Raw genomic sequence first — 56717 nt, 5'->3', positions numbered from 1 at the left:
CCGTGGCGATCGCCGCCTTCAACCAGGTCGTCACCGGCGAGGCCGGCACGCTGCACGAGGCCCTCAACCGGTACGCCATCTTCGCCAAGGCCAAGGGGAATTCCGCCACCGGCGGCTCCAAGGACTCGCAATTCCACCGTGATGGGGATGTGGACCAGGAGGACGGGGACTTCAAGAAGCGGGCGATCAACGAATACCAGGCACTCGCTCAGCTGGTCTCCGCCAACGACTTCGACCCGAACGATGCGGAAGAGTTCTACAAGGGGTGCGACAAGATCGCGGCCACCTCGATGACCTCCTTCACCGCCACCTTCGAATACGCGATGCCCTGACCCCCATCGCCCGCAATTCCTTTCCTCGTCAGCACACCGCACGAGCAGCAATCGAACCGGCCGGTTCGCCTATCCAGGGAGTAACAGAACATGCCCACCTACCTGTCCCCCGGCGTCTATGTCGAGGAAGTCGCCAGCGGTTCGCGGCCCATTGAAGGGGTCGGGACATCGGTGGCGGCCTTCGTAGGTCTCGCTCCCACCGGTCCGCTCAATGAGCCGACCCTGGTGACGAACTGGTCCCAGTACGTGGCCGCCTTCGGGGAGTTCACGGACGGGTACTACCTCGCGCACTCCGTCTACGGGTTCTTCAACAACGGCGGCACGGCGGCGTATGTCGTACGGGTCGGCGGGTCCGACGACGACGGAGCGCAGCAGGCCGCCGCGGCCCCGGAGGCGCCCAGGGCGCTGACCGCCGGTGAGCCGAGTGCGCTCGGGGCCTTCAAGGTCTCGGCGATCGCGGCCGGCGCCGCCAACGGCGGGGCGCTCACCGTCGAGGTGCAGGACGTCGAGGGCGAGGGCGGCGCCGACCGGTTCAAGCTGAACGTCAAGGACGGCGACAAGGTCGTCGAGAGCTTCGACGTCAGCGCGAAGAAGAGCTCGCGGAACTATGTCGTCACGCAGGTCAAGCAGCGTTCCAAGACGATCGTCGTCGAAGAGGCCGCCCCGGCGGCGCAGCTGACGAAGCCGGACGCGCAGCAGGTCACGCTGGCCCCGCCCACCGCCGCGCCCGCGGCGCCGGCCGGGAACGGCGCGGTCGAGCGGCTCGCCTCCGGCCAGTTCATCGGCGACTCCGCCGACCGCACCGGCTTCGGCGGCCTGGAGGCGCTCGACGAGGTCAACATGGTGGCCGTGCCCGACCTGATGGCCGCCTACCAGCAGGGCCTGATCGATCTGGAGCAGGTCAAGGCCGTCCAGCTCGGCCTGGTCGCGCACTGCGAGCTGATGGGTGACCGGATGGCGATCCTGGATCCGCCGCCGGCGCTCAACGCCCGCGACATCCGTAAGTGGCGCCAGGAGGTCGCGGGGTACGACTCCCGCTACGCCGCGCTCTACTACCCGTGGATCAAGGCCTTCGACCCGGCCACCGGCCAGACCCGTACCATCCCGCCGTCCGGGCACATGGCCGGTGTGTGGGCCCGTAACGACTCCGAGCGCGGCGTCCACAAGGCCCCCGCCAACGAAATCGTCCGCGGGGCCGTCGACCTGGAGCTCCAGATCACCCGCGGCGAGCAGGATCTGCTGAACCCGGTCGGCGTGAACTGCATCCGGGCCTTCCCCGGCCGCGGCATCAGGGTGTGGGGCGCGCGGACCATGGCCTCCGACCCGGCCTGGCGCTACCTGAACGTGCGGCGCTACTTCAACTACCTGGAGGAGTCGATTCTCATCGGCACCCAGTGGGTGGTCTTCGAGCCGAACGACGCGGCGCTGTGGGCCCGTATCCGGCGCAACATCTCGGCGTTCCTGGTGAATGAGTGGCGCTCGGGCGCCCTGTTCGGGCAGCGGCCCGAGGACGCCTTCTATGTGAAGTGTGACGCGGAGACCAACCCCGCCGAGTCCGTCGACCTGGGCCGGGTCGTGTGCGAGATCGGCATCGCGCCGGTCAAGCCCGCCGAATTCGTGGTATTCCGGCTGGCCCAGTTCTCGGGCGGCGGCGGGGAGCTGGAGGAGTAAGCACCATCCGCATCCGGGCCCGGCGCCCTTCCTTCCTCCTCATCTCATCTCCCCTTCAGCTCTTTCTTCTCACCACAGGAGTGAACCACCTTGTCCCTTCAGCCCGGTGATGCCCTCACCTCACACAATTTCGGCCTTCAGATCGACGGCGTGATGGTCGAATACCTCCAGGAGGTCAGCGGACTGACCATGGAGCAGGACGTCATCGAATACCAGCAGGTCTCGGCGGACGGCAAGCCCGTCGTGAAGAAGATGCCCGGCACGAAGAAGGCCGGCGAATGCACGGTGACCCGCGGTATGACGCAGAGCAGCGCGTTCAGCGAGTGGATCAACAAGTCCATCGCGGGCGATATGGGTTCGGCCCGTAAGAACGCCACCATCATGATGATGGACTACCAGAACAACCCGGTGAAGCGTTACAACATGCGCAACGCCTGGTGCAGCAAGGTCGAGACCAGCGGGGTCAAGGCGGGCGACGCCGCCGCGCTGACCGAGCAGGTCACCATCGTCTTCGAAGAGCTGGTCATCGAGTAATGCGGCGCGAGGGCCCGGCGGGGGCGCAACAGCAACGCGAGCCGTTGCGTACGGAATTCGAGTTCGAGTTGCCACGCGGATTCGTGGACGAGTCCGGGACCGTGCACCGAAACGGTGCGATGCGGCTCGCGACGGCACGGGACGAACTGATCCCGCTGCGGGATGTGCGGGTGCGCGAGAATCCGGCATATCTGTCGGTCGTGCTGCTGGGCCGGGTCATCACCCGGCTCGGGACGCTCGCCTCCGTGCACGACGGGACGGTGGAGAACATGTTCGCCTCCGACCTGGCCTTTCTGCAGGACTTCTACCGGCAGATCAATGCGGAGGGGCATACCCGCGCCGCGGTGTCCTGCCCGCACTGCGAGGAGTCCTTCGAAGTGGAGCTGGCCGGGAGCCGCCTGGGGGAATCGTGACGTACGCGACCGGGCGTATCGAAGAGGAAGTCGCCTATCTCGCCTACCACTTCCACTGGGGCATCGACGACATCCTCGACCTCGAACACGCCGACCGGCGCGCGTACGTGTCACAGATCGCCGCCCTGGTGGAGCGGGCTGAAGGGAAGCAGTGACGGAGGATGGGGTTGTTCAGGTGGCGGCGGAGGTCGCGGGATGCCCAGGGTTCGCAGCCTGCGCAAGGGCCTGAGGCCGGGGCGGCCGCGGAGGCCGCGGAGGCCGCGGAGGCCGCGGAGGCCGCGGAGGCCGCTGCCGGGAGCGCGGACGGTGGCGGCGCGGGCGGCTGGTCCGCCGTGCCCCCCATCCAGCGGGTCCTGGGCACGCCGCGCCCGGTCGCGGAGCCCGGCTTCGCCGCGTCCCTGAGCGCGCACCGCAACCCCTCCTTCGGAGGGGAACTGGGGCATGACGTCCACGCCACGGCCCCCGCCGGTGTGCTGCGCGACGCCCTGGTGCCGGTCACCGGCCGCCCCGCCGACCTCGCACTCCCGGTCCTGCGGCTTCCGGTCGCGGGACGGGAGGGTGAGGCTCCGGACGGGAGCGAGGGGGCGGGGCCGGGCGTCGGGGGGCGTTTCGAGGTCCGGGGCGGGCCTGGGGTGCGTGCGGAGGCCCGGGGCGGGCCTGGCGCGCGTGCGGAGGCCCGGGCTGCGGCACGTACCGGGACTCGGGGCGGGGCCGCCGTGCAGCGGGCGGGGGCGTCGGGCGCGTCGCGTACCGAGACGCGGGATGCGGCACATACCGGCCAGCGGGATGCCGCCGCCGTGCAGCGGGCGGCGGCGCCGGGCGCGTCGCGTACCGAGATGCGGGATGCCGGTGGTCCGGGGAAGCCGGGTGTCGCACGTGGGGAGAGCCGCGGGGCGGCACGTGCGGAGAGCCGGGGTGCGGCACCTACCGGGACTCGGGGTGGGGCGCGCGTGGAGAGCCAGGGTGCGGCAGGTGCGGAGACGCCGGGTGCGGCACGTGGGGAGACTCGCGGGGCGGTGCCCATTGAAGGGCGAGCTGCGGCACGTCCGGTGATCCGGGATGCGGGGCCGGCGGAGACCCGGGATGCGGCCGCCGTGCAGCGGGCGGGGGCGCCGGGCGCTGCGGGTAACCCGACGGCTGCCGTTCGCGCTGCTCGTCAACCGGCTTCGGGGGGCGAGAGCGCGTCCGCGACCACCTCGCGGAACGACTCGCCGAACGCAGCGTCGGCCAATGCGCCGGGCTCGCCGCCTCCGGTCGCCTCGGCGGGCGGGCCGTCCGTCACGCCGTCCGTCCCCTCGTCCACCACACCGTCCGTTGCGCCGTCCGTCCGCCCGTCCACCACACCGCCCATCACGCCGGCTGTCGTGCCGTCGGGCGGCCTGCGGAGTGCACGGAGGTCGGCGGCCAAGCCGTCATCCAGCGGTGAGGGCGGGGTGCGTAGGGGTGGCACGGTCGCGCCCCATGCGGCGGTCGCGCCTGGTGCCACGGCCGCGCCTGGTGGTGAGGCTGAGCACGGCGGCGAGGCTGCACCCGGTGACGGAGGTGGAGCCGCTCGCTCCGCATCGCCTGGGGCGAGGTCGGCCGGCCTCCCCTCAGCCATGCCGGTAGCCAGGCCCGTACGAAAGGCCGTCGGCGCGCGGTCCCCGCTCACCTCGGCCGGCAAGGTCGCGATGCCGCCGCGCCGCCTGCGGCCGGCCACCGCGTCGAAGCCGTCGAGCAGCGACACCGCCCCCTCCGCCACCCACGCGCCCTTGCAGCGCACCGAAGCGCCAGCGCCCCCGGCCACCACGCGTCCGGAAGCGGCGCCCCCTGTCTCTCCCCCCTCCCCCCGCACCGCTGCCGCCGCACCGGCGAGCGAGGGTGCGGCACCGGCCCCCGCCGCTGTACGGCCTGACGCCCCCCACCGGGTCGTCCAGCGGCGGGCGGCCGGCCCACGCAAGCCGATCGGACCGAACCAGGGCAGCGCGCCGAAGACCGCCCTGACCACGGACGCCGTACCGGGTGCCGGCCCGGCGCCGGGTAAGGACGCGACCCCGCCGACTCCAGGCACCGCACCGAGCGCAGGCCCGCCGGCCTCAGGCACCGCACCAAGCGCAAGCCCGTCGGCCTCAGGCACGGCACCGAGCGCGGGCCCTGCCACTAACCCGCGACCGGTTTCGCGTACGTCCTCGCCCGATAACACGCCCCCACGCGCGGACTCCGACACCAGTGATCACGCAGCGCCGAGGGCGACGCCGAGTGCGACGCCGAGCCCGGCCGTGGGCGACGGCGACCGAACGCGTCGGCCGGTCCAGCGAGCCGTGCCGCAAGCCGCCCAGCGGCCTGCGGGGAATCCTGCGGTAACTGGCCGTCAGCGCCTCGGACTTGGCGCTCCGCTGCTCCCGGCCGCGGAGACCGACACACCGGCCAAGAACGTTCCGGCCAAGGACGTGGCAGCCGACGCACGACCGGCCCGGCCTCCGGCCGGTGGAAGCCGTACGCCGGACCGGGGACAGCCCTCACCCCCCGCGATCCCCCGAAAGCCGCTGATCGGCGCGCCTACGGAGTCCACCCCGGTCCGTCGCGAGGGCGCTGCACCGACGCCTGGGGCTACGCCGACACCGACACCGACATCGGCCCCCACAGCGACGCCGGCCGAATCACCGACCCCGGCACCGGCCTCGCTCCGAACGCCGCTCCCCACCTCGGGGCCGACCACGTCCCCAACCCCGGCACCGGCCCTGGCCCCGTTGCAGCGCTCCGCGAAGTCCCTCGAACGCCCCACCCCCGTAGGCCCGTTGCCGACCGCAAGCACACCGGAAAGCCGTACACCAGAGATCCACACCCCGGAGTCGCACACGCCGCAATCCCGCACGCCGAAAGCTCCCGCACAGGACTCCCCTACTAGCCAAGCGCCGACGAGCCAAACGACGGCGAGCCAAACGCTCACCAGCCCACCGCAGACAACCAGCACGCCCCACCCTCCCGCCGTCGCCCCCCTCGTCGCCCGTCGCGCGCCCCTCGCGTCCGCGCGTGCGCTGGACCCAGGTGCACGGCAACGGCCCACCGGCCACGGTGCGGAGGCCGCCGGACCCGCAGCGGTGCAGCGCTCAAGCGCGCAGGCACCACCCGCCATCCCCCTTCGCACCGCGACGAGCACGGCGCGCCCGGAGAGCCCCGCTGCCGCAGCGGGACCGGCGTCCCGACGAGCGGCAGCCGTCCCGGCCGTCGCCCTGCAGAAACCGGTATCCGCGCCGACACCCGCACGGACACCGAGCCCCTCGCGCACGGTCCGCACCGCGCCCCCCGTCCCCGGCATGCCCCTGGTGCAGCCCGCGCCCACCGCTCCCGGCGCCCCGGCACCCGCACCGTCCCCGAGCCCCGCACTCACCCCGTCCCACACGGTCCGCACCGCACCCGCCGCCCTCGGCATGCCCGTAGTGCAGCGCGCCGCCATCGCCCCCGGAGCCCCGGCACCGACCCCCACCACGGCCCCCCAGCCGCTCACGTCGCCGCCCCCCTCCACGCGCCACCAGTCAGCCACACGAACCACACCCCCCGGCCCCGGCCCCACCCCGCCAGCACCCTCCCGCCCCATCCAACGCACCCCCAACACCCCCAACTCCCCCACAGGAGCCGCCTCAAAGACCACCCAAAGCACCCCAGGCACCCCAACCTCCTCCACCACGCCCACCCCACCCCCCACCGAACCCACCACTCCCACCACCCTCACCCCCACCGACCCCGCCGCCCTCGACGCCCTCGCCCGGCGGCTGGTGGCGCCGCTCTCGCGGCTGCTCCGCGCCGAGTTGCGCGGGGATCGCGAGCGCATCGGCCGACTGCGCGATCACGGCCGCTGACCCGCTCCCGTCCACGTCCCCTCGCCCGTCCGCATCCCCGTCCCCTGTCCCCCATCCCGATCCCCGTCCCCGTCTCCCATCCCGATCCCCGACCCCCTCCAGCCCGCTCATCGCCACCTCACCCGAAAGAACCACCGACCATGCCTCAGGCCCAGGACCCCGGTTCCACCGTCTTCTTCAAGCTGACCATCGACGGGCAGGACCTCGGCCTGTTCAACGGCTGTGACGGGCTGGCCTCCGAGGTGGAGGTGGAGCAGCGGCAGGAGGGCGGCAACAACGGTTTCGTCTGGCAGTTGCCCACCCGCGTGACCTTCTCCACGATCCGGCTGACCCGGCCGCTCACCGCCGACACCTCCCGGGTGGCCGCCTGGATCTCGTCGCTCGCCACCGGCATCAGCCGGCCCACCGCGCAGATCGCCGCGCTGCGCGCCGACGGCTCGGTCGTCGCGCAGTGGGGGCTGGTGGAGGTGCTGCCGGTGCGCTGGCAGGGGCCGAGTCTGGACCCGGCCAGCCCGGGGGTGGCGACCGAGACGCTGGAGATCGCGCACCACGGGTTCACCGACGCGGGAGGTGCCTGAGGTGGCCGCACCGACCGGCGGGAAGGCGGGCGCGAGCCTCGTACGGGCCGCCCTCGCGATCCATCAGCCCCCCACCGACCTCGGCGGCTCCATCGGCGGGCGCATCGGTGAGGTGGAGTTCCAGTTCAATCCGACCCAGTTGCAGCTCGGGCGGGAGGCGGAGTGGCATACCCAGGCCGCGGTCGCCTATATGCGGGGCGCGCCGCCCAAGTTCACCGGCACCCGGCCCGCCACCCTCCAGCTGGAGGTGTTTCTGGACGCGTCGGGCACCCCGAATTCCGGGAAAGTGCAGAAGCAGATCGAACTGCTGCTGTCCTGTTGCGAGGTGACGGCGCAGAGCGTCAACTCCAAGCGCCCTTCGCCGCCTTGGGTGCGGTTTTCGTGGGGGTCGTTCAACACGGTGCAGTTCGTGGCGTATGTGACGAGCGTCAGCGCCACGTACACCCTCTTCAACCCGACCGGCGAACCGATCCGCGCCACCTGCACGCTGTCGCTGACCGAGGTGGCCATGCCCACCAAGGGACAGAACCCCACCTCGGGCGCGCTCTCCGCGCGCCGGATCCACCGCACGGTCGCGGGTGACTCGCTCGCCTCGCTGGCCTGGCGGGAGTACGGGGACGCGACCCGCTGGCGGCTGATCGCGGAGGCGAACGAGATCGACGACCCGATGCGGTTGCGGCCGGGCACGGAGCTGCTGCTGCCCGCCGCCGATGAAGACCCTCCCGAAGAGCGGCCAGGAAGCCCTTCGGAACACCGTCCCACCGGCCCTCTCACCACCCACGAGGCCGCCCGATGACCAGCGAGAGCATCCGATGAGTGAGAAGACGTACACCAGCGTCCTGCATGCCGTGATCGGCGGCTCGCCGCTGCCCGACAAGCTCGCCGCCCTGCTCATCGCGGGCTGGGTGGACGCGAGTGTCAATGTGCCGTCCGCCTTCGAGCTGACCTTCAGTGACTCGGGGTCGGACATCCTCAAGACCTTCCCGCAGATCAAGGTCGGCGCGAAGGCGGTGCTGTCGCCCTTCACGGACGGGCAGCGCGGCACGCCCATGGTGACCGGCGAGGTCACCGCCCTCGAAGTGGACGCGGACGCCAGCGGAAAATACCTGGTCGTACGGGGTTACGACCCGGGGCACCGGCTGCTGCGCAATCGCCGGGTCGCGGGCTACCCCAACATGACCGCGAGCGACATCGTGCGCCGTCTCGCCGGCCTCAACAAGCTCGCCCTCGGCAAGGTGGAGGCCACCCGCACCGTCTACGAGCTGGCCACCCAGCCCAATATCACCGACTGGGACTTCCTGACCCGTCTCGCCCAGGAGAACGACGTCCATCTCTCCTTCGACCCGCAGGGCAAGCTCCAGTTCGGCAAGCTCACCCCGGCGGCGTCCGCACCGGCCGACAGCACACCGGCCGCGCAGAGCCCGTACGTCCTGGAGTTCGGCCACAACGCGATGCACAGCCGGATCGCCGTCACCGCCGCCGGGCAGGTCGACAAGGCGGGCGCGCGCGGCTGGGACATGCGGGCCAAGCGTGCGCTGTCCGCCCAGTCCCCGGCCACGACGAGCAAGGACATCGTCGCGGACATCGCCCCCTCGGCGCTCAGCAAACCGTTCGGGAAGGCCGAACTGACCGCCACGGACACGCCGTTCACCACCCAGGCCCAGGTCACCCATGCCGCGCGCGCCCTGGCCGACGATGTGGCGGGCTCCTTCGCCGAGCTGGAGGTGGCGGTCACCGGGAATCCGAAGCTGAAGCCGGGGCAGCCCGTCGCGCTCAAGGGCGCGGGTTTCCCCTTCGAGGGGAAGTACACCGCGACCGGTGTCCGCCATGTCTTCGAGTCCGGGCGGCAGTTCACCACCTGGCTGACCGTCTCGGGGCGGCAGTTCCGTTCGCTCTACGGGCTCGCGTCCGGCGGTACGGACGCCGCGCCGCCCATGCCGGGTGTGGCCATGGCCCTGGTCAGCAATGCCAAGGACCCGCTGCGGCTGGGCCGGGTCAAGCTGCGCTTCCCCTGGCTGTCGGACACCTACGAGAGCGACTGGTGCCGGGTCGCGCAGCTGGGCGGGGTGCGGGGCGGCGGACTGATCCTGCCGGAGGTCGGCGACGAGGTGCTGTGCGCCTTCGACCGGGGTTCGCTGGAGCATCCGTACGTGCTGGCCGGGCTCTACAACGGCCGGGACAAGCCGCCCAAGGAGCCGGACGGTCTCCCCGCGGTCGACCCGACCAGCGGGCGGGTCAACTGGCGCAGCTTCGCCTCGCGCAGCGGTCACATCGTCGAGCTGCTGGACGCCAAGACCCGGATGAAGAGCGGTATCCGGCTCCAGACCGGCAACGGCAGGATGACCGTCCACATGGACGAGGCGCGCACCAGCGTCACCATCCGCAGCGACGGCTCGGTCTCCATCACCGGGACCCGGAACGTGAGCATCAAGGCGGGCGGCAACCTGTCGCTGACCGCGGGCGGCTCGCTGACGATGAGCGCCGGCGGGGCGGTCGACATCAAGGCGGGCGCGAAGTTCGGCGTCGCGGCGGGCGCCGTGGCGGACATCAACGCGACCGGCGCCATCAGCCTCAAGTCGGCGGGCGCGGTGGCCGTCAACTCGGTCGGTGCGGTCTCCGTCAGCGCGGTCGGCGCGGTGGCCGTCAACGCGGGTGCCGCGGCGGCCATCAACTCGCCGGCCACGGTCACGCTGAACGCACCGGCCGTCCTGCGCAACGGCATTCCGTTCTAGGGGACGTGAGGAAGTTGAGGGACATGCGTCTCAAGGGGGGCACCGGACATGAGTGAACAGTTCGTCGGTGCGGGATGGGCCTTCCCGCTGCGTACCGACGCGGGCGGCGGTATCGCGCTGGCCCGCCGGGAGCGGGAGATCGAGGAGTCCATCCGGCTCGTCCTCGCCACCGCGCCCGGCGAGCGGCCGATGCGGCCGGAATTCGGCTGTGCCGTGCACGACATGGTCTTCGCGCCGGTCAACGAGGCGACGGCCGGCCGCATCCGCTACGAGGTGCGGTACTCGCTCGACCGCTGGGAGCCGCGTATCGAGGTCCAGGACGTCGAGGTGAGCCCGGCGCCCGACGAGCCGTCCGTGCTGTTCATCGACGTGCGCTACAGCGTGCGCGGCACCAACAACCCGCGCAGCCTCGTCTTCCCCTTCTACGTGATCCCGTCCACGGAATCACCGTCCACCGAAAGCGAAGCCTGATGGCCCTGCCCGCACCCCATCTCGACGACCGGCGCTTCCAGCAGTTCGTCGACGACGCCAAGCGCTATATCCAGCAGCGCTGCCCCGAGTGGACCGACCACAATGTCTCGGACCCCGGTGTGACCCTCATCGAGGCCGTCGCCCATATGGCCGACCAGATCGTCTACCGCCTCAACCGGGTGCCGGAGAAGAACCATCTGGCCTTCCTCGACCTGCTGGGCATCACCCTCTTCCCGCCCTCCGCCGCCCGCGCCGATATCACCTTCTGGCTCTCCGCCCCGCAGCCCGAGCCCGTGGTGCTGCCCGCGGGGACGGAGGTGGCCACCGGCCGGACGGAGACCGAGGAGGCGGTGGTCTTCGCGACCGAGGACGATCTGACCGTCGTGCCCTGCGAACTGGACGCCGTACTGCGGCAGGAGGTGGGGACCACCCCCGAGGACTGCGGTCAGGACATCTTCGGCGGCAACGATGTGTCCGTCTTCTCGGCCGCCCCGCAGCCGGGCGACACCCTGCTGTTCGGGCTGTCGGCGGCGGTGCCGCGGTGCGCGGCCGTGTTGCAGCTGGACAGCCGGGTGGACGGCGTCGGCGTCGACCCGCGTCAGCCGCCACTGCTCTGGGAGGCGTGGACCGCCGACGGTTGGACGGAGTGTGAGGTCGCGGAGGACTCCACCGGCGGCCTCAACCGGCCCGGCGAGGTCGTGCTGCACATTCCGGCCGGGCACACCGGCTCCCGCGTCGGCCGGACGGATGCTGCCTGGCTGCGCTGCCGGGTCGTCGAGGCCGCGCAGGGGCAGCCGTTCTACAGCGCCTCACCGACCGTACGGTCCGCCTCCGCGTTCACCATCGGGGGCACGACCGCGGCGGCGCACGCCGTCGTGGTGCAGGACGAGCTGCTCGGCGAGTCCGCTGGAGTGCCCGGACAGCGGATGCGCCTGGCACACGCACCCGTCGTCGCCGACCGCCCGCCGCTGCGGCTGGAGGTCTCGGACGGCGACGGCTGGCAGGAGTGGCAGGTCGTCTCCGACTTCGCGGCCTCCGGCCCGCACGACCGGCACATCACGCTGGAGGAGGCCACCGGCGAGATCTCCTTCGGCCCTTCGGTGCGCGAACCGGACGGCTCCATACGGCAGTTCGGGGCCGTACCGGCCAAGGGCTCGGTGATCCGGGTCCCGTCCTACCGCACCGGCGGCGGCCGGACGGGCAATGTGGCGCGCGGTGCGATCCAGGCGCTGCGCAGCTCCATCCCGTACGTGGCGCGCGTGGAGAACCGTGAGGCGGCGCGCGGCGGGGTCGACGGCGAGACGGTGCAGGAGGCGAAGGTCCGCGCGCCGATCACGCTGCGCGCGCAGGAACGGGCGGTGACGGCCCGCGACTACGAGGAACTCGCGAGGCGCGCGGCCCCCGAGGCCGCCCGGATCGCCTGTCTCGCGGTCGATCCGGCCGAGCCCGCGACGGCCGCCGCGAGCGCGTCGGGCCCCGAGGCGGGCCGGACCGGCCGGACGGGCGAGAACGCCGTCCGGGTCCTGGTCGTCCCGCAGGCCGTACCCGACCGCGGCGGCCGGCTCCGCTTCGAACAGCTGGTGCCGGGTGAGGAACTCCTGGGCCGGGTCACCCAGTTCCTCGACGAGCGCCGCCCGGTGGGCACCCGTCTCGCGGTCGGCCCGCCCTTCTACCAAGGCGTCACGGTCGTCGCGACGCTGCACTCCTTCCGGGCGGCGCGGGCCGACCGCGTCCGCGCCGAGGCCCTGGACGCGCTCTACGCCTACCTCGACCCGCTGACCGGTGGCGCCCACGGCGACGGCTGGCCCTTCGGCCGGCCGCTGCGCTCCGGGGAGATCTTCGCGGCCCTTCAGCGGGTACCCGGTGTGGAACTCGTCGACGAGGTCCTGCTGCACCCCGCCGACCCGCTCACCGGCCGCCGCGGCGACGCCACCGACCGCATCGAACTCGCCCGCTCCGCGCTGCTGTTCCCCTTCGACCACCGCGTGCGCGTGATCGAGGCCCGATGAGGGGCACCCCGGCGGGGATGACATCCCCGCACCCACTGGGAGAGCAACTCCCCGCGGTCTACGCCGACGACGACTTCGCCCAGCGCTTCGTCGAGGGCCTCGATGTCGTCCTCGCTCCCCTCTTCCACGTCCTGGACTGCCTGGAGAGCTACTTCACGCCCGCGCTCGCCCCCGAGGACTTCGTCGACTGGCTGACCACCTGGGTCGGCACCGAACTCGACGGCACGGAACCGCTGGCCACCCGCCGCCGCGCGGTGGCCACGGCCGTCTCGCTGCATCGCGTACGCGGCACCCGGCGCGGCCTGTCGGACGCTGTCGAGCTGGCCTTCGGGGTACGCCCGGAGATCATCGAGAGCGGCGGCGCGTCGTGGTCGCGGCGTCCGCTCGGTGCCTTCCCGGGCTCGCCGCACCCCGGCCTGCGGGTGACCCTGCGGGTCCGCGACCCCGCCGCCGTCGATCCGCACCGTCTGCACGCCGTCGTCGCAGCGGCCTGTCCCGCACACCTCCCCTTCGCGGCCGAGGTGACCCACCTGCCCACCCCTGAAGGAACCTGACCATGCCCAGCGCCCACACCACCTGCCCCGACTGCGGCTCCCCCGCACCCCAGACGGACCAGTCCTTCTGCGACTCCTGCGGAGCCTTCCTGCGCTGGGACCGGCCGGCGCCCACGGCGGACCAGGGGCGTACCACCGCCTCGGCCCCTCCGACGCCCGGAACCCCCGCCACGAACGCCCCGCAGTCCGCCGCCGACGCGGGCACCCCGGACCACGCCGGCCGGTCCGCCGACACCACGCCTCCCACGCCACCCCCCGCTGCCACTCCCGCACCCGCGGCCGCCACCGGGCACGACGGCGGCACCGGCCCGGCCGCCCCGAAGCCGGGCGCCAACGGAGAACCGACCGCCCCGCTCCCGGCCGCCGCCCCGCACCACGAGGCGGGCCGGTCGGGGTCCGGCGCGGACGGCCGGAACACCCCGGACAGCCACGCCGGTCAGGCTGGTCAGGCCGGCCAGGACAGCGGGGAGAGCCGGCCCGGCCCGGACGCCCCCCGTCCGGCTGGCGAAGGAGGCATCTCCGAGACCGGAATCCGCGCCCTCCTCGTCCCCGTGCCGGGCGCCTCCGCCACCCCGCCTCCCGAGGCGCCCGGCAGCGTGCTGCCGGGCCGTCCCGACGCGGCCCGGCCCCGGGTCCGTACCCCGGAGGCGGCCCCCCAGCCCGAGAACGGCGCACCGTGCCGCAGCTGCGGAGTCCTCAACACGCCGGGCCGGCACTTCTGCCGGAGCTGCGCCCTCCCCCTCGTCGAGACCACGCGCGAGGCCGGCGAGGGCCCGTACGCCGGGCAGCGGCCGCGCCTGGACCGCGGCCGGGGCAAGTGGATCGCCCGGGCCGTGGTGGCGGCGGTGATCGCGGGCGTCGTGGTCGGGGGGATCATCGGCGGGCCGCCGGCCGCCCAGGCCGTGCAGGACCGCTTCGCCAAGCGCGTCCCGGTGCCCGCCACCACCTGGAAGGCCTCGCACTCCGGCCCCGGCCACGACGCGAAGCTCGCGTTCGACGGCTACTCCAACACCTGGTGGGGCACCGGCTATTCGGGCAACTCGGGCGGCCAGTACGTGGAGGCCGCCTTCGGCCAGCCCACCGATCTGCTCAACATCCTGATCACCCCCGGCGCCTCCGCACGCACCCCGCAGGCCGCGGACCCGGCCCGTCCGCACGAGTTCGATCTGATCGTGACCGACTCCGCGGGCAAGCGGCACCTCTCGCACGCCCGGATCAATGACGGCGGCGTGCAGCGGATCGATGTGGCGGTACGGAACGCGACGAGCGTACGGCTGGTGCTGCGCTCCGCCTACGGCACCGCCGGGGACAAGCAAGTCGCCATCTCCGCCCTGGAGTTCTTCGGGCGGTCGATGAACAGCTGACGGGACGGGCCTGCGGGCCCCGGCTGCTGCGGGGGCGTGCTCAGCCCCCGCAGCAGTCGGCCGGGCGAGCGGGTGACCAGGCGGGCGGCGGCCTCCTGTGACACGGAGCGGTCCCAGCGGGCGGAGAGGCAGTCCCCGGCGGCAGCGAAGCGCTCCCAGGGGCCGGAACTGGCGCTCAGGCACATGATGAACACGTACTGACGGGCCCCCGCGGACAGCGTGCCGGCCGGGCGCCGGAGGGCCGGGCCCGGGCGCCGCTCAGGCCGACTCGAAGGTGCGGGCGGGTGGCGTCGTCCGCTCGTTCTGCACCGTGTCGGAGACGGTGAGCGGGTGCGGCGCGGCCCGTCGGCCGGGCCGGCGGTGCGGTGGGACATGCCGGCGGACATCGTCGAGGCCCCGGCGCATGGCGGTGTGGAGCCACCTTCCGAAGGGGCGTTCGACGAGGCGGTGGATGAGCCAGGCGAGGGCCATCATGAGCGCGGTCACCGAGGCCACCAGGGCCGGGGCGGGGACGCGGTCCCGGAAGTGGTGGATGAGGGTCATCCCGATGTTCAGGTGGATGAGGTAGAGCGGGTAGGTGAGCGTTCCCGCGGTGGTGAGCCACCTCCCCTGGATCCGGTCGCAGGCGCCGAGCGCGATCGCGCCGATGAGGGCGAAGGCGGCCACGATGACGATGCGGGCTGGCCAGGTGGGCAGGGCGTCCGCGGCGGCCGCTCCGAGGTTGACGGCCAGACGGTCATCGATATAGCGCTGTGCGAGCAGCAGTTGCAGGATCACGATCGCCCACAGGACCGCGTTGGGCCGGTGGCGGCACATGAGGGAGAAGGCGATGCCGGCGATGAAGAAGGGTGCGTACTGCGGCATCGCGAACTCGGTGATCAAGGGGGTCTTCAGGACCGGTGCGAGGGCCGCGGCCGCGGTCCACACCCCGCACAGGATCAGGCAGTTGCGATAGGTGACGCCGAACAGCATGACCACCGCCATGATCAGGTAGAACTTGAGCTCCACGAAGAGCGTCCAGTACACCGGGTCGACGTCGGGGGTGTCGTTCCCGCCCTGAAGCATGGTCAGGTTGGTGATCACCGTGTCCCAGCCGCGCAGCGAGGCGACCTCCGGCGAGGTCTTCACGACCACCACGGTGAGCAGGATGCCGGCCCAATAGGCGGGGAACAGCCGCGCGAGGCGGGAGACGGCGAATTCCCCCACCGTGCGGCCCCACACACTCCGGCAGATGACGAAGCCACTGATCAGGAAGAAGACCTCCACCCCGAGCCACCCGTACTGGGCCGCCTGGTGCGCGGTGGGAAAGATCGTGTCGGTGGCCTGGCCCCACGGCCGGGCGAGGGCGACGTAGTGGTAGAAGACCACCATCAGCGCGGCCAGCAGCCGCAGCCCGTCGAGTGCGGCGAGCCGGTGCCCCGAGCGGCGCTCGGCCATCGTGCAACCCCCCAAGCGCTCGGGTCAGGAACGCTCCGTGTCGGAAGAGGCTCGCAGGCTGCAAGGAACCCGTGAGTACGTCGTACGCCCGTGGTACCACCCGCAGATGTGCAGCGGCCGTTGCGGCGTCGCGATGCACTCAGTCGGTCTCCCGGCCGGACGCCACCCTCACGGTCCGCACACAACCGTAGGGCGTTCGTGGCGTACGGCGCGGGAGGACTCCCGGTCGGCGGGTCTCCGCACAGTGAGTACTGCCGGGTGAGCCCGACCCGGGTGAGCCCGACCCGGGTGACCCCGACCCGCTCTCCTGATGAACGAGGAGAGCGGCTCGGCGCGGCCTGCGGTCAGTGGTCAGCGGTCAGCTCTCGGTGTCCGGAGGACCACCGGCGCCCCGGTGGTGGTCAGGAGCAGGGCTTGTAGAAGTGCTTCCAGCCGTCGCCGGGCATGGCCGGCGGCTCCGACGTGGTCCCGAACGCGCCGTACTTCACCTGAAGTTCGTAGTTGTATGTCCCCGGACCGCTGCGCGGATTCGTCAGGCGCACGTCCCGGTCCAGCCCTCCGTCACCGGAGTTGTTGAGGATCGCGAGGTCCGGGTACGCGTCGCCGCCGTAGTTGGCGATCCGGAGCTGCCGTGCCTCGCCGTGGTCGCCGATGTCGGAGTGCCGGGACTTGGCGGAGCTCAGATTCGACCGCTTGAGCGGCCCGGGGCGGTATTCCGCGACACGTGCCGTCGAGGGGTCGTCCCCGCCGGCGGGCGTGACGAGGTTGACGACCATGTCCAGTTTGCCGTCCCTCTGGAAGTCGGCGACCGCGGCGGTGGCGACCTCCCCCTTCTTCGCGCCGAGAAGGGCGCTGACGGCCTGCTTGGGCCCGAACGAGCCGTTCGCGGTCCCCCACTGGACCGTCATCTTGGTACCGGTGAGGCCGGGGTTGCTGATCTTGTCCCGGCGACCGTCACCGTCGAGATCGCCGAACAGCGTGGTGGCATCGGCCAGGCACGGGGCCGTCGCCGTGGCGGCCTTGCCGCCCGGGGCCGGCGCGGCGGCCGCACTGGCCTGGAAACCGGCGACACTCAGGGGCAGGGCAAGGGCCACGACCGGCACGGCGATCAGACGTAAGCGCTTGTGCAGCATCTTCAACTCCTCATGTGTCGTTGCTGCGAGGTGAGATGCCGTCAGCGTCCGGCACGTTGATGACCGGATCGCTGTATTACACAACCGTGACGTGCGAACGGGGTGTCGCCGCCCGGACGAGCCCCGCGACGGCTCGGGACCGGCTGTGGGGCGGCCAGGCGATCACCGTCGTGACGGTCGGCGCATCCAGCACCGGTACGGCGGCGAGATCCTCGCGTAGTTGGGTCCGGCACGACTCCGGCGCGATCCAGCAGGCGCGGCCGAGCGCGATCAGCTGGAGCAACTGCGCATGGTCCCGGGCCTGCGGGCCGGGACCGTCCGGGTAGCTGCCGTCACGGCCGGGCCAGCGCGGCATCGGCAGATCGGGCAGTTCGGTGACCTCGGCCGTGCGCACATGGGCCCGGCCGGCCAGGGGATGCCCGGCCGGCAGGATCACCACCTGTCGCTCCGTGCAGAGCTCCTCGGTGTCAAGGCCGGCAACGGCGTCGAACGGCAGATGCAGCAGAGCCACATCGGCCCGGCCGTCGCGCAGCATGCGTTCCTGCTCGCCGATGCCGCACAGGAGCAGATCGACGGTGACCGCGTCGGGTTGGGCGGCGTAGGCGGCGAGCAGCTCTGCCAGCAGTTCGCTGGACGCGCCGGCCTTCGTGGCGAGGACAACGCCGGGCCGGCCGGTCGCGGCGAGCGCGGCGCGGCGGGTGCGGCGTTCGGCGGCCTCGACCGCGTCGAGCGCCGCCCGGGCCTCCCGCAGGAGCACGGCCCCGGCCTCCGTCAGGGTGACCGCGCGGCTGGAGCGTGCCAGCAGCGCCGCTCCGAGTCGCCGTTCGAGCTGGCTGATCGCCCGTGACAGCGGGGGCTGTGCGATCCCGAGCCGCTGCGCGGCCCGCCCGAAGTGCAGCTCCTCAGCGACGGCGACGAAGTACCGCAACTCCCTTGTCTCCACGCCGATATGGTACGTCGTTCACCTGGATCGATACCTCCGCGGTATCGCTGCCCACCTCATCGGTGTTGGCCAACTCCGGCCGGGCCCGGACAGGATCAGCGGTATGAGCGAACAGAACATCGCGCTGGTTACCGGCGCGAACAAGGGCATTGGGTACGAGATCGCGGCCGGCCTGGGCGCCTTGGGCCTGCGGGTCGGGGTCGGCGCCCGGGACGCGGAACGGCGCGAGACCGCCGTGGCGAAGCTGCGGGCGGCCGGCGTCGACGCGTTCGGCGTACCGCTCGACGTGACCGACGACGCGAGCGTGGCCGAGGCCGCCGGGCTGATCGAGGACACCGCCGGACGTCTCGACGTGCTGGTCAACAACGCCGGGATCACCGGCAGCGCGCCGCAGATGCCGACCACGGTCGATGTGACGACGGTGCGGGCGGCCGTGGAGACCAACGTGATCGGCGTCATCCGCACCACCAACGCGATGCTGCCGCTGCTGCGCCGCGCGTCGTCGCCACGGATCGTGAACATGTCCAGCGGCGTCGGCTCACTCACCCGCCAGAGCAACCCCGGCACCGACACGGGCCCGATCTCCGTCGCGTACGCACCGTCGAAGACGTTCCTCAACGCCGTCACCGTCCAGTACGCCAAGGAGCTCAGCGACACGAACATCCTGATCAACGCCGGCTGTCCCGGCTACTGCGCGACCGACCTCAACGGCTTTCGCGGCTTCCGCACCCCGCAACAGGGCGCGGCGATAGCGATCCAGCTCGCGACCCTGCCCGACGACGGCCCGACCGGCGGCTTCTTCGACGACGCGGGAGAGGTGCCGTGGTGACCCGCGGACAGGTGCCGTGGTGACCAGCGGACAACGGTGTGGTGGTGCGTGCCGGGCCGGCCGGCAGGCACCACCACGCGGTGACCCCGCTCCGCGGAGTTGAGCCGCTTCAGGACTGGGGGGCGGCGCGGTACACGTTTCCGTACGGGCCGACGACGAAGAGGACCTCCAGCTTGTCCTTCAGCTTCGAGTCGCCGGCGGCGGCGGTGACCGCGGCCTGGATATCGTCGGTGGACCGGGCGTTCTTCACCCACGGCACCTGGGTGGCGTCCGCGACGACGACCACCTTCCCGGTGCTCTGGTACTTGGTGACCTTCTCGGAAACCTTGTTCACGAGCTGGCTGACGAAGCCGTCCCGATCACTGCCCAACTTGATCACGAAGTGGTCGCCCTTGGTGGCGGTCGTACTGTCCGTGACCTCGTAGTCGGGCTTGAGACCGCCCTCGTCCTTGCCGCCCGCCTTGAGCTTGTCGTAGCCGGTGACGTAGAGCCGCTTGGCGTTGAGGTACTCGGGCACCTCGGTCAGTACGTCGGTCGGCAGGCTGGTCTCCAGCTTCTTGTCCTCGGGAATCTTGTCCTGGGGGACGTCCGGCGGGAATGCCTGCTTGAGCTCACGGAACTTCTCGGTGGCGTCGGCGACCGGGGTGGCCTCTTCGGCCAGGGCGCGGATCAGGTCGTCGGCCTTCTGCTTGAAGGTGGTGCGGCGCTGCTCGGCGCCGTCCTTCGCCTTGTTGATCCACGCCTTGACCCGGGCATTCTCGGGGTCGAGAACATTGCGCTCCTGGTTCAGCTTCTCCACCGCGGGTTTGAAGTCGCTCACCCACTTCTCCCGGGAGGACGGAACCATGATGGCGTCCGAACCCGGCGTCGGGGACGGAATCTTGGCGAGCTGCGCGGCTCCGGAGGCGGCAGCGCCCTCACCGGGGCCGGGGTGCGGTTCGACCGGCCGTTCCGCCGGCCGTGCCGGCTCCTCAGCGGGCTTCGGGGCCTCCTTGGGCACGGGTTCCGGCGCCTTCCCGATCCCCGGCGCCGTGAGGAGATCGGTCCCGATCTGGGTGAAGATCTCGGCCGTGCTCGGCGGACGGTGCAGCCTTTCGGCGTCCGCGGGGCAACGGCTGGACCATTCTTGTTCGCTTTCCGCGCCGGGGTCCCACGGTCCGCAGGCACGGGCGGCGGACGCCGGTGCGGACATTCCGAATACCGCCGCACCGGCAGCGGCGACGAGGGCAATGCCCTGGAGCGCCCGGTGCCGTCCCGGTGCCTCGCCCGCCGGTCTCTTCTTGTGCGCCATCTTTTCTTCCTTCCTCGCGCCGGGCGGCCGATGTACCGGCCTGTTCCCGAACTCCCCGAAGATTGCGATCCGAAGAATTCCCCCCTTCGGCACATAAGGAGAGCGCCACCCCGCACTATGGGTTCCGCGGACTTCCCGGTAACTTACGAAGGATTCCCAGCGGTCCACCCGCAGCGCTCTTCCGGCGACCCGGACTGTCTGAACTGAGGCTCATTTCGCGGAAGACGATGGAATCCACCGAACGGTTCCATCGCCGACCCAAGAGCCATTATTGGGTTTCGGCCCCGACCACTCATCAGGCCCACCAGAATCCTCCGACCTGCACATTCATTCACACTCACACACTCGTCAGAAAAAATTTGACGTGCGGCCTCGACAGCGCCTCCCGGACGCGCTTCTAATTGTTTGCATTCCCGCTGGCAGGAGGAATGAGGGGCCCTCCCCAGCCCTTTCCCGGCATGTCCCGCGACGCTGTCCCCATGGGTGAGAGGCAGCTCGCACCGCCCTGCGCGGGAGCAACAGATATGCGGGTGGCTGAACACCCGTGGCGAGCAAGGGAGATACCACCATGACGAATCCATTGCCCACCCCGCGCAGGACTCCCTCCCGAGGAAGCAGAAACGCCGCCCTGGCCGCGGCCCTGCTGGCAGCAGCGACCTTGGCGGGCACCGTGTCACCGGCTGCGGCGGCTGACGACACCACCGTGGCGAAGCTGTACGCGTCCAACGAGGACGTGGAAAAGGAGATGGGAGACAAGGCGCCGGTCGCGGACTCGGAAAGCGTGATGGGCTATCCGAAGGGCCTCGAACGGGACAGCAAGGGCAACCTCATTCCCGTCACCCAGGAGGATGTGAAGGCCAGGGTCCAGTACGAGCCCGCGCAGGCGCTCACGGACGCCAAGGCAGCGGCGAAGAAATGGGCGGAGAACACGGACAACAACTCCGACGCCAGGGAGATGATCAAGCAGCTGGCGGACTCGGCCCTCACCGAACCCGACGTCATGGGCAAGGACACCCGGGACGACAACATCGCCACGGCCATGGCTGAGGTGAACTCCTCCGCATCATTCTGCGAAGGCGTCAATTCCGGCGGGTACCAGAACGGGGCCAAGGCCAATCCGTGCGTCTTCGTCGGCAAGCTCGACACGAAGGCGGACTCCAAGTGGCCCAAGCTGAGCACCGGTGCCGCCCTCGCCGGCGGGGGCAAGAAGACGTACAAGACCTCGGAACAGATCACCGACGAGAGCAGCACCACCGCGGGCTGGCAGCTGGGCGGCAAGTTCACGCCCAAGGTCAGCGTGGCCCCCGGCGGTGATGGCGGCAAGGGAGGCGAACTCCCCATAGAGGGCAGCTTCACCTACAGCTTCTCCTCCACCTCCCTGAACCGGAAAATGACCTCAACGGAGGAGAATTACGAGGCGACTTTCCCCGCCGACAAGTGGGGGGAACTGCAAGGCCGGCGCGCCGGCGCCTTCTACCTCGGCTACCTCCTGGTCGACTACAAGGCGGTTCCCGGGGCACCCGGCACCCATCCGGAGAAGGAACACATCAAGGCCATTCCTGCCCGGGTCTTCGTCCAGTCCCCCAAGGCCGAAGTCCCGCTCGCGTACTTCAACATGCAAAAGCCCCAGGCGCAGTAGCCCCGGCCCGGCCCCCGCAGACCGGCGGTTGGCCGCCCGCGCCCACTGCCGGCACCGCGTACGGAAGGACACCCGGGGCACGAACGTCGCGCCCCTCCGCACACCTTCTCCACGACCCCCGCTCAGGGCCGTGGAGAACGGTGAGGGCCCCCGCCCGGAGAGGTGATGAGCCGTTACTCCACCGAGCCCGCCGCCGACTTCGGCTCGGGTGTCCGCGTCGCCCCGGCGTGCGGCGCGGAGTTGGCGCGGCGGGTGGCGCGGCGGCCGCCGACCCCCAGCAGGATGCTCGCGAGCAGGGCGATCGGCCAGGGCGTGAGGATGAGGATGACGGCGTCCACCACGCACCAGATCCCCAGTGCCCACGCGAGGAACGGCGGTGGAGTGATGCCGCGGCGGTCCAGCCACAGGACGGTCAGGCCGACCATGACGAGCGGCGGTCCGAAGCTCTCCAGGGACAGCCAGAGCGCGCTGTTGGCCGGGCTCATATCGGAGAAGCCTTCGTGCCACAGAGCCCCGCTGAACCACTCCCCCGCGTAGCGGGCCGCTCCCTCCAGCGTCAAGGCGAGGAGCGTGTGCGCGGCTCCGAGGAACACCAGGAGCCAAGCGCCCCATTTGATCATCTGAATCCTCCGGTCTGTGATGGATGTGGAGCCGCGCGACTTCACGCGGTTGCCGTTCGGCAGTGGTGCGGGTGCGGGTCAAGCCGGGCCGGCGATATCTCTGCACGCGGCGTCTCCGGCGCACCGCCCCGGGCGGCCGTGGTCGAGCCAGGCGCGTCCCCATTGGCGGGTCAGTGCCGGAACAGGAAAGAGATACGGAACCCCTAATTACGGAACCAGTGGTTTCGATACTCATGGTTCCGTATGATGCACCCATGTCCGCTCGAGAGCAAGCTCGCAACCCGGGGGGCCGCCCCCGAGACAGCCGCGTCGACGACGCCATCGCCTCCGCCGTCCGAGAGCTGCTGTCCGAAGTGGGATACACGCGGCTCACGATGGCCGAGGTGGCCGCCCGAGCCGGCGTGGGCAAGGCGGCGATCTACCGGCGCCACACCACCAAACAAGAGATGATCTTTGACGTTCTGCTGCCGGATCAGTTCCTGGCAGTGGCACCCGACCGCGGATCGCTCCGCGCCGACCTGGCCGCCGTGCTCGCCGAGATCGCGGACAGCATGGCCCTTCCGCCGCAGGGGACCATCCCCGGCCTGCTGGCCGACGTCCACGCCGACCCCGCACTGAGTGACCGGTTCGACGAGAAATACCTCCACGCCCAGCGCCGGTCCCTCACGGAGATCCTGGACCGCGCGACCGCACGCGGCGAACTCACCACCCGCCCCGACCCGGCCACCCTCAACGCCCTGCTGGTCGGCCCCGTCTTCGCCTGGCTGTTCCTGCTGTCCGAATCCCCCGACCAACTCCCCGCTCTGACCTCCACGCTTCTCGACACCACACTCGCCCTCATCAGCCCCGGACCGCCCGACGCCCCGGACGAATCCGGCAGTGAGCCCGTGACGTAATCCCGGCCCTCGAAGACGAGCACCAAGAGCAGCCAGCTGGCCAATTGCGGTGACCGGCCGGGAAGTCCGCAGAGGCGGACGCCCGATACGCGGGTGCATCATGGGGCTTGACGCCCAACGAGACCGACACAAAAGAGCGGACTGGTTACATGACACGCATTCTGGTCATCGGCGGCGGGATCGCCGGTACGGCCACCGCGCTGGCCCTGCACAAGGCGGGATTCGACGTCACCGTGCACGAGGCGCACCCCGACACCGCCGAGGACATCGGGGCGTTCCTGACCCTGGCGAGCAACGGCATGCGCGCACTGGCGCAGCTCGATGCCTCGGATGTGGTCACCGCGCTCGGTTTCCCGCTGCGCTCCATGCGGGTGCTCGACGCCCAGGGCGGCCAGCTGGCCCATGTACCGCTGGGCGAGGCCGACGACGCGCTGCTGCGCTACCGGTGCCTGCGCCGGGGCGAGTTGAGCGCCGCGCTGCAAGCCGTGGCCGTGCGTCGGGGGATCGGGCTGTCGCACGGTGCGCGGCTGGTGTCCGTCGAGAACGGTCCGGACGAGGTGACCGCGCGCTTCGCCGACGGCAGCGTCGCGACCGGCGATCTGCTCATCGGCGCGGACGGGCTGAGCTCGACCGTCCGGCGGTCGATCGCGCCCGGCGTGGAGCCCGTCTACGCGGGGCAGAGCGTCTTCTACGGCTATACGCGCAGCGCCCCGGTGGCGGAGGAGACCGGCCACATCACCATGGCGCGGGGCAGCTCCGCCGCCTTCGGCTACGCGGTCTCGCCGGACGGGGAGACGTACTGGTTCGCCCGCGTCGGCGGAGCCGCCGTCCCCGCCGACGCACTCGCACACCCCACGCCCTCCCGCCGGCGGGAGCAACTCGTCGCGCTGCTGGGCAAGGACGCCACTCCCGCCGCGGGCATCGTCGCGGCCGCCACCGACGACATCATGGTCACCAACGCCACCGAGATCCCGCCCGGCGCCCCCTGGCGTTCCGGGCGGACGCTGCTCATCGGTGATGCGGCGCATGCGGCCTCACCGGCGACGGGGCAAGGGGCCTCGATGGCGCTGGAGGACGCCGTCATCCTCGCCAAGTCCCTACGGGACACCCCTGACCCGGAAAGCGCCCTCTCCCTCTACGAGGCGTGCCGCCGCCCACGCGTGGAGCACAACATCACCGTCAGCGGAGAGATCTCCCGCGGCACCCGCGCCCCGTCCCGCCCCGGCGGAGGACCGCCCCCGCAACGTCCCGGGGACGACATTCTCGCCGCCCAACTGGACTGGAACGCCGACATGAACGCCGTCACCGGCACTGCGGAACTGAGTGCGGACTGAGCAAGGGGCGCTCCCAAGAATGCCTGGCTTCCGTCGGTTCGAGAGTCTCGCAGCGGTGCTTGGAGCCGGGACGCGCGGGTACTCGGCTGGGCCAGTCATCCAAGCCGGAGGTCTGGCCCACGACCGAGAGGAGAGAGCTCCTTGATGTATGACATCGAAGCAGCAAGTCGCCCCGTTGTGGTGGGGGTTGAGGCGGAGAGCGACACCGTACGCGCCGTGGTGCGGCACGCGGCACGGCACGCAGAGCTGCACCGCAGCCCGCTGCACCTCCTGCATGTGCTCGACGGCCCTGGTGGAGCCTCGGACGAGAACAGCGGAGGGACGCATGAGAAGACGCAGGGCGCCGCGATCGTGGAACCGCTCGCGGCGTGGGTCCACTCGGAGTTCCCGAATGTGGTGGTGACCGCGCAGACGGCACCGGGCCGGGTGGCCGAAGAACTCCTTGCCCGCTCCGCCGAGGCGGCCACTTTGGTCCTGGGCCACCGCGGGACCGGTGGATTCGCCCGGCTTCCCCTGGGCTCGGTCAGTTGGCAGGTGGCCACCCACGCCGCATGCCCGGTCGTCATCGTCCGGCCGGGCGAAGCGGCCGAGCACCCGAAGGCCAGGGTCGTCGTCGGGGTGGACATCAGCGACGTCTCGGGGGAAGCCGTGGACGCGGCCTTCGCCGAGGCCGCACTCCGCGGGGCACACCTGGAGATGGTGCATGCGAACCTCCACTTCAGCGAGATGCCGGTCGGGCCGGGCATGGTCGCACCGGACTTCAAGGCTCTCGACGAGGCAGCTCTGCGGATCCTGGACGCCGAGGCCGCCCAACGCGCCGGACGTTACCCCGAGGTCGAGGTACATCCCCGCGTGGAGCGGGTCCGTCCGTCGACCCTTCTGACGGAGGCCGCACGGGGAGCTTCGCTGCTCGTGGTGGGTTCCCATGGCCGCACCGGCCTGCGCAGGCTGATGCTCGGCTCCGTGAGCGCCGAGGCTCTCCACACGGCTGCCTGCCCCGTCATGGTGGTCCCCACCCTCGACCATCACTAGACCGGCCGACGAGTGGGCCGGCTCAACCGGACAGTGGCCCTGCGGACAATGGCCATGCATTGTCCAACTCTGCCTGCTCCTCCGCACTGAGCTTGAGCTCCACCGCCCCGGCGGAGCTACGGATGGAGGCCGGGCGGCTGGCGCCCGGCACCGGGATCACCGTCGGGGAACGGGACAGCAGCCAGGCCAGGGCGATCTGCTGCGGGCCTGCGCCGTGTTCGGCCGCGATGCGGTGGAAGGCGGTGCTCGCAGAGGTCGGACCGGACGGTCCGTCGAGGGAGCTGCGGGAGATGCCACCCAGCGGGCTCCAGGGCAGGAAGGCCAGCCCCAGCTGCGTACTCAGCCGCAGCTCGGGCTCGCTGTCGCGCACGGCGGGCGAGTACTGGTTCTGCACGGAGACGAGGTCGTCGCCGAGGATCGCGTGGGCCTGGCGGATCTGGTCCGTGGTGACGTTGGAGATCCCGGCGGCGCGGATGGTGCCGGCGTCGAGCAGCTCGCGCAGCGCACCCACGGACTCCGCCCAGGGCACGGCCGGGTCCGGCTTGTGCAGCTGGTACAGGCCGATGGCCTCAACTCCCAGGCGTTTACGGGATGCTTCGGCCGCACGCTTGAGGTGCGCGGGGGTGGCGGTGACGGTCCAGCTGCCGTCACCGGGACGGCCGCGGCCGCCCTTCGTGGCGACGAGGACGTGCGAGGTGTCCCCGCCGTAGCGGGCCAGGGCGCGGGCGACGAGGAGTTCGTTGTGACCGGTTTCGCCGGCGTGCCAGTGATAGCTGTCGGCGGTGTCGATGAGCGTGACCCCGGCATCCAGGGCGGCATGGAGGGTGGCAATCGCCCGTGGCTCGTCCGGGCGGTGCTCGATGGACAGCGGCATGGCACCCAGGCCGACGGCGCTGACGGTGGTGTTTCCGATCGTGCGGTACTGCATGGCAGGTGTCCGTTCCTCAGGCGGCGGGGGCGGCGATGGCGTCGAGGGCTTCGGCGATGGCGCCGGGCAGCCAGTCGGCGGTGTGGGAGAAGGAGAAGCCCAGGTTCTTCGCGCGGGCATTGCTCATGGCGTAGTGGCGGTCGAAGGAGAACGGCGAGGCCGGCTCGCCCGCGGCGACACTGCGGTGGACGGGCTCCCGGCCGGCCCGTGCAGCGATCACAGCCGTCAGCTCGTACACGTCGAGCGGGCCGTCGGAGCAGGCGTTGACCGGGCCGGTGACGTCGGTGGCGGTAGCCGCCCACTCCAACAGGCTCGCCAGCTCCTCGTAGTGAATGAACGCCGTGGGCAGCGCCTCGGCGTGTACGACGATCTCCCTGCCGTGGGCGATGCGCTCGGCGTAGTGCGCCAGCCGGCCGGTGAACTCCCCCGCGCCGCCACCGAGCACATGGGCGCTGCGCACCGCAGTGAAGTCGAACCCCTGGTGGTGGGTGAAGACGGCCTCGGCCTGGCGCTTGCCTTCGGCGTAGTGCGCCTGAAGGTATGCCGGATCGTGCCAGGGCAGGTCCATGGCCACCAGCCAGGTGGCCGGGTCCACCAGCTCCTCCGGCACCGGCGTGCCGTGCGGGACGGTGGCCAGTGCGGCGGTTGCCGGGTCGTAGACCTCGATGGTGGAGGTCATGACGTAGCGCCGGGTGCGGCCGCCGAAGGCGCGGGCGGCGATCGCGGCCTGCACCGGGGTGTAGCAGATCTGGTCGACGACCACGTCGAACGTGGCCGAGCCGAGCGCGGCGCTCAGGGCGGCTTCGTCGTTGCGGTCGACGACGAGGTGCTCGATCCCGGCGGGTGGCGGGGCCGAGCCGCGGTTGATCACCGTGACCTGGTGGCCGGCCGCCTGTAGGCGCCGCACCAGAAGCTTGCCGACATATCGGCTTCCGCCGAGAACGCAGATCTTTGGCATGCCCCCCATCCTGGACACCTAAAGTCATCAGCAGAAGCGCCCACTTACTGGATACGCATTAAGGAATACTGTTGATCGATGTGCAGCGGCTGCGGGTCCTGCGGACGGTGGCGGAACACGGCAGCTTCAACCGGGCAGCGCAGGCCCTCCGCCTCACCCCCTCCGCCGTCTCCCAGCACATCGCCGCCCTGGAACGCAGCCTCGGCGCCCAGGTCGTGGCGCGCAGCACCCGCGGAGTCACCCTCACCCCGGCCGGCCGGATCATGGTCGGGGCCGCCGAATCGGTCGCCGCGGAACTCGCCCACGCCCAGCAGGAGATCGACCGGCTCGGCAGCGGCCGCACCCAGCTCACCATCGCCACCTTCACCAGCGGCGGCAGGCTCCTGCTGCCCGGCGCACTCACCCGCCTCACCACCGCCCACCCCGACACCGTGGTCCACGTCCGGGAGGCCGAGCCCGAAGACAGCCTGCCGCTGGTCCGCCAAGGCGCCGTGGACCTCGCCCTCGCCTACCACTTCGACGGCCCGCTGCCCGGCCGGCCGGGCCACAGCTCCAGCCTGGCCTGGACGGCACTCATGGACGACCCCCTGCACGTCGTCCTGCCCGACACACATCCCCTGGCCGGCCACGAGGCCCTCGACCTCACCCAACTGGCCGCCGAACCCTGGATACTCGGCTGCCACAAGACCGAGACCTACCTGCGCCGCTACGCCGAACACGCCGGCTTCGCCCCCGAGGTGCGCGGCACCACGACCGACTACTTCTTCGCCCGCTCCCTCGTCGCCGCGGGCACAGGGATCTCACTGATCCCCTCAATCGCCCTGACCCCACCGATCCCAGGACTACGCACCATCCCGATCACGCCGCCAACTCCAACCCGACACCTCGGCGTCGCCACCATCCCCCGCCACAACCACCCCCAGGCCAAAACCCTCCTGAAGGCCCTCCAGGACCAGGCAACGGCGACGACCGAACCCCGCCCTCCACACACCACCAACCGTCCTCCCTCATCCGTACGCAACTGAGGAAGTCCCTGCGTACGCCCCCGCCCCGGAGGCACTCAGCGGTTCACTGCCTACCGATCGCCGAGCTCGGGCTACGTCACAGGCTGCGGGGTCAAGCCGAGGAAAGGACCACAACCGTGGTGGTCCCCGCGCGTGCGGGGTTGGTCCCGGCATGGGCCTGTGCGTCATGCGGACACGTGCTGGCTGGTCGCTGAAGATCTGAAGTCGGCCGCCATGCACTGCCGCGGCCGGGTGCATGACGGTGCTAGGTGAGCCAGCCGGACGACGGCGGGCACAGAAGTGCGCCATCATGCATGAGGGTCTCGGAGTAACGGCCAGCGTATGGTCGCCAATGGCCAAGGGTTCATCGCCCATGGCGAGTGCGGCAGGCGACTTGAAGTGACGGACGAGGAAATGGCGCGGGATTACGACAGTCAGCTGCTGGAGTCGGTGGCAGTACGCCGTCGCAGGATGCGGGACGCCCTGTTGTTCGGGGCGCAACGGGGACGTCGCACGGCAGACGAGCGGCTGGGGAAGGTCTTCGCGGGGATCGCGATCACGGCTGTCCTGTGCGCGGGGTGCGTGGGGTGGTCGTTCCTTCAGCACACGCTGGCCACGCAGAAGGCTGAGCAGGAGAAGCAGCAGCGTCAGATGCAGCAGTACGGGCAGCCGACAAGGTCGGCGACCCCCTAGAAGCCAACGGATCGAATTCGGACAGAGTTTGCGACATTCCCGGGGAATGCGCGAAGAGCTGACCGTGCAGAAGACGTTTCCCTGACGCAGAGCCAGGGTGGAAGCATGTCGCGTCTGGCCAAAGAGTTCGTCAACCCCGCGATGGTAGGTTCCGGTAAGTGGTGAGCAGAGCAGCGAGTTCCCGGACGCAACTGAGCCGAGTGACGTTGGTCGGTGAGCGACGCCGGGCCGATGTCGTCCTGCTCTCCGATACGCCGATAGGGCAACTGATGCCAGATGTCCTGCCGTTGCTGGGAGATCGGCCCGCATCGCGGCCGGTAGCTCGGCAGTTGATTACGGCCGACGGTTCTGTCCTGCCGTACGACAGCACGCTGGCGTCGGCCGGGGTGGCCGACGGCGCCGTGCTCCGGCTGGTGACGACGCATTCCGCGCCGCCGGCTCCCGTTGTGCATGACGTCACCGATCAGGTGGCTGACGACCTCGATCTGCGGTCTTGGCGCTGGCGTCCTGCTGCGCGCCGAGCCAGTGCGGGTGTGGCAACGGTCGTCTTCGCCGTGATCGCCGCGCTGCTCGCCCGCCATGAGTTCCCGCTTGGCGTCCTGGTCGGTGCTCTGTCAGCCGTATCGCTTGTGCTCCTGGCGGCCGGTGCGCTCGTCGCCAAGATCGGGCGGGGGAACCGGGGACTGGCGACGGCGTTCCTGCTCGCCGCCGGCGGGCTTGGTGTTCTCACGGCGTGGACGGCTGCCGATGCGTTCGGCTGGCCGGGCACCGCGCGGCTCGCTGCCGTGGCGAGTGCGCTGGTCGTGACGCTGGTGTTCCTTGGTTACTTCTCGCCGCTGGGCAAGGGCGGGCTCGTTGGTGCGGTGACTACTGCCGCGATCGCCATTGCGTGGGAGACGGCGGCCGCTGTTCAGGGTGATCCGGGCCGGCTCGGTGCCGTGATGGCTGTCTTCTCTTTGGTGGTGCTCGGAGTGCTGCCGCGGCTTGCGCTGATGGCGTCAGGGCTCACCGCGCTCGACGACCGCCGCTCGGGCGGTGTCTCCGTCAGCCGTCACCAGGTAGGTACCGCGCTGGCGGCGACGCACCGCGGCCTTGCCCTCTCGACGATCGTCACTGCGATTTCGGCAGCCTCCGCTGGCTGGCTGCTCACACTGGCCGAGAAGCCGACCGCATGGACTGTGGTGCTGGCAGCGCTCGTTGTCGTGGTGCTGGTGTCGAGGGCGCGAGCGTTCCCGTTGGTCGTTGAGGTTGTTGCGCTCTTGGCTGCTGCGTCGTGCCTGGTGGTGCGCCTGGTGACATGGTGGATGGAGCATGCGGGGGGCGTCGGACCGCTGTCTGTGCTGTGTGTGGCTGCGGTGCTGCCGTTGGTCGTTTTGGCGGTGCAGGTGCCCGAGCATGTGCAGGTGCGGCTACGGCGCATGGGCGATCTGGTCGAGTCCATTGGCATGGTGGGGCTCTTCCCGCTCGCCTTTGGCGTGTTCGGTGTGTATGGGCAGCTGCTCAACCAGTTCTGACGATTCTGAGTCGATGTGCCGGCGCTGCGGGCGGGGCAGCAAAGTGGGGGTGAACAGGCATGCCGAGCGGAGACGGCTGGCAGGGTGATGTACTGCGGGACCTGAGGGGTGGCGCCGAGCAAGGTGCACAAGGCCCCGGCGGACAGGCGCACGACGCTTCCGCGCCGGGCCGCGCACTGCCTGCGCAGGGCACCCAGGCGCCGGACGCCGCTCATGGTGGTGGCGCGCCACGGCAGGGCGGCTACCCGTACGAGGGGCAGGAGCGGCACGCGGGGCATCCGGGCGGCTGGCCGCAGCAGGCGAGGTACCAGGAGCAGCGGCAGGAGCAGCAGGCCCCAACCGCGTACGCCCCGGGCCCCCAGCCCCAGAGCGGTCCCGGCCCGCGGCCCGTGGTGAAAGAGGACCTGGCCGACGCGCTACGCAGCAAGCCCCGGCACGGCGAGTCCTACGCGGCGCGTGCCGCACGTGCCCTGCGCCGTACGCTTTCCTCCTCAGCCTCGCGCGAGGTCGCCGAGATCACCCGCACGGCGCAGGTGCTCCAGCAGCCCGTGACGACCGGCCGGCAGATCGCCGTGACCTCCATCCGGGGCGGGTCCGGAAAGTCGACCGTCGCCGCGCTGCTCGGCACCACGTACGCGCACTACCGGCAGGACCCGGTCCTCTTCTTGGAGGCCGATCCGGCACTTGGCTCGCTGTCGCAGCGGCTCGGCGCCGAGGCGCTGCGCTGGACGACCAGTGATATCGCGGACATCGTCAAGCCGGACATGTCGCTGCTCGATGTCACCGGCTATCTCGTCCAGCTGCCCAACAACGCCTGGTTGCTGCCCGCGAGCCAGGGGCAGATCGGTGTGATGCTGGACAGCCGGGCGTACGAGCGGGCCGTGGTGGCGCTGCGTCGCTACTTCGGGGTGATGGTCATCGACGGTGAGACGTTGCCCGCCGAAGTCGGCCGGGTCGCGCTCGGTGCCGCGCATGGCCGGGTTCTGACCACACCTGCCACGCCGGAGGGCATCCGCAGTACGCATTCGGTTCTGCAGTGGATGCAGGGGCTGCCGCGGCATGTGATGGCCGGCACGGTTGTCGTGCTCACCGAATTGGTACCCCATTCAGGGCTCGACCTGGACGCGGCCATCCAGATGCTCAGGTCCACCGGCGTGAGCGTTCAGGTTCTGCCGTATGACCGGCATTTGGCAGCCGGCGGCCGGATCCATACCGAACTGCTGGCTCACCCGACCAGGCAAGCCGCCGCCCGTCTTGCCGCGGACGTCTTCCAGCTCTCCCAGCAGCGTCACTGACCCAGATGCCAAGCCCGATCGCGAATGACGGACGAGGATGAGTACCCGACTGATACACCGCCCGGCCAGGGCCACCCGGCCACCGGCCGCGTCCGAGGCGCGCATCATCGAGGCCCCGCCCAACCTCCCCGAGGGGAAGGCGGGCAACATCGCGATGTCGCTGCTGCCCGTCGCCGGCGTCATGTCATCGGTGGTGATGATGACGGTGGTGCGCAACAGCCAGTTCGCCGGGCTCGGGGCGATCATCCTCGTCGTCACCGTCATCGGCTCCGTCGCGCTGGTCTTCTCGCAGCGCGGCAAGGCCCAGCGCACCCGGCGCACCCAGCGTGAGGCGTACCTCGCCTATCTGGAGGACCTGCGCGAGGAGCTGGCCGGCGAGGAGCGGGAGCGGCGCGAGCGGGCCGATGTCCTCAACCCGCCCCCGGCCGCCCTCTACGACATCGTGCGCGCTCCGGCTCGCCTGTGGGAGCGCCGTCGCGCCGACGGCGACTTTTTGCGCGTACGTGTCGGCACCGGTGAGATGCCCGTACGCGATCTGCAGATCGCCCAGCAGGGTTCGTCGGTCCTCACCCCGCCCGACCGCTTCATGCTCAACGAGGCGTCGGCGCTGATGGCCCGCTTCCGCACCGGCACCGAGCTGCCGCTGACAGTCCCGCTCGATCGTGTCGGCAACGTCAGCGTCATCGGCCCCCGCGAGGACTGCCTGCGCGTCGCGCGCGCCCTCTTCGTGCAAGCCGCTGCCCTGCATGCTCCCGACGATGTGGCAATGGCGATCGCGGTGCCCGGGGACCGGCTCGCCGACTGGGAGTGGGCCAAGTGGTTGCCGCATCTGCTCGACACCGAGCAGTTCGACGGCCCCGTCGCCGCTCGCCGTATCGCCCCCTCCGCACCCCAGCTCGCCCGGCAGCTCGGCCCCGAACTGCGCCGTCGCGCCTCCTATGCGGCAGAAGTGCGCCGCGGCCTGTCCGACAAGGACGCCCTGTCCATGACGTCCCGGCTACTGGTCGTCGCCGACGGGCATGGTGAGGACGCCGTCGACCTGCCGCGTCCCGACGAGGCGGTCGGCCTGCGCGAGATGGGCGTCACCGTCCTGCACCTGCTCGAACAGCGGGTCCAGGAGCCGGGACAGGTCGGCGTCCGGATCACTGTCGACGGCGATCAGGTGCTCATCGAGGATTTGCGCGCGCAGGAGCCGGTCCTCGCCCACGGCTCTGTGGACGAGGCCGGCATCCCGTTCACCGAGGGGCTGGCCCGGATGCTGGCGCCACTGCGGCTGTCCGCCGAATCGCTCACCGACGCCCCCCTGACCGGGCCGGTGGACTTCGCCGAGCTGCTCGGCGTCGACGACGTGGCGCACCTCGACGTGTCGCGCCTGTGGGCGCCGCGCGGCGAACGTGCCTTCCTGCGTGTACCGATCGGCATCAACGATGCCCACGAGCCGGTGCTGTTGGACCTGAAGGAGTCCTCCGAGCTCGGCATGGGCCCGCACGGCCTGTGCGTCGGCGCCACCGGCTCCGGGAAGTCGGAACTCCTGCGCACCCTCGTCCTCGCCCTGGTCGCCACGCACCCGCCGGAGGACCTCGCCCTGGTCCTCGTCGACTACAAGGGCGGGGCGACCTTCGCTCCGTTCGCCGACCTGCCGCATGTCGCCGGCGTCATCACCAATCTGGAGAACCAGGCCGGCCTCGTCGAACGCGTCCACGCCTCACTCGCCGGCGAGGTCAAGCGCCGTCAGCGGGTCCTCAAGGACGCGGGCAATGTCGCCGACATCGGGGACTACGCCGCGCTGCGCGCCAGCGGGCGGTCGGATCTGGAGGCGCTGCCGCACCTGTTCGTCGTCATCGACGAGTTCGGTGAACTGCTCACCGCGAAGCCGGACTTCATCGACCTGTTTCTGTCCATCGGCCGTATCGGCCGCTCCATCGGCGTGCACCTGCTGCTGTCCAGCCAGCGCATCGAGGGCGGCAACCTCAAGGGCCTGGACACGTACCTCTCCTACCGGCTCGGCCTGCGCACGTTCTCCGCCGACGAATCCCGTACGGTCCTGGACACCACAGACGCCTTCCACCTGCCGCCGTTGCCCGGATTCGGCTACCTCAAGGTCGACACCAGCCACTACGACCGCTTCAAGGCGAGCTATGTCTCGGGCGCCTACCGCGGCCCCGTACAGCGCGAGGACGACGAGGACACGGAGCCCCTCGCCCTCCCCTACGACACCTTCAACACCCTTTCCGCTGAGGAGGATGGGGACGCGCGGGAGCCTGTGGTGCGGCGTCGCGAGATGGGGCCAACCGAACTGGGCGTCATGGTCGAGCAGCTGGCGAACGCCGCAGGTCCGGTGCGCCGCATCTGGCTGCCCCCGCTGCCCGACGCGATCGCCCTGGACACTGTCGCCGGACCGCTGAACGTCGGTGCGCGCGGTACGCAGCTCGCGGGGCGCCGCGGCCCACTGGAGGTACCGCTCGGTCTGCTCGACGATCCCGCCAGGCAGTGGCAGGGCCAGTGGTACCTGGACCTGACGGTGGCGGGCGGCCACGCCGCCGTCATCGGCGGCCCGCAGTCCGGCAAGACCACGCTCCTGCGCACCCTCGTCCTCTCACTGGCGCTGACCCACACCCCGCAGGAGGTCGGCATCTACTGCCTCGACCTGGTCGGCGGCGGCCTGGCCGCTGTGGCGGGCCTGCCGCACGTCGGGGGTGTCGCGGGTCGCGTCGACCGTGAGCGGGTGGCGCGCACCGTCGACGAGGTACGTAACATGCTCGCGGCCAGGGAGGACCTCTTCCGCGAGCATGGCATCGACTCCGTCGAGCAGCTGCGTACCCTGCATGCGGCGGGCCGGCTGCCGCAGCTGGCCTCCGCCGAGATCGTGCTCGTCATCGACGGCTTCGGCGCGCTGCGCGACGACTTCGAAGAGCTGGACGACGCCGTCGCCGACATCCTGCAACGCGGTGGCGGTTATGGCATCCACGTCGTGGCGGGCATGCTCCGCTGGAACGACGTGCGCATCGCGGTCCAGTCGAACTTCGGCACCCGCGTCGAGCTGCGGCTGAACGACCCCAGCGAGTCCAGCATCGACAGCAAGCTGGCAGTGACCCTTTCGCCTGATGAGCCCGGTCGCGTCCTGACCGCCGGCAAGCTCTTCGCGCAGGTCGCGCTTCCCCGTACGGACGGGCTTGCCGACACCACGGACATGGGCGCGGTTCTGGAGCGCACGGCCCGGACGATCCGCGCTACCTGGAGCGGCGAGGTCGCCCAGCCGGTGCGTGTGCTGCCGCACCTCCTTGAGCCCAACCTCCTGCCGGGCCCGGTCGCCGAATCCCGGCGGGTGCCGATCGGCCTGGACCAGACTGCCCTCGAACCCGTGCTGCTCGACCTGTTCCAGCACGATCAGCACCTGCTGATCATGGGTGACAGCGAGTGCGGCAAGACGAATCTCCTGAAGACCATCGCAGGCGGCCTGGTCGAGCGCTACAGCGAGGACGAGCTGGTCTTCGCCGTCATGGACCCCCGGCGCAGTCTGCGCGGCGCGATCCCCGAGGAGTTCAACGGCGGCTACGCCTACAACGCCAAGCTGTGCGCGGGCCTCGCCGCCGCGGTCTGCACCGAGTTGAGCAAGCGGCTGCCCGATGACGGCGCAGGCCTTGAGGACCTGGAACCGGGCAGCTGGGGCGGCGGCCCGCGGATCGTCGTCCTTGTCGACGACTACGACGTGCTCACCACCGCTGGCCAGGAACCGTTGGCCCCGTTCCTGCCGTACATTCCCTCCGCCGTCGATATCGGCCTGCACTTCGTCCTGACGCGTCGTGTCGCAGGCGCCTCACGCGGCATCTACGAACCCCTGGTCCAGGGCCTGCGCGAGTCCGGATCCTCCGCGCTGCTCATGGCAGGTGACCGCGGCGAGGGCCAGCTCTTCCCCGGCGTCTACGCCTCCCAGCAGCCACCGGGCCGCGGCGTCCTCATCCGCAGAGGCCAGCCCAACTGCCTGATCCAAACCGTGCACGCCCCCAGGTGACGCGCAGGCGGGCTCTCTCGCCCACGTGGACCACAAGACGTACGGCATCCCTGCCACGAACGATGAAGGACCGGACGACCCCATGACCAAGGACGTCATCGCCCTCACCCAGCGCATGCCCGACCCGGCCACCATGCTCGCGGGCCTGCTCTCCGGAGGCTCCGACAACCTCGTCGATGACACAGGCGAAGGCGCCGTCATACGACTCTGCGACGAGGAAGGCCGACCGCTCGTCTCCGTGGAGGCACCACTGCTCGTCCAGGTCCCCGGAGAAGCCGAACGGCTCCTCGGCGCCACGCCACCGCCCGTCCCCTACTGGTGGACGGAAGCCCGCGCCACCACCGGCGTCGAACACGCCGAACGCCTGGCGGGCACCTTCGCCGCCCGGCTGGCCACCTTGGCCGACGGCTCCGTCTGGCCACCCGAAGCCGCCCACAACCTCGCCGTGGTGAAAACCGACGGCGTAAACGTCGAACCCACCCCCGCCGACCCCGCCGCCGGTCAGGCCACCGTCGACGTCCTCACCGACAAAGTCGCCGTCGTCATCCAGGACCGCCCCGTGGTCGCCATGACAGCCTGGCTCTCGCACGCATACCAGACAGCCGCCAACGCCGAGCTGGGCCTGCAGATCGTCACCCCGCCCGGAACCACACTCTCCCCCGCCGTACGCGACAGCCTCAGCCACTGGCCCTCCCGCTGGGTCCTACGCGACGAGCGGGACGGCTACTACGACGGGCTGACCGGAGCGGTACTGTCCTGGCAGGACGGCATGTTCGCCCCCGTGGCGTCGCCCGACGCAACCGATGACGACCCCCGCGCTCGGCTGGCCGCCTCCTACCAGGAGGTCACGGCCACCGGCGAGCGCCAGCTGGCCATCACCTTCCGCACCACCCACCCAGCAGACGAGCGTCTGGTACTCGGCGGCGCGCTGGAGTCGATATGGCGCGAACTCACCGGCAATCCGCCGGCCGGCTGGGGCACCGCAGAACCCACCACCCTGCCCTGGTCGCCACGCCAGCTGACCGAAATCGCCTACGAGCGGGCACCAGCACCGACCTGGTTCGTGGTGGTCGGCAGCCCGGACCGGCCCGGCCTCGCCACCATCCGCGTCAAGCGCACGACGGCAGGCGTGGAGGAATACGTCACGCTGGCCTTCGGCTACGGACCGGACGAGGAGCCTCCGGTGGACGCCTTGCCCAGGGCCGCGGAACTGCTCGCCACTCGTCACCGCCTCACCTCGATGCTCATCCAGATCCGCAAAGCCCGCCGCGATCTGGCGGTACCGCCCCACTTCGAAGGACCCGGCGTCCCGTTCGCCTTCGTTCTCGGCGCGGAAGAGGTCCACCAGATGCCCGACGACCGCGTCCGCAACATCCCGCTTTCCCAGCCCCCCGTCCCCCTCGGCCCCAAGACCCGCCCCGCGCTGTACTACCCACTGCCCGGCGACCCCTCCGACCTGTCGGGCTGGCAGGACTTCGAACGCCTCATGCGGCATCTGAAAGGCGAGTAAGAGCACCTGGTCGATCGGAGCGGCACCGTGGATGGGTGTATGCGTCCCACGCCCAGCACATCGCTGCAAGTGGCGGGGGTGGCTCCTAGCGCGTTTGAGCCATTGTCACACCCTCGTCATAGCATGGGGATTGTGAATTGCACCGGTCATGTCCCGGTTGATAGGCATGACCGTACATACGATCGTCAAGTCCGGCAGGGGGAGCCTGATGAAGTTCGACATGGGAGCGCAGACGCTCTCGACCCTGAGGTCGAAGTCGCAGGGATCGAGCACGGAACTGGGGACGTTGATCCACCAGCTCGTCCAGGCAGCGCAGCCGTTGGAGGGCAAGTTCAACGGCGCGGGCAAGGCGGCGTTCGACTCGTTCAAGGCGAACGCGGACGAGATCACGGCGTCGCTGAACAGCGCGCTGTCCGCGATTGTGGGCGGCCAGTCGGGTATGGAGTCGGCGTTCGGCTCGGGCGTGCAGGAGCAGGCCGACAACGCCCGGCAGCAGATGGCGGCGGCGAACTTCGACGCGGCCCGCTTCTCAGGCCGCTGACAGCCCGCTTGCCGCGGAAGTACACAGATCTTTAGGGGGAGTGATTGTGATGGCTGCTGGCATGGACCGTCGTTCGTACGACTCGGGGGCCTCGGCGGAGGCGCAGGGCAACATCCAGGCGGTGATCGGCCGTCTGGAGCAGGTGATCGCGGCGCGTGATGCGCAGGTCAAGGCGGCGATGGCGGATTTCGCGGCTGATGGTGTCGCCGAGGAGTACCACGGCAAGGAGCAGCGCTGGAACCGTGCCTCGCAGGAGGTCCGGAGCATCATCCAGCTGCTGAAGACGACGCTGGAGAAGAACGACTCCACCGCGCACCAGACACTCGCACGCGCAAAGGCCGCAGTCGACAACATCGGCTGACCCAACCCCAGCGCACCAGCAGACGGAAGCACCATTTTTGCGCTGCGCTGATGGGTTGTTGGTCTCCGTGGACGCGGCGGTGTCGCGCGGGTCGTGGTGTGTGGGTGCAAGAAAGAGGAATGCGGGGGGCATTCATGGCGTCATGGGATATTCAGCCGCAGGGAGTGCAGGGCCAGTTGAAGGTCGTCGGCACGCACGCCGAAGACCTCGGCACGGCCCTCAACACACTGCTCGCCGACATCCAGGAGGCAGCCCAGGCGGCCGGTACGGCCGTGCCGGGCACGCAGGCCAGCACGTCACCGAACGGGCTGACATCGGCGTCGGGGTACAAGCCGGTGGGACCGGTGGCCCCGGACCTGTTGCCGAAGACGGCAACGGGCCCGGTCGCCGCCGCGCTGGTCGAGTACGTGAACGGCCGCAAGAAGGGCATGAAGGCGATGGCCGACCGTTGCCAGGCCGCCGTTCTGGGGGCTGCCAAAGCCACCAATGAATACGTCCAGGGAGACCTGGAAGCGGCCAAGAACGCCCAAAGCGCCGCCCACGCCGTGCGGCTGGATGCTCTCAAGGACTTCGGGGGGAAGAAGAAGTGAGCGGCGGACCGGTCGACCCGGCCGATGTACCGGTCTTCACCGGTGACCTGGACGTTCTCGAAACCAAGATAAAGGCGCTCTCCCGCGGCGGCTCCACGGTCGAAAGGGCCGGCTCGGACGTCCACAAGTCCTTCGGCGGCCTGGCCGCCTTCTACAAGGCACCCGAGGCGGAGCAGCTGTTCGGCGTCACCAAACCGGTGGAGGACACAGCGCATGACCTCGGCGAGGACATGCGCGTCATCACCAAGGCGCTGGGCACCTACGCCCGCGAGATCACCCCTCTGATCGAGAAGTTCAAGCAGCTCAAGAAACAGGCGGCCGACTTCCAAGCCAACGAGGCCGCCGAAGACGACTGGAGCGAAGACGGCGACCTGACTGACGAGAACCTGGCCCGCCGCAACAAGATCGCCGAAGTCTGGACTGCGTTCCAAGAAGCCGAACGCAACTGCCACGCCAAGATCGTCGGCCTCGTCAACGGCAAGGCGCTCCACGTCATCGACGCCACCCACAAGACGGGCTACGGCTACCGCGCCGAAGACCTCAAGCAGGCCAAGAGCCTGCCCTGGGGCGAGGCGGTCGAGGAATCCATTCCCGGGTGGCAGGTGTGGGAGCACGCCTGGGAATTCGGCAAGGGCTTCGTCGTCGACGGCGCAGGAGCCGGCGTCGAGGCGCTGAAAACCCTGTTCGGCGGGCACGGAGGGGACGCCGCCGGCGAGGCATGGCTCGGTCTGGCCAAGCTCTCCACCGGTATCACAATCACCACCGGCTTGCCCTTCCTGGCCGGCGCCTACTTCACGACACCCGGGCACATGCTTCCCTCCTGGCTGCGGGAATCGCGTACCGCGATGCTTGAGACCGGAAAAGCGTTCGTCGCCTGGGACCAGTGGGGATCGAACAACTCCCGGGCCGCAGGCGCTGTCACCTTCAACGTCCTGAGCGCCGTCATCACCCGGGGCGGCGGCAGCGCCGTGGCAGGCGCGGGCAAGGCCGCCACGGCGGCCAAGGCCATTTCCGTCGGCAGCAAGGTGGCCCAGGCCCTTGACCCGATGACCTACGTCGCCAAGGGCGCAGGCGTCGGCCTGTCCAAGATCCGCGGCGTCATGGCCGGCCTCAAGGACGCCGGCCACCTCGCGACCCCGAATATCTCCGACGGAGCCTACAGCCTTCCCGAAGGCTCCCAAAAGCTGTCGGACGGCACGATCCAGCTCCCCAAAGGCGCCGCCATCCCAGAGGGGGCGACCAGGCTCTCGGGCGGGAGAATCAAGCTGCCCGAAGACACGGTCACCCTCCCGCCGGGCACGGTGAAGAGCCCACTCGACGGCCCGGGGAAGTACATGGGCAGCGATGGCTCCCTGTACAGGGAGGACGGCAGCCTCCTCCAGAAGGGCGACGAGGCCAAGAAGGAGAATGTCGCCAACCCCAAGGCGGGCGCGGACAACCCACGGACCGAGACCCCGGCCCACCAGGAACAGCGGGTCCCGGCCGGTGTTGGCGGACGCGGCGGCGACATCACACGCGTCGGCTCGGACATCTCCGACCCGGCCCGCGCCAGCGACAACGTCCCCGCCGGGCGGAGCGGCGACGCCCCTCCGGGTGGCGCTGTCGATCACCTGCCCGGTGGCCAGGCTGACGACCGCTCTGTGGCTCCCTCCGCCAGCCACGAAACGCCTGCTGGGCACAACGGCGGCCACAGCGAGGGGTCCGCTACCGATGGTCAACATGGATCGACTGTCGGTCACGGAGGAGACTCGCCTGGCAGTGGCCGTACAGCGCCTGCGGGTGCCTCTGAGGGTGGATCGGGCACTGCTGGAGACGGACTCGGAGGCGGAACGGCAGCCGGACCTCACCACCCCCTTGGCGATGACCCTGGTGACGCCAGTGGTTGGGAGAGGCCGCATGAGGAATCTGGCCCCTTTGAGCGCGGGGGCGAGCAGGAACAGCAGATACGAGACCAATTGCGGGGCTCCAAGGTCAAGCCCAACGATCTTGAAAGGGTCTTGGCTAACCTGGCCGAAGATCCGGCCGGTCGCGAAATCGCCGACACCATTACGTCGGGCAGGTTCAAGGGTGCCGAGAACTTTGATCAGGTATTGTCCAGCCTCAGCCACGCAGACAAGATGTCTGGCGGCATTGAACAACTCCGCTTGGCCAACAGGTTGCACGACATGGGCGTCCGCGACATCTCTTTCGAGATCAAGGGTGATGTCGAAATCAAGCCCGGAGTTCGGACAGGGGGGAAAACGGACCTCGATGTGATGGCCCGGGACTCAGATGGAAATGTCCACGGCTACCAGTTCAAGGAGATTCAGAACCCGAAGAAGCTCGTCAAGAAAATTTTTGACAACATCAAACAGCTGGACGAGTCCGGTGCCGATTTCAAAACCTTCGTGGTCGATACCAAGGGAACGATGGCGGAGCACGAGGCCCTCCGGGCTCAACAGCGCCTCACCGATGTGTACGGGAACACCAACATCCAGTTCATCATTCGGGTTGAGGATGGGATTCTGATCATCCCGCCCAACGGTAGGTTCATGCCGGAAGGAACACTGTGATTGCGAGTACGCCTGTCGCTCGTTGGACCTGGGGACGGGATAAGCAAGTCGAAGACGAGGTTGCCGCGTGCCTTCATGAACTGCTGACCGCCTACACAATCCTGTCCAGGCATCGCCTTGCGGCAGATAGTCCGAACGTATCCGTCTCCGTCCATGAAGCGGGAAAACCGAACACTTACCTGTTCCAGGGAGACCTTGAGTTCGACGCCACATGGTCCGACCCTGCGCAACAACTGGCCAGCGTGGTCACGGATGCGCTACGCCCAGGGCAGATCGGGTCCGTGTACGCTGACGCCAAGAGCTCTGGGGTCATCATTGACGGTAATGAAGAGCTACGTGAAGACCAGCTGTTTCACGTGGGGGCTTCGACGCTTCTTGGCTACGTCAGTGTCGATCTGGTGACGTTCTCCGACGCTTGGATGCCATACGACCTCAAGGGCTGCGGCCAGCCCTCCGTCTACGCGGCAAACGCGCCGCGGCTATCTGCTGCCCTTCGTGATCTGTCGGAGGCACTCGACTCGGAGACCGACCCAGACGATCCCACCTATTTCGGTAAGCCCACCGAGACAGGTATCGACAACTACATCGATGAAGGCGGCGTCGCGTCCGATGTATGGGCCAGTTTCGAAATTCCTCGTCGGTACAGCCACTTCAGGCACGCACCTGGCTTCGGCCACATCGGCTACAAGCGCTCAGTGGACGGTGAGGTCCAGTACGTCCCCGTGCGAGACGAGCATGGGGTGCTCGGGTACCTCTGGGCCTCCGATGCGGAGAACGGCGCGAGCTTCGAACCACGGGACCTCGATGACGAGGAGAGGTACAAGGCTTCGCTCTCGTGGCTAAAGCGGTTGAGGTCTGCACACGACCGGGGCTTGCCTCCCTCACAGGCACTCGCGGAATTGGCTGGCCTCGCCGATGGCGACAGGCCTAGCGTAATCGAGCTGGACAGGCTGCGAGAGCTCGCGAGTGAAGACTGATCCGGCAAAACAGGAACGCCGCCAGGGACGGGAACCAGGCATTCACCGGCTCACTGGCGAACCCCCGACCTGGCACAAGGAGTACTGGACCGCGCACGAGGCCCGCTCCCTGAACGACGACGGCCTGGTGGCCCTGGCCTCGTTGTCGATCGCTTGCGTGGCGCACGACGCCGACATGCCCATCGACGTGGAGTCGGAGTGCCTCCCCAAGCACCTGCTCAGCGCACCTGGGCGGGCGAGTTCCGACGTGATCGGTGAACGATCCGTGACATCGAGGGTGCAACAACACCTCGTTCCCGCAGTCAATGAGCACGCCACGGAGCGCCTGGCCGAAGAGCTCGAAGACAGGGTCCGGAGCCTGGATGCGTCGCCGGCCGTCATCGGCACGGCCCTGAACGAGGCACTTCTGCAAGTGCAGATGCGCCGGGGGCTCCCCCCGGGGAAACCGACTCCGACCTAGCAGGCCACAGTGTCCGCGATACAGGTCAGTACGGCAGCCTTCGCCGCTGCACAACAGCCGACGGGTGACCCAGGCACGGCATCACGGGTGAAATGCGCACCATCCAGGCGACGGGGCACGGTTCTACACCCAGCCGCCCTTTCGGCGTCTGCGGCCCCCTGAATCTGGGCTCTCCGCTCTCATGATCACGCCTCCGGTCCAGCCAGGGTGAAGTCGCCCTTCGTCAGCTCGGCGTGGAGACGCTGCTCGGCCACGTCGGCGTAGTGCGTGGACAGCTCGACGCCGACGAAGTGCTGGCCTTCGCGCTGGGCGGCGACGCCGGTGGACCCGCTTCCGGTGAAGGGGTCGAGAACGGGTGCCGCCTTCGGGGCAGACCTGCACGAGCTGCTGCATGATCTCGACGGCTTCTGGGTGATGTACACCCGGCCCTTACACGGCTGAGAAGCGATGTAGTGGCCGGGCAGTACAGGTCCCGGTACTTGTCCAGGCTGCCCTTGACGCCCCCCAGGATGAACTCGGAGTCCTGCTTGAACCCACCCTTGCGGGGCCGGCTGGCGGGCTTGATCCACGGGACTTTGCCGCTCCAGGTCCACCCCGCCATCTGCAGCGCGTCGAACGACGCTTCCCAGCTACGAGGAGATTTCAGCCTTGGCCAAAGAAATCGGTCAGCGCCTGGAGCCTTCGGTATGGCTCATGGCTTGCGGCGGATTGCGCATCGGCGAGTCGCTCGGGGTATTCCCTCAAGACATCCTTGACGGCACGTTGTGCTGCCGACGGCAGGTTGTACGTATCAAGAATCCCTCAGGCAAGTACGTCGCCTTCTATGCCCCACTGAAACATCGAAGGAGGGCGAATGGCACTACATACCCGCGCCCGTCAATCTAGAGCCACTCATCGAACGGCTCCCCATACGGAATCAGGCCGGAGGGATGATCTACCCCGACCTTTTCCGCAAATCCTGGGACCGCGCCCTCAAGCGCCTCGGACTACCCACTACAAACCCCACGACCTCCGACACAAATGGACCACCGTGCCCCTGAGCAACGGAGTACCCATCCACGAGGTCTCGCGATGGATGGGCCACAGCTCCATCAAGATCACGGGCGACCGGTACGGCCACCTCACCCTCGACCGCAGTGAGCGCTGCCGTCAGGTGATCGAAGCCACCATCGGGGTGCACATGCTCAGCGGATGCCCAGCTCCCCGAGCACCCGACGCTGAGTGGGTGCCGGCCTGGCCGGGAAGTACAGATAGCACACCCCGCCACTGCCTCCGACGACCTTGCCGTCGGCGTTCTTCCGCTTGGTGCGGAGCCAGATGTTCTCGAATTGCCGGCGCTTGTAGACGCGCCGGACCGAGGCGTTGTCGGGGGAGGCCGGGTCGTTGGCGATGATGTCGCCGTCCTGGGTGAAGCCGACGACGGTCATCAGATGGCCGGCGGTGCCGTAGCCCGCGCCGTCGAGTTCGGTTTTGAGGAAGGACTGGGAGGTGATGACGGGGATGCCGGCGTGGATGAGGCGTTCGACGTCCGTGAGGGAGGCGAGGCGGGTGACGACGCCCTGGAGGTCCCGGTAGGTGGCGGCGTAGGCGGCGTTGAAGGGCCAGTTGCCGCAGCCTTCGTACTGGTAGTCGAAGGTGTAACGGGCGGCGTGGCAGACCTGGGGATCGGCGTAGGCGGGGTTGACCCAGGAGAGCTGGTCCCGGGTGGGCTTCCGGCCCCAGGATTCGATGATCATCTGGGAGGAGGTGGGGCTGCACCAGGCCTCGCCCCCGTTGTCGTACTCGGGGTACTGGCCCTTGTGGATCTCCTGGGAGTAGTGCGGGACGACCAGTTCACGGCCGACCCGGCCGGGCCGTGACGCCGGCACCTCGAAGCGGTCGGGGAGGTCCGAGGCCATGGCGCCCAGCCGCCAGACGGTGGGGGTGAGGGCGGTGCCGGGCTTGCGGTGGAGGGTGACGCGCAGCTGGTACGAGGCCAGGCGGAGGCCGCTCGCGGGGGTGTCGATGGCGAAGGTGTCGGTCGAGATGCTGCTCTTGCCGTCCTTCTGGCCGTCGACGGAGGTACGGCGGATATCGGCGTCGCCGTCGCCGGCGGTCCAGCGGCCCATCACGTACCAGGGGGTGCGGCCGCCGTCCGAGTAGGTGCCGCGCAGTTCGACGGCGATCCAGGTACCGGGCGGGGTGTGCGCGTTCCAGGAGGCGACGGCCTCGGTGGCCGGGAGCTTGAGGGAGTGCGCCGGGGACGTCCAGACGGCGTACTCCCAGGAGGTGGTCCGGCCGGTGTGCGGATCCCTGTAGTCGAGAGTGCCGACCGGGTGAACGAGGCGGATGCCGGGCCGGGCGCCGTGTGTGATGCCGGTGCCCTGGGCGTGGCCCTTGTTCCAGTCGGCGGTGGTGGTCCAGGCGTGATAGTCCACGAGGCTCTTCGATCGGCGCGCGGCGGCTTCCGGGGTGGCGGCGGCCGCGGACGCTTCGGGCGTACGGGCGGCGTCGGCCTGCGCCGAGGGGGTGGCGGCACCCGCCGCGGCGGCGAGCGCGGCGGCCAGGACGGTGCGCCGGGGTGCGGAGCTGGTCATGGTGGAGGTCCCCCAGTGGGATGCAGACGAGCGGGCGGGGAGTCGGGCCGGGGCGGCGGACGGGCGACGGGCGGCTGAGCAGTGGCTCAACTATTCCGGTTCCGGGCCTGCTTCGGAAGGCGGTGCGGGGCGCGTCGCGGCACCAATATTGGTGGGGACCACTGGCGTCGGAGGGGTGAGGCAGGCGGCGTACGCTGGCGCAATGGACCGTGATCTGGCCTCCCTCGCCACCCGGCTGCGCACCGTGCCGCCCTCCTGCGGTCCGGTGCGGCTGATCGCGGTGGACGGACACGCCGGCTCGGGCAAGAGCACCTTCGCCGAGCGGCTGGCCGGCGCGCTGGGCGGGGTGCCGGTGGTGCACACCGACGATCTCGCCACCCATGAGGAACTGTTTGCCTGGAGCGAGCGCTTCGACGCCCAGATCCTCGGGCCGCTGTCCCGGGGCGAGACGGCGCGCTACGGCGTCTACGACTGGGTGCGCGGCGAGTTCACCGAGGAGCGTGCGCTGGCGCCCGCGCCGCTGGTGCTCGTCGAGGGCGTGGGCGCGGGCAGGCGAGCGCTGCGGCCGTTTCTGGCGTGCCTGCTGTGGATGGAACTGACGAGCGAACACTCCTGGGAAAGGGGTCAACTCCGGGACGGGCCGGGGCTTTCCGCGTTCTGGAGTGGCTGGATTCCGGCGGAGCGCGCGCACTTCGCGGCGGATCCTTCGCGCCCCTTTGCCGATTTTCTGGTCCACCAGGGGCAGATGGGGTACGAGGTAGTCGTGGGGCCTTCCGCGGCACCATGATCCGCCCCGCTTCTCACGCTCCGTAGTGGACCATGGCCGAGGCGCTCGGCAACGCCGACAGGGTCCCGCCGAGTACCTCAACTCGGCTTGACCTGGGGGGCGTACAGGACTTACGTTCTCAATGTGCGGTTCAACGGACCGCCCACAGATGCGAAGCCCCCGGTTGTTCCCCCGTGATCGGGGGCTTCGTTCTGTCTGAAACCGCCCCGCGCCGCCGCCGGGCGCCCTCTCTCCCTCACCCTGGGTCACCGCACTCTTCGCGCCGCCAAGCCCTGCCCGGTCGCCCACTGTTGCCCCGTACCGCCCTCTACGGCCTGCACCGATCCCGCAGGTACCATGCGAGTCCGTGCCACCGCAGGCCAGGACCGAGGTGCGCGCGGAGACGGTCAACTCCCGCCCGCGGTATGCCGGTTCGGGAGCCGCCGCCGGGCACCGCCCGGCGCCGCACGGGGGACGCTTTGTGGGGGGACGGGATGGATTTCGGCACGCAGGGTTCGCCCGCCCCGGCCGAGCTCGCCTGGCTGCGCGCGGTCGACGCCTACACCGTGGGTGCGTATCCGCAGGCCGAGGAGGAGTTCCGGGCCGCGGTACGACTCGATCCGACGATGGCCGACGCCTGGCTCGGTCTGCACGCGCTGCGCGCCGACACCTCCATCGCGCTGCTGCGGATGCACCGGCACCGCGACCGCTTCGGTGAGATGCGCGCGCGTCACCGACGCGCCCTCAACTCCTGGTACTGGCTGGGCTGGTGGGTTCAGCCGGTGCTGGAGACCGGCCGCGATCTGCTGCTCGCGCACGCCTCCCACTGGCTCGACGGCCGCCATGTCGCCGAACTGGACCAGGCACTGGCCGGCTGCCCGCCGGTCGACACCGACCCCCAGGTGCGGTTTCTGCACGCCTGCCGCGCCTATCTCGTCAAGGACTGGGACCAGCTCGTACGGCAGACCGAGCCGCTGCTCGCCGATCCGGTGCTGGGCATCGAGGCGGGGCTGTTCGGCGGGATGGCGCGGGTGCGGCTGGAGATGTACGGGCAGGCCGAGCCGCTGCTGTCCGCCGCGCTGATGCGCTGCCGCAGTGAGCAGCCGCAGCGCAAGGAGCTGCGCTACTGGCTCGCCCGCGCCCATGAGGGCACCGGCCGCAGCGCCGCGGCGCTCCCCCTCTACCGCGCCGTGCACCGGGTCGATCCGGCGTTCATGGACACCGCGGCGCGGCTCGCCGCCATCGCGGAGGGCGACGGCCTGGACGAGGGCTCCGACCTCGCGACGGTCTCCGCCGCCGGCCTCGGCCAGGAGGCCGGCGGCGATCCCGATCCGCCGGCCCCGCTCGATCCGGTCGACGGCCGTGAGCTGCTGGTGACCGGCGAGGCGGACGGGCCGGAGGGCGAGCCGGGCGGGGTGCCCGCCGGGGGCGACACGGCGGCTCGGGTCAAGGCGACGGCCCCGGTGCCGCGCGGCGCCGAGCGGCTGCCCGCCGGGCCCGCCGATCCGGTGCTGCTGGAGAAGGCGCTGGCGGAACTGGAGCGGATGGTCGGCATGGAGCCGGTCAAACGGCAGGTGCGGGCGCTGTCGGCCCAGCTGCGGATGGCCCGGCTGCGGGCGGGCCAGGGGCTGCCGGTGCAGCCGCCGAAACGACACTTCGTCTTCTCCGGGCCCTCCGGCACCGGCAAGACGACCGTGGCCCGCATATTGGGGCGGGTCTTCTACGCCCTGGGTCTCCTCGGCGGCGACCATCTCGTGGAGGCCCAGCGGTCCGATCTGGTCGGCGAGTTCCTCGGCCAGACCGCCGTCAAGGCCAATGAGCTGATCGACTCGGCACTGGGCGGGGTGCTCTTCGTCGACGAGGCGTACAGCCTCTCCAACTCCGGCTACAGCAAGGGCGACGCCTACGGTGACGAGGCGCTTCAGGTGCTGCTCAAGCGCGCCGAGGACAACCGCGACCGGCTCGTGGTCATCCTGGCGGGCTACCCGGAGGGCATGGACCGGCTGCTGGCCGCCAACCCGGGCCTGTCCTCCCGCTTCACCAGCCGCGTCGACTTCCCCAGCTACCGGCCGCTGGAGCTGACCGCCATCGGTGAGGTGCTGGCCGCGGAGAACGGCGACCGCTGGGACGAGGAGGCCCGCGACGAACTGTGCAGCATCAGCGGTCATGTCGTCGAGCAGGGCTGGATCGACGAACTGGGCAACGGCCGCTTCCTGCGCACCCTGTACGAGAAGAGCTGCGCCTACCGCGACCTGCGGCTCGCCACCTGGCTCGGCACGCCCACCCGCGACGACCTCGCCACCCTCCGGCTGCCCGACCTGATTCAGGCCTACGGCGAGGTGCTCTCCGGGCGCGGGCCGGATCCGCAGGGGCGGCCGGAGTACTGACCGTCGCGGACGGGGCCGGCCGCCGCGCCGTCCGCGCCGCGGGTCAGTACGTCAGCCCCTCGGCCGCCGCGCCGTCTGCGCCGGGGGGCAGCACGTCAGACCCTCGGCGCCACCCCTGCCCGGCGCCGCACCATCAGCCCGCCATCGCCCGGTTCTCCGCCGGCAGCGAAGCCTCCTCGCGGGGCTCGCTGACCCGCTCGCCGGGCTCCCGCCGGCCGGTGCGGGCCGCCGGGGTCCGCCGGTGGGCCGGGTCGCGGACCTCGCCGACCAGCATTTCGAGGACGTCCTCCAGGGCGACCAGGCCGAGCACCCGGCCGGTCGCGTCGGCGACCGCTGCCAGGTGGGAGGCCGCCCGGCGCATCGCCGTCAGGGCGTCGTCCAGGGGCAGCTCGGCGCGCAGGGTGGTCATCGGGTGCCAGATGCGCTGGGGCACCGCGCGGTCCCGTTCCTCCAGGTCCAGGACGTCCTTGACGTGCAGATAGCCCATGTACGCACCGCCGGGGGCGCACACCGGGAAGCGGGAGTAGCCGGTCCGTACGGTCAGCTCCTCCACCTGGCGGGGCGTCACGGTCGGTTCGACGGTGACCAGCGCGGCCCGGTCGAGGAGGACCTCCGTGACGGGGCGGCTGCCCAGTTCCAAGACGTCGGAGAGCTGTTCCTGTTCGGCCGGCTCCAGCAGGCCCGCCTGTCCCGCGTCCTCGACGAGGTGGGTCAGCTGCTCGCTGGTGAAGACCGCCTCGACCTCGTCCTTCGGCTCCACCCGGAAGAGCCGCAGCACGCCGCGGGCGCAGGCCCCGAGCAGCGCGGTGACCGGGCGGCACAGCCGCGCGAAGGCGACCAGGCCGGGGCTGAACCACAGGGCGGTCTTCTCCGGCGCCGCCATCGCCAGGTTCTTGGGCACCATCTCGCCGATAACGAGGTGGAGGAAGACCACCAGCGCCAGGGCGATGACATAGCCGAGCGGGTGGACCAGGGCGGCGGGGAGGTGGACCGCCGCGAAGAGCGGTTCCAGGAGATGGGCGACGGTCGGCTCGGCGACCGCACCGAGCGTCAGGGAGCAGACGGTGATGCCGAACTGCGCGGCGGCCATCATCTGCGGGAGGTTCTCCAGACCGTGCAGCACCTGCCGGGCCCGGCCGGAACCCTCGGTCGCCAGGGGTTCGATCTGGCTGCGGCGTACGGAGACCAGGGCGAACTCGGCACCGACGAAGAAGCCGTTGGCGAGCACGAGCAGCACCGCGAAGAGGAGCTGGACCAGCGTCACCGGGCCACCTCCGCGCCGACCACGACGGGTTCACGGGGCGTCCCGGGGGCGGCGGGCACCGTGACGGTCGCGGTCCGGACGATCCTTATCCGTTCGGCGCGGTGGTGCGACACCAGCCGCACCCGCAGCCGCCAGCCGTCGAGTTCCGCGATATCGCCGGGGGCCGGGATCCGGCCGAGTATGTGTGCCACCAGTCCTGCCACCGTCTCGTACGGTCCTTCGGGGGCGTCCAGGCCGATCCGCCGCAGGGTGTCCACCCGGCAGCCGCCGTCGGCGTCCCAGGCGGGGCGGCCCTCCTCGGGCGGGGCCTGGCCCAGCTCGGGCAGGTCGACCCCGTCGTGCTCGTCGCGGACCTCGCCGACCAGCTCCTCGATGATGTCCTCCAGGGTGACCACACCGGCCGTGCCGCCGTATTCGTCGACGACGACCGCGATCGGCTGTTCGCTGCGCAGCCGCTCCAGCAGCGGCTGCACCGGCAGCGTCTCGGGCACCAGCAGCGGCGGTACCGCGATCCGTCCGGCCGGGGTGCGCAGCCGGTCGTGCTCCGGGATGGCCAGGGCGTCCTTGAGGTGCACCATGCCGACGATCTCGTCGAGGCGGGTGCGGTAGACGGGAAAGCGGGAGAGGCCGGTGGCGCGGGTGAGGTTGACCACGTCCTCGGCGGTCGCGGAGGACTGGAGGGCGCTCACCCGCACGCGCGGCGTCATGACGTTCTCCGCCGTCAGATCGCCCAGTGAGAGGGTACGCACGAACAGGTCAGCGGTGTCCTGCTCGATCGCGCCCGCGCGGGCGGAGTGCCGGGCGAGCGAGACCAGTTCGCCGGGGGTGCGGGCGGAGGCCAGCTCGTCGGTCGGCTCCACGCCGAGGGCGCGCACCAGGCGGTTGGCGACGGTGTTCAGCAGGGTGATCACCGGGCGGAAGAAGCGGGAGAAGGCCCGCTGCGGGCCGGCCACGACGCGGGCGACGGGCAGCGGCTTGGAGACCGCCCAGTTCTTGGGGACCAGCTCACCGATCACCATCTGGACGCCGGAGGCCAGCAGCATGCCGGTCACCACGGCCGTGCCGGGGACCGCGCCCTGGGGCAGGCCGGTGGCCAGTAGCGGGCCGGACAGCAGCTCGGCCAGCGCGGGCTCGGCGAGCATACCGACCACCAAGGAGGTGATCGTGATGCCCAGTTGGGTGCCGGACAGCTGGAAGGAGAGTTCCCGGAGCGCGGAGACGACGGTGTGGGCGCGGCGGTCGCCGTCGGCCGCGGCGCGCTCGGCGTCCGCCTTCTCGACGGTGACGAGTCCGAACTCGGCGGCGACGAAGAAACCGTTGGCCAGGATCAGGACGAGTGCCGCGGCGAGCAGCAGCAGGGGGCCGGTCATGCCGCCGCCTCCGTGGTATGCGGGGGTTGGGGAGGGGCGGCGCAGGTACTACAGGACGATCCGTCCATTGCCGGAGGGAGTCACTCCTCGGGTCGCAGTGGTCCCACTGAGGGGCGGGACGCAGGGTGCGTCCCGGAGAACAGAGTAAACAGCGGGGCCCGGATTAGGGCAGGCTCACCCGGCCGTGTGGTCGACAGCACCATGCTTCTCGGTGAGGTCGCGCAGCGCACGGGCGTCCCGGATGGCCTGGTCCCGGGCGATGCCGGGCTGGATGCCCATGGCGGGCAGGCTGGTGCCGTCGGCGAGGTCGAGATGGACCCAGGGGTCGCCGGCCCGGAGGTTGACGCGTACGACCTGAGCCCAGGCCAGTTCGCGCTTGGTGGTGAGGTTGACCACCGTGACGCCCTCCTGCCGCGCGACCACCTTCGGGCGGGCGAGCAGCAGGAGGACGGCGAGCACCAGCAGTCCGGTGAGGACGAAGCTCAGCCGTTCGCCGCCGCTCAGCTTGGGCAGCGCCAGCGCGATCGCCGTGAGGGCGGCGAGCTGGGCGAGGCCCACGGAGTACAGGACGACCCGGGTGCGGGTCGGCCGGAAGGTCACCGGCAGGCTGGGCAGGGGCGCGGACACGTCGTCGGTCTTCCGTCGTGAGTGATGCGGTGCGTACGGGTGGGTGGCCGGGGGCCGCGGGTCAGAGCCGGCAGGCGTGGATGCCGGTGGTCAGGATCGCGCGGGCGCCGAGGTCGTAGAGCTCGTCCATGATGCGCTGGGCGTCCTTGGACGGGACCATCGAGCGGACCGCGACCCAGCCCTCGTGGTGCAGCGGGGAGACGGTCGGCGACTCCAGCCCCGGGGTGAGGCCGACGGCCTTCTCGACGTGCTCGACCCGGATGTCGTAGTCCATCATCACGTACCGGCGGGCCACCAGGACGCCCTGCATACGGCGCAGGAACTGGCGCACCTTCGGGTCGTCGTCCGGCGCGCCGGTGCCGCGGATGACCACGGCCTCGGACTTCAGGATCGGCTCGCCGATGATCTCCAGTCCGGCGTTGCGCAGCGTGGTGCCGGTCTCCACGACATCCGCGATGATCTCGGCGACGCCGAGCTGGATGGCGGTCTCCACGGCGCCGTCGAGGTGGACGACGGAGGCGTCCACACCGTTGTCGGCGAGGTGCTGGCGGACCAGGCCGGCGAACGAGGTGGCGATCGTCATGCCGCCGAACTCGCTGACGTCCTTGGCCGTGCCCGGACGGGTGGCGTAGCGGAAGGTGGAGCCGGCGAAGCCGAGCTGGAGGATCTCCTCGGCCGGCGAGGCGGAGTCCAGCAGCAGGTCACGGCCGGTGATGCCGATGTCGAGCTTGCCGGAGCCCACGTAGACCGCGATGTCGCGCGGGCGCAGGAAGAAGAACTCGACCTCGTTCTCGGCGTCGACCAGGACCAGTTCCCTGCGGTCCTTGCGCTGGCGGTAGCCGGCCTCATGGAGCATCGCCGACGCAGGCTCGGACAGTGAACCCTTGTTGGGGACAGCGATGCGCAGCATGAGAGCGAGTTCCTTTGCGGGTGAGAGGTGTTGGGGTGCGGTGGTGGATCAGAGATGGGCGTAGACGTCGTCGAGGGAGATGCCCTTGGCGACCATCATGACCTGGAGGTGGTAGAGGAGCTGGGAGATCTCCTCGGCGGCGGCCTCGTCGGACTCGTACTCGGCGGCCATCCAGACCTCGGCGGCCTCCTCGACGACCTTCTTGCCGATCGTATGGACACCTGCCTGCACCAGCTCGGCGGTACGGGAGGTGGTGGGGTCGCCGGTGGCGGCCTTCTGCTGGAGCTCGGCGAAGAGCTCCTCGAACGTCTTCTTGGACATGATGGTGACCACCCTACGCGGTTGGCCCCTCGGCTCAGCGCCAGGGCTCGGACACGGTCCGCAGCGTCGCGGCGGTGGCGACGGCCGCGGTGACCGCTTCGTGGCCCTTGTCCTCGGTGGAGCCTTCCAGGCCCGCGCGGTCCAGGGCCTGCTGCTCGGTGTCGCAGGTCAGCACGCCGAAACCGACCGGTACGCCGGTGTCCACCGAGACCTGGGTCAGGCCCTGGGTGACGCCCTGGCAGACGTAGTCGAAGTGCGGGGTGCCGCCCCGGATGACCACACCGAGGGCGACCACCGCGTCATAGCCGCGGCCGGCCAGGACCTTGGCGACGACCGGCAGCTCGAAGGTGCCGGGCACCCGCAGCAGCGTCGGCTCGTCGATGCCGAGCTCGGTGAGGGCGCGCAGCGCGCCGTCCACGAGGCCGTCCATCACTTGCTGGTGCCACTGCGCCGCGATGACGGCCACCCGCAGGTCGCCACAGTTCTTCACGGTCAGTTCGGGTGCGCCCTTGCCGCTCACGGTTCTCCTCGTTCGGGTGATGGTGCCGGTTGGTGGTGACGTGGTGCCGGGTGGCTACTGGTTGTCGCAGGTGGTGGCGGAGGCGGGCCCGGTGTGGGCCGCTCCGTTGGCGCCGGGGTCCAGCCAGGGCAGGTCGTGCCCCATCCGGTCCCGCTTGGTGCGCAGATACCGCAGATTGTGTTCCCCGGCCTGGACCGGCATCGCCTCCCGGCCGGAGACCCGCAGGCCGTGCCGTACCAGGGCGGCGGTCTTCTCGGGGTTGTTGGTCATCAGGCGCACCGAGCGCACCCCGAGGTCCTGGAGCATCTGGGCGCCGGCCGCGTAGTCGCGGGAGTCGGCGGGCAGCCCCAGTTCGAGGTTGGCGTCGAGGGTGTCGCGGCCGCGCTCCTGGAGTTCGTAGGCGCGCAGCTTGGACAGCAGGCCGATACCGCGTCCCTCGTGGCCGCGGAGGTAGATCACCACACCGCGTCCGGCCTCGGCGATCCGCCGCTGCGAGGCCTCCAGCTGGGGGCCGCAGTCGCAGCGCAGCGAGTGGAAGATATCGCCGGTCAGGCACTCGGAGTGCACCCTGACCAGGACGTCCTCGCCGTCGCCGAGCTCCCCGGCGACCAGCGCGATGTGTTCGACGCCGTCGACGGTGGAGCGGTAGCCGTAGGCGGTGAACTCACCGTGGGCGGTGGGCAGCCGGGTCTCGGCCTCGCGGCGGACGGTGGGCTCGGACGACTGCCGGTAGGCGATCAGGTCCTCGATGGAGATGATCGACAGTCCGTGCTTACGGGCGAACGGCACCAGCTCGGGCAGCCGCAGCATCGTGCCGTCCTCGCCGGCGATCTCCACGATGGCGGCGGCCGGGCGCAGTCCGGCCAGCCGGGCGAGGTCGACGCCGGCCTCGGTGTGGCCGTTGCGGACCAGCACGCCGCCGGGCCGGGCGCGCAGCGGGAAGATGTGGCCGGGCCGGACGAAGTCACCGGCGGTCGATTCCCCGGAGGCGAGCAGCCGCAGGGTGGTGGCGCGGTCGGCGGCGGAGATGCCGGTGCTGACACCGTGCGCGGCGGTGGCGTCGACGGAGACGGTGAAGGCGGTCCGCATCGACTCGGTGTTGTGCTCGACCATCTGCGGGAGTTCCAGCCGGTCCAGCTCCGGGCCCTCCATGGGGGCGCAGATCAGCCCGCGGCACTCGCTCATCATGAAGGCGATGATCTCGGGGGTGGCCTTCTCCGCGGCGATGACGAGGTCGCCCTCGTTCTCGCGGTTCTCATCGTCGACGACGACCACGGGGCGGCCGGCGGCGATATCGGCGATGGCCTGCGCGACGGGGTCCAGCGCCAGGGTCGCGGCGTCCTCGTCGTACCAGCTCTGCAGTGCGGTCATGCCGCTGCTCCTTCCAGGACGGGGCGGCCGCTCGCACGCGAGCGCAGCCACCAGTCGCGCAGTCCCCACACGACGAGGGCGAGATAGACGACGTAGACGAGGCCGGAGAAGGCGAGCCCGCTGCTGAAGGCGAGCGGGACGCCGACGACGTCGACCAGCAGCCAGGCGAACCAGAACTCGACCAGTCCGCGGGCCTGGGCGACCATCGCGGCGAGCGTGCCGACGAAGATGTAGGCGTCCGGCCAGGGGTTCCAGGACAGCTGCGGGACCAGGGTGAAGAGGGTGCCGACGGCCGCGGTGCCGACGGCGGTGCCGCCGAGCAGCAGGCCGCGCTCGCGCCAGCCGGCGAAGCGTACGGCGATGGAGCCGTCCTGGGCCTGCTGCCGGCCGCGCTGCCACTGCCGCCAGCCCCACAACGCCACGCCGATGACGAGGAGTTGCTTGCCGACGCCGCCACTGAGATGAGCGGAGGCGTAGGCGGCGACGAGGACGACACCGGAGAGGAGCTGGGCGGGCCAGGTCCAGAGGGAGCGCCGCCAGCCGAGCGCCAGCGCGGCCAGACCGATGGTGTTGCCGATCATGTCCGACCAGATGACGTGCTGCCCGAAGGCGGTGAAGGCCTCGCCGTTCAGCGTGTCGAGGACGCTCACCGGTCCATCTCCTTGATCTCCGCAAGATCGCTGAGGTCCGCGCCGGTGCCGGCGCCTCGCCCGAGCAGCCGCTCGACGTACTTGGCGAGGACGTCGACCTCCAGGTTGACGGGGTCGCCGGCCTTCTTGATGCCCAGCGTGGTCAGGGCGAGGGTGGTGGGAATGAGGCTGATGGTGAAGTAGTCGTCCGCCGCGTCGACGACGGTGAGGCTGACACCGTCGACGGTGATCGAGCCCTTCTCGACGACGTAGCGGGACAGCGCGGCCGGCAGCGCGATCTTGACGATCTCCCAGTGTTCGCCGGGGGTGCGTTCGAGGATCGTGCCGGTGCCGTCGACATGGCCCTGGACGAGGTGCCCGCCGAGCCGCCCGCCGAGCGCCATCGGGCGCTCCAGGTTGACCCGAGAGCCGGCGGTCAGCGCGCCGAGGCTGGAGCGGTTGAGGGTCTCGGCCATCACATCGGCGGTGAATTCACCGTCGGCGGTGTCCACGACGGTCAGACAGACGCCGTTGACGGCGATCGAGTCACCGTGCTTGGCGTTCTCGGTGACGACGGGCCCGCGGAGCCGGAAGCGGGAGGCGTCACCGAGGTTCTCCACGGCGACGACCGCACCCAGCTCTTCGACGATTCCGGTGAACACTTCAGTTCTCCTCGTGGAGCGCGTGGCGGATGGGAGTGGCGGTGATGCGCAGATCGGGGCCGAGCCGTTCGGTGTCGGTCACGTCGAGCCGCAACGCCTGGGCGATGGTGGTGATTCCGGCGTCGCCGACGGCGGCCGGTCCGGCGCCGAGCAGTACCGGCGCGAGATAGCCGACGACCTTGTCGACGGCCTGGGCGGCGAGGAAGGCACCGGCGAGCGTGGGGCCCCCTTCGAGCAGCACGGAGCGCACCTCTCGCTCGTACAGGGC

At 70.4% G+C, this 56717-nt stretch carries 52 protein-coding genes and 1 pseudogene (2 of these 53 running past the window's edge); 33 read left to right on the top strand and 20 right to left on the bottom strand.

Annotation, left to right across the window (positions count from 1 at the left end; translation table 11 throughout):
- The 5 genes from ACZ4XD_RS07075 to ACZ4XD_RS07055 form a co-directional block, all read left to right on the top strand.
- Nucleotides 1-332 carry the 3' portion of an eCIS core domain-containing protein gene (locus tag ACZ4XD_RS07075; RefSeq protein ID WP_468038967.1) on the top strand. It extends 1393 nt beyond the left edge of the window, so 332 of the gene's 1725 nt are visible here — the last part of the coding sequence; the start codon falls outside the window, past its left edge; the stop codon is at nt 330-332.
- Nucleotides 333-422: 90 nt separating this feature from the next.
- Nucleotides 423-2003 (top strand): phage tail sheath family protein, encoded by a 1581-nt coding sequence (locus ACZ4XD_RS07070; protein ID WP_468038965.1) that lies wholly within the window; start codon nt 423-425, stop codon nt 2001-2003.
- A 90-nt stretch (nt 2004-2093) separates the two neighbouring features.
- A complete protein-coding gene (locus ACZ4XD_RS07065) occupies nt 2094-2537 on the top strand; it encodes a phage tail protein (RefSeq protein ID WP_042160544.1) in 444 nt (147 codons plus the stop codon).
- A complete protein-coding gene (locus tag ACZ4XD_RS07060; RefSeq protein ID WP_085927346.1) occupies nt 2537-2950 on the top strand; it encodes a hypothetical protein in 414 nt (137 codons plus the stop codon). Before ACZ4XD_RS07065 ends, ACZ4XD_RS07060 begins: the two co-directional genes overlap by 1 nt.
- The gene (locus ACZ4XD_RS07055; protein WP_085927347.1) at nt 2947-3105 is read left to right on the top strand and encodes a DUF6760 family protein; all 159 of its coding nucleotides are present in this window, start codon (nt 2947-2949) and stop codon (nt 3103-3105) included. Before ACZ4XD_RS07060 ends, ACZ4XD_RS07055 begins: the two co-directional genes overlap by 4 nt.
- Nucleotides 3106-4106: 1001 nt before the next feature.
- On the opposite strand, the gene ACZ4XD_RS07050 is transcribed toward ACZ4XD_RS07055, so the two are convergent.
- Nucleotides 4107-4358, bottom strand: a complete 252-nt coding sequence (locus ACZ4XD_RS07050; RefSeq protein WP_468038962.1) for a hypothetical protein — start codon at nt 4356-4358, stop codon at nt 4107-4109.
- Between the two features lie 1888 nt (nt 4359-6246).
- Between ACZ4XD_RS07050 and ACZ4XD_RS07045 the strand changes: the two genes are divergently transcribed.
- The 8 genes from ACZ4XD_RS07045 (at nt 6247) to ACZ4XD_RS07010 (ending at nt 14497) form a co-directional block, all read left to right on the top strand.
- A complete protein-coding gene (locus ACZ4XD_RS07045; RefSeq protein ID WP_468038960.1) occupies nt 6247-6789 on the top strand; it encodes a hypothetical protein in 543 nt (180 codons plus the stop codon).
- A 140-nt stretch (nt 6790-6929) separates the two neighbouring features.
- Nucleotides 6930-7367 (top strand): phage tail protein, encoded by a 438-nt coding sequence (locus ACZ4XD_RS07040; protein ID WP_042160550.1) that lies wholly within the window; start codon nt 6930-6932, stop codon nt 7365-7367.
- Between the two features lies 1 nt (nt 7368).
- Nucleotides 7369-8163, top strand: a complete 795-nt coding sequence (locus ACZ4XD_RS07035; RefSeq protein ID WP_468038958.1) for a CIS tube protein — start codon at nt 7369-7371, stop codon at nt 8161-8163.
- A 16-nt stretch (nt 8164-8179) separates the two neighbouring features.
- A complete protein-coding gene (locus ACZ4XD_RS07030) occupies nt 8180-10099 on the top strand; it encodes a VgrG-related protein (protein WP_468038956.1) in 1920 nt (639 codons plus the stop codon).
- Nucleotides 10100-10147: 48 nt separating this feature from the next.
- Complete coding sequence (locus ACZ4XD_RS07025) at nt 10148-10570, top strand: GPW/gp25 family protein (protein WP_042160556.1); 423 nt, start codon at nt 10148-10150, stop codon at nt 10568-10570.
- Nucleotides 10570-12579, top strand: a complete 2010-nt coding sequence (locus ACZ4XD_RS07020) for a putative baseplate assembly protein (protein ID WP_468038954.1) — start codon at nt 10570-10572, stop codon at nt 12577-12579. Before ACZ4XD_RS07025 ends, ACZ4XD_RS07020 begins: the two co-directional genes overlap by 1 nt.
- Before the next feature lie 17 nt (nt 12580-12596).
- Entirely contained in the window at nt 12597-13133 is a 537-nt protein-coding gene (locus ACZ4XD_RS07015) for a phage tail protein (protein ID WP_468038952.1), read from the top strand.
- 2 nt (nt 13134-13135) lie between these two features.
- The gene (locus ACZ4XD_RS07010) at nt 13136-14497 is read left to right on the top strand and encodes an NADase-type glycan-binding domain-containing protein (protein ID WP_468038950.1); all 1362 of its coding nucleotides are present in this window, start codon (nt 13136-13138) and stop codon (nt 14495-14497) included.
- A 258-nt stretch (nt 14498-14755) separates the two neighbouring features.
- On the opposite strand, the gene ACZ4XD_RS07005 is transcribed toward ACZ4XD_RS07010, so the two are convergent.
- From ACZ4XD_RS07005 to ACZ4XD_RS06995, 3 genes are all read right to left on the bottom strand, one after another.
- Nucleotides 14756-15934 (bottom strand): acyltransferase family protein, encoded by a 1179-nt coding sequence (locus ACZ4XD_RS07005; protein WP_468038948.1) that lies wholly within the window; start codon nt 15932-15934, stop codon nt 14756-14758.
- 401 nt (nt 15935-16335) lie between these two features.
- Nucleotides 16336-17067: an FG-GAP repeat domain-containing protein gene (locus ACZ4XD_RS07000; protein WP_468038946.1), complete on the bottom strand. Its 732-nt coding sequence runs from the start codon at nt 17065-17067 to the stop codon at nt 16336-16338.
- 76 nt (nt 17068-17143) lie between these two features.
- A complete protein-coding gene (locus ACZ4XD_RS06995; protein WP_468038944.1) occupies nt 17144-18010 on the bottom strand; it encodes a LysR family transcriptional regulator in 867 nt (288 codons plus the stop codon).
- 103 nt (nt 18011-18113) lie between these two features.
- Here ACZ4XD_RS06995 and ACZ4XD_RS06990 point away from each other — a divergent pair, with 103 nt between their 5' ends.
- Complete coding sequence (locus tag ACZ4XD_RS06990) at nt 18114-18839, top strand: SDR family oxidoreductase (RefSeq protein ID WP_468038942.1); 726 nt, start codon at nt 18114-18116, stop codon at nt 18837-18839.
- Nucleotides 18840-18948: 109 nt separating this feature from the next.
- Here ACZ4XD_RS06990 and ACZ4XD_RS06985 read toward each other — a convergent pair whose 3' ends face one another.
- Nucleotides 18949-20130 (bottom strand): hypothetical protein, encoded by a 1182-nt coding sequence (locus tag ACZ4XD_RS06985; RefSeq protein WP_468038940.1) that lies wholly within the window; start codon nt 20128-20130, stop codon nt 18949-18951.
- 568 nt (nt 20131-20698) lie between these two features.
- On the opposite strand from ACZ4XD_RS06985, the gene ACZ4XD_RS06980 reads away from it, so the two are divergent.
- Nucleotides 20699-21769: a hypothetical protein gene (locus tag ACZ4XD_RS06980; RefSeq protein WP_468038938.1), complete on the top strand. Its 1071-nt coding sequence runs from the start codon at nt 20699-20701 to the stop codon at nt 21767-21769.
- A gap of 173 nt (nt 21770-21942) precedes the next feature.
- Here the strand turns inward: ACZ4XD_RS06980 and ACZ4XD_RS06975 are convergent, their stop codons facing one another.
- On the bottom strand, nt 21943-22389 hold the full coding sequence (locus ACZ4XD_RS06975) for a DUF6463 family protein (RefSeq protein WP_468038936.1): 447 nt from the start codon (nt 22387-22389) through the stop codon (nt 21943-21945).
- 254 nt (nt 22390-22643) lie between these two features.
- On the opposite strand from ACZ4XD_RS06975, the gene ACZ4XD_RS06970 reads away from it, so the two are divergent.
- From ACZ4XD_RS06970 to ACZ4XD_RS06960, 3 genes are all read left to right on the top strand, one after another.
- Nucleotides 22644-23285, top strand: coding sequence for a TetR/AcrR family transcriptional regulator (locus ACZ4XD_RS06970; protein WP_468038934.1), 642 nt, complete (start codon nt 22644-22646; stop codon nt 23283-23285).
- A 149-nt stretch (nt 23286-23434) separates the two neighbouring features.
- Nucleotides 23435-24619: an FAD-dependent oxidoreductase gene (locus ACZ4XD_RS06965; RefSeq protein WP_468038933.1), complete on the top strand. Its 1185-nt coding sequence runs from the start codon at nt 23435-23437 to the stop codon at nt 24617-24619.
- A 144-nt stretch (nt 24620-24763) separates the two neighbouring features.
- On the top strand, nt 24764-25651 hold the full coding sequence (locus tag ACZ4XD_RS06960; protein ID WP_468038931.1) for a universal stress protein: 888 nt from the start codon (nt 24764-24766) through the stop codon (nt 25649-25651).
- Nucleotides 25652-25673: 22 nt separating this feature from the next.
- On the opposite strand, the gene ACZ4XD_RS06955 is transcribed toward ACZ4XD_RS06960, so the two are convergent.
- Together ACZ4XD_RS06955 and ACZ4XD_RS06950 are read right to left on the bottom strand one after the other, a co-directional pair.
- Complete coding sequence (locus tag ACZ4XD_RS06955) at nt 25674-26579, bottom strand: aldo/keto reductase (protein WP_468038929.1); 906 nt, start codon at nt 26577-26579, stop codon at nt 25674-25676.
- A 16-nt stretch (nt 26580-26595) separates the two neighbouring features.
- On the bottom strand, nt 26596-27537 hold the full coding sequence (locus ACZ4XD_RS06950; RefSeq protein ID WP_468038927.1) for an NAD-dependent epimerase/dehydratase family protein: 942 nt from the start codon (nt 27535-27537) through the stop codon (nt 26596-26598).
- Between the two features lie 71 nt (nt 27538-27608).
- Between ACZ4XD_RS06950 and ACZ4XD_RS06945 the strand changes: the two genes are divergently transcribed.
- From ACZ4XD_RS06945 to ACZ4XD_RS06890, 12 genes are all read left to right on the top strand, one after another.
- Entirely contained in the window at nt 27609-28562 is a 954-nt protein-coding gene (locus ACZ4XD_RS06945; protein WP_468038925.1) for a LysR family transcriptional regulator, read from the top strand.
- Between the two features lie 393 nt (nt 28563-28955).
- Complete coding sequence (locus ACZ4XD_RS06940; RefSeq protein WP_042160714.1) at nt 28956-29234, top strand: hypothetical protein; 279 nt, start codon at nt 28956-28958, stop codon at nt 29232-29234.
- A 158-nt stretch (nt 29235-29392) separates the two neighbouring features.
- Complete coding sequence (gene eccD / locus ACZ4XD_RS06935) at nt 29393-30748, top strand: type VII secretion integral membrane protein EccD (protein WP_468038923.1); 1356 nt, start codon at nt 29393-29395, stop codon at nt 30746-30748.
- A gap of 59 nt (nt 30749-30807) precedes the next feature.
- A complete protein-coding gene (locus ACZ4XD_RS06930; protein WP_468038921.1) occupies nt 30808-32043 on the top strand; it encodes a MinD/ParA family ATP-binding protein in 1236 nt (411 codons plus the stop codon).
- Between the two features lie 37 nt (nt 32044-32080).
- Nucleotides 32081-36055, top strand: coding sequence for a type VII secretion protein EccCa (gene eccCa, locus ACZ4XD_RS06925; protein WP_468038919.1), 3975 nt, complete (start codon nt 32081-32083; stop codon nt 36053-36055).
- Between the two features lie 82 nt (nt 36056-36137).
- A complete protein-coding gene (locus ACZ4XD_RS06920) occupies nt 36138-37565 on the top strand; it encodes a DUF6177 family protein (RefSeq protein ID WP_468039143.1) in 1428 nt (475 codons plus the stop codon).
- Between the two features lie 208 nt (nt 37566-37773).
- Nucleotides 37774-38106 carry a hypothetical protein gene (locus ACZ4XD_RS06915; RefSeq protein ID WP_388199191.1) on the top strand — a complete coding sequence of 111 codons (333 nt, stop codon included), beginning with the start codon at nt 37774-37776 and terminating at the stop codon, nt 38104-38106.
- Nucleotides 38107-38155: 49 nt separating this feature from the next.
- Nucleotides 38156-38467 (top strand): pore-forming ESAT-6 family protein, encoded by a 312-nt coding sequence (locus ACZ4XD_RS06910; protein ID WP_468038917.1) that lies wholly within the window; start codon nt 38156-38158, stop codon nt 38465-38467.
- Nucleotides 38468-38601: 134 nt separating this feature from the next.
- The gene (locus tag ACZ4XD_RS06905) at nt 38602-39057 is read left to right on the top strand and encodes a DUF6507 family protein (protein WP_468039141.1); all 456 of its coding nucleotides are present in this window, start codon (nt 38602-38604) and stop codon (nt 39055-39057) included.
- Nucleotides 39054-41609, top strand: a complete 2556-nt coding sequence (locus ACZ4XD_RS06900) for an ICP22 family protein (RefSeq protein WP_468038915.1) — start codon at nt 39054-39056, stop codon at nt 41607-41609. The genes ACZ4XD_RS06905 and ACZ4XD_RS06900 overlap by 4 nt, the downstream gene beginning before the upstream one ends.
- 281 nt (nt 41610-41890) lie before the next feature.
- Nucleotides 41891-42586 carry a hypothetical protein gene (locus tag ACZ4XD_RS06895; RefSeq protein ID WP_468038913.1) on the top strand — a complete coding sequence of 232 codons (696 nt, stop codon included), beginning with the start codon at nt 41891-41893 and terminating at the stop codon, nt 42584-42586.
- Complete coding sequence (locus ACZ4XD_RS06890) at nt 42576-43046, top strand: Imm49 family immunity protein (RefSeq protein ID WP_468038911.1); 471 nt, start codon at nt 42576-42578, stop codon at nt 43044-43046. The genes ACZ4XD_RS06895 and ACZ4XD_RS06890 overlap by 11 nt, the downstream gene beginning before the upstream one ends.
- A 185-nt stretch (nt 43047-43231) precedes the next feature.
- On the opposite strand, the gene ACZ4XD_RS06885 is transcribed toward ACZ4XD_RS06890, so the two are convergent.
- On the bottom strand, nt 43232-43468 hold the full coding sequence (locus ACZ4XD_RS06885) for a DNA methyltransferase (protein ID WP_468038909.1): 237 nt from the start codon (nt 43466-43468) through the stop codon (nt 43232-43234).
- 431 nt (nt 43469-43899) lie between these two features.
- Between ACZ4XD_RS06885 and ACZ4XD_RS06880 the strand changes: the two are divergent.
- Nucleotides 43900-44160, top strand: a pseudogene (locus ACZ4XD_RS06880) (tyrosine-type recombinase/integrase); the annotation flags it as partial.
- Between the two features lie 70 nt (nt 44161-44230).
- Here ACZ4XD_RS06880 and ACZ4XD_RS06875 read toward each other — a convergent pair.
- Nucleotides 44231-45622, bottom strand: a complete 1392-nt coding sequence (locus ACZ4XD_RS06875) for a peptidase C39 family protein (RefSeq protein ID WP_468038907.1) — start codon at nt 45620-45622, stop codon at nt 44231-44233.
- 202 nt (nt 45623-45824) lie between these two features.
- Here ACZ4XD_RS06875 and ACZ4XD_RS06870 point away from each other — a divergent pair, with 202 nt between their 5' ends.
- Both ACZ4XD_RS06870 and ACZ4XD_RS06865 read left to right on the top strand, forming a co-directional pair.
- Nucleotides 45825-46409 carry a uridine kinase family protein gene (locus ACZ4XD_RS06870; RefSeq protein ID WP_468038905.1) on the top strand — a complete coding sequence of 195 codons (585 nt, stop codon included), beginning with the start codon at nt 45825-45827 and terminating at the stop codon, nt 46407-46409.
- Nucleotides 46410-46882: 473 nt separating this feature from the next.
- A complete protein-coding gene (locus ACZ4XD_RS06865; protein ID WP_468038903.1) occupies nt 46883-48775 on the top strand; it encodes an AAA family ATPase in 1893 nt (630 codons plus the stop codon).
- Nucleotides 48776-48908: 133 nt separating this feature from the next.
- Here the strand turns inward: ACZ4XD_RS06865 and ACZ4XD_RS06860 are convergent, their stop codons facing one another.
- From ACZ4XD_RS06860 to ribD, 10 genes are all read right to left on the bottom strand, one after another.
- On the bottom strand, nt 48909-50039 hold the full coding sequence (locus ACZ4XD_RS06860; protein ID WP_468038901.1) for a hemolysin family protein: 1131 nt from the start codon (nt 50037-50039) through the stop codon (nt 48909-48911).
- On the bottom strand, nt 50036-51409 hold the full coding sequence (locus tag ACZ4XD_RS06855; protein ID WP_468038898.1) for a hemolysin family protein: 1374 nt from the start codon (nt 51407-51409) through the stop codon (nt 50036-50038). Before ACZ4XD_RS06855 ends, ACZ4XD_RS06860 begins: the two co-directional genes overlap by 4 nt.
- Nucleotides 51410-51583: 174 nt before the next feature.
- A complete protein-coding gene (locus ACZ4XD_RS06850) occupies nt 51584-52036 on the bottom strand; it encodes a PH domain-containing protein (protein WP_042156779.1) in 453 nt (150 codons plus the stop codon).
- A gap of 61 nt (nt 52037-52097) precedes the next feature.
- Nucleotides 52098-52946 carry an ATP phosphoribosyltransferase gene (gene hisG, locus ACZ4XD_RS06845; protein WP_468038896.1) on the bottom strand — a complete coding sequence of 283 codons (849 nt, stop codon included), beginning with the start codon at nt 52944-52946 and terminating at the stop codon, nt 52098-52100.
- 48 nt (nt 52947-52994) lie between these two features.
- Entirely contained in the window at nt 52995-53267 is a 273-nt protein-coding gene (locus ACZ4XD_RS06840; protein ID WP_042157533.1) for a phosphoribosyl-ATP diphosphatase, read from the bottom strand.
- Nucleotides 53268-53301: 34 nt separating this feature from the next.
- Nucleotides 53302-53787 carry a 6,7-dimethyl-8-ribityllumazine synthase gene (gene ribH / locus ACZ4XD_RS06835; RefSeq protein WP_018087562.1) on the bottom strand — a complete coding sequence of 162 codons (486 nt, stop codon included), beginning with the start codon at nt 53785-53787 and terminating at the stop codon, nt 53302-53304.
- A 54-nt stretch (nt 53788-53841) separates the two neighbouring features.
- Nucleotides 53842-55158 (bottom strand): bifunctional 3,4-dihydroxy-2-butanone-4-phosphate synthase/GTP cyclohydrolase II, encoded by a 1317-nt coding sequence (locus tag ACZ4XD_RS06830; RefSeq protein ID WP_468038893.1) that lies wholly within the window; start codon nt 55156-55158, stop codon nt 53842-53844.
- Entirely contained in the window at nt 55155-55808 is a 654-nt protein-coding gene (locus ACZ4XD_RS06825) for a nicotinamide mononucleotide transporter family protein (protein WP_468038891.1), read from the bottom strand. Before ACZ4XD_RS06825 ends, ACZ4XD_RS06830 begins: the two co-directional genes overlap by 4 nt.
- Nucleotides 55805-56449, bottom strand: a complete 645-nt coding sequence (locus tag ACZ4XD_RS06820) for a riboflavin synthase (RefSeq protein WP_468038889.1) — start codon at nt 56447-56449, stop codon at nt 55805-55807. Before ACZ4XD_RS06820 ends, ACZ4XD_RS06825 begins: the two co-directional genes overlap by 4 nt.
- Before the next feature lies 1 nt (nt 56450).
- Nucleotides 56451-56717, bottom strand: partial view of a bifunctional diaminohydroxyphosphoribosylaminopyrimidine deaminase/5-amino-6-(5-phosphoribosylamino)uracil reductase RibD gene (gene ribD, locus ACZ4XD_RS06815; protein ID WP_468038887.1) — the 3' portion only. 861 nt of this gene lie beyond the right edge of the window; the window shows 267 of its 1128 coding nt (coding positions 862-1128); the start codon falls outside the window, past its right edge; the stop codon is at nt 56451-56453.

The sequence above is a fragment of the Streptomyces sp. NPDC029466 genome (assembly GCF_055574515.1).
This window is presented reverse-complemented; position numbering and strand designations above follow the sequence as displayed.

Bases quoted from the DNA above. Each gene is read 5' to 3' on its own strand.
- hisG (WP_468038896.1), bottom strand. From the start codon at position 52,946: ATGCTGCGCATCGCTGTCCCCAACAAGGGTTCACTGTCCGAGCCTGCG.
- ACZ4XD_RS07070 (WP_468038965.1), top strand. From the start codon at position 423: ATGCCCACCTACCTGTCCCCCGGCGTCTATGTCGAGGAAGTCGCCAGC.
- ACZ4XD_RS07025 (WP_042160556.1), top strand. From the start codon at position 10,148: ATGAGTGAACAGTTCGTCGGTGCGGGATGGGCCTTCCCGCTGCGTACC.
- ACZ4XD_RS06915 (WP_388199191.1), top strand. From the start codon at position 37,774: ATGAAGTTCGACATGGGAGCGCAGACGCTCTCGACCCTGAGGTCGAAG.
- ACZ4XD_RS06975 (WP_468038936.1), bottom strand. From the start codon at position 22,389: ATGATCAAATGGGGCGCTTGGCTCCTGGTGTTCCTCGGAGCCGCGCAC.
- ACZ4XD_RS06930 (WP_468038921.1), top strand. From the start codon at position 30,808: ATGCCGAGCGGAGACGGCTGGCAGGGTGATGTACTGCGGGACCTGAGG.
- ACZ4XD_RS06870 (WP_468038905.1), top strand. From the start codon at position 45,825: ATGGACCGTGATCTGGCCTCCCTCGCCACCCGGCTGCGCACCGTGCCG.
- ACZ4XD_RS06940 (WP_042160714.1), top strand. From the start codon at position 28,956: ATGGCGCGGGATTACGACAGTCAGCTGCTGGAGTCGGTGGCAGTACGC.
- ACZ4XD_RS06965 (WP_468038933.1), top strand. From the start codon at position 23,435: ATGACACGCATTCTGGTCATCGGCGGCGGGATCGCCGGTACGGCCACC.
- ACZ4XD_RS06990 (WP_468038942.1), top strand. From the start codon at position 18,114: ATGAGCGAACAGAACATCGCGCTGGTTACCGGCGCGAACAAGGGCATT.
- ACZ4XD_RS06985 (WP_468038940.1), bottom strand. From the start codon at position 20,130: ATGGCGCACAAGAAGAGACCGGCGGGCGAGGCACCGGGACGGCACCGG.
- ACZ4XD_RS07010 (WP_468038950.1), top strand. From the start codon at position 13,136: ATGCCCAGCGCCCACACCACCTGCCCCGACTGCGGCTCCCCCGCACCC.
- ACZ4XD_RS06905 (WP_468039141.1), top strand. From the start codon at position 38,602: ATGGCGTCATGGGATATTCAGCCGCAGGGAGTGCAGGGCCAGTTGAAG.
- ACZ4XD_RS07040 (WP_042160550.1), top strand. From the start codon at position 6,930: ATGCCTCAGGCCCAGGACCCCGGTTCCACCGTCTTCTTCAAGCTGACC.
- ACZ4XD_RS06920 (WP_468039143.1), top strand. From the start codon at position 36,138: ATGACCAAGGACGTCATCGCCCTCACCCAGCGCATGCCCGACCCGGCC.
- ACZ4XD_RS06910 (WP_468038917.1), top strand. From the start codon at position 38,156: ATGGCTGCTGGCATGGACCGTCGTTCGTACGACTCGGGGGCCTCGGCG.
- ACZ4XD_RS07015 (WP_468038952.1), top strand. From the start codon at position 12,597: ATGACATCCCCGCACCCACTGGGAGAGCAACTCCCCGCGGTCTACGCC.
- ACZ4XD_RS06980 (WP_468038938.1), top strand. From the start codon at position 20,699: ATGACGAATCCATTGCCCACCCCGCGCAGGACTCCCTCCCGAGGAAGC.
- ACZ4XD_RS06875 (WP_468038907.1), bottom strand. From the start codon at position 45,622: ATGACCAGCTCCGCACCCCGGCGCACCGTCCTGGCCGCCGCGCTCGCC.
- ACZ4XD_RS06840 (WP_042157533.1), bottom strand. From the start codon at position 53,267: ATGTCCAAGAAGACGTTCGAGGAGCTCTTCGCCGAGCTCCAGCAGAAG.
- ACZ4XD_RS06950 (WP_468038927.1), bottom strand. From the start codon at position 27,537: ATGCCAAAGATCTGCGTTCTCGGCGGAAGCCGATATGTCGGCAAGCTT.
- ACZ4XD_RS06960 (WP_468038931.1), top strand. From the start codon at position 24,764: ATGTATGACATCGAAGCAGCAAGTCGCCCCGTTGTGGTGGGGGTTGAG.
- ACZ4XD_RS06970 (WP_468038934.1), top strand. From the start codon at position 22,644: ATGTCCGCTCGAGAGCAAGCTCGCAACCCGGGGGGCCGCCCCCGAGAC.
- eccCa (WP_468038919.1), top strand. From the start codon at position 32,081: ATGAGTACCCGACTGATACACCGCCCGGCCAGGGCCACCCGGCCACCG.
- ACZ4XD_RS06955 (WP_468038929.1), bottom strand. From the start codon at position 26,579: ATGCAGTACCGCACGATCGGAAACACCACCGTCAGCGCCGTCGGCCTG.
- ACZ4XD_RS07060 (WP_085927346.1), top strand. From the start codon at position 2,537: ATGCGGCGCGAGGGCCCGGCGGGGGCGCAACAGCAACGCGAGCCGTTG.
- ACZ4XD_RS06830 (WP_468038893.1), bottom strand. From the start codon at position 55,158: ATGACCGCACTGCAGAGCTGGTACGACGAGGACGCCGCGACCCTGGCG.
- ACZ4XD_RS07020 (WP_468038954.1), top strand. From the start codon at position 10,570: ATGGCCCTGCCCGCACCCCATCTCGACGACCGGCGCTTCCAGCAGTTC.
- ACZ4XD_RS06865 (WP_468038903.1), top strand. From the start codon at position 46,883: ATGGATTTCGGCACGCAGGGTTCGCCCGCCCCGGCCGAGCTCGCCTGG.
- ACZ4XD_RS07045 (WP_468038960.1), top strand. From the start codon at position 6,247: ATGCCCCTGGTGCAGCCCGCGCCCACCGCTCCCGGCGCCCCGGCACCC.
- ACZ4XD_RS06855 (WP_468038898.1), bottom strand. From the start codon at position 51,409: ATGACCGGCCCCCTGCTGCTGCTCGCCGCGGCACTCGTCCTGATCCTG.
- ACZ4XD_RS07005 (WP_468038948.1), bottom strand. From the start codon at position 15,934: ATGGCCGAGCGCCGCTCGGGGCACCGGCTCGCCGCACTCGACGGGCTG.
- ACZ4XD_RS07030 (WP_468038956.1), top strand. From the start codon at position 8,180: ATGAGTGAGAAGACGTACACCAGCGTCCTGCATGCCGTGATCGGCGGC.
- ACZ4XD_RS07000 (WP_468038946.1), bottom strand. From the start codon at position 17,067: ATGCTGCACAAGCGCTTACGTCTGATCGCCGTGCCGGTCGTGGCCCTT.